The 57,671-nt window shown below is 35.6% G+C and carries 35 protein-coding genes, 1 tRNA gene, 1 other RNA gene and 1 riboswitch (2 of these 38 running past the window's edge); of the genes, 15 read left to right on the forward strand and 22 right to left on the reverse strand.

What is annotated here, in order from left to right; all coding sequences use genetic code 11:
* The 10 genes from CC92_RS0111335 to CC92_RS22545 all read left to right on the forward strand — a co-directional run.
* Positions 1 to 874: the 3' portion of a GH36-type glycosyl hydrolase domain-containing protein gene (locus CC92_RS0111335; RefSeq protein ID WP_029502767.1), read on the forward strand. 1,520 nt of this gene lie to the left of the window's left edge; 874 of the gene's 2,394 nt are visible here — the last part of the coding sequence; the start codon falls outside the window, past its left edge; it ends in the stop codon at positions 872 to 874.
* 35 nt (positions 875 to 909) lie between these two features.
* Positions 910 to 2,334 carry a phosphoglucomutase/phosphomannomutase family protein gene (locus CC92_RS0111340; RefSeq protein ID WP_029502766.1) on the forward strand — a complete coding sequence of 475 codons (1,425 nt, stop codon included), beginning with the start codon at positions 910 to 912 and terminating at the stop codon, positions 2,332 to 2,334.
* Positions 2,335 to 2,739: 405 nt separating this feature from the next.
* Positions 2,740 to 4,494 carry a sensor histidine kinase gene (locus CC92_RS0111345; protein WP_029502765.1) on the forward strand — a complete coding sequence of 585 codons (1,755 nt, stop codon included), beginning with the start codon at positions 2,740 to 2,742 and terminating at the stop codon, positions 4,492 to 4,494.
* A 91-nt stretch (positions 4,495 to 4,585) separates the two neighbouring features.
* Positions 4,586 to 5,938, forward strand: a complete 1,353-nt coding sequence (locus tag CC92_RS0111350) for an ABC transporter substrate-binding protein (protein ID WP_029502764.1) — start codon at positions 4,586 to 4,588, stop codon at positions 5,936 to 5,938.
* Positions 5,939 to 6,048: 110 nt separating this feature from the next.
* Positions 6,049 to 6,936 carry a carbohydrate ABC transporter permease gene (locus CC92_RS0111355; RefSeq protein ID WP_029502763.1) on the forward strand — a complete coding sequence of 296 codons (888 nt, stop codon included), beginning with the start codon at positions 6,049 to 6,051 and terminating at the stop codon, positions 6,934 to 6,936.
* An 11-nt stretch (positions 6,937 to 6,947) separates the two neighbouring features.
* The gene (locus CC92_RS0111360; protein WP_029502762.1) at positions 6,948 to 7,823 is read left to right on the forward strand and encodes a carbohydrate ABC transporter permease; all 876 of its coding nucleotides are present in this window, start codon (positions 6,948 to 6,950) and stop codon (positions 7,821 to 7,823) included.
* An 80-nt stretch (positions 7,824 to 7,903) separates the two neighbouring features.
* The gene (locus tag CC92_RS0111365; RefSeq protein ID WP_029502761.1) at positions 7,904 to 8,683 is read left to right on the forward strand and encodes a response regulator transcription factor; all 780 of its coding nucleotides are present in this window, start codon (positions 7,904 to 7,906) and stop codon (positions 8,681 to 8,683) included.
* A 208-nt stretch (positions 8,684 to 8,891) separates the two neighbouring features.
* Positions 8,892 to 8,962, forward strand: a tRNA-Gly gene (locus CC92_RS0111370).
* A 346-nt stretch (positions 8,963 to 9,308) separates the two neighbouring features.
* On the forward strand, positions 9,309 to 9,620 hold the full coding sequence (locus CC92_RS0111375; protein WP_029502760.1) for a hypothetical protein: 312 nt from the start codon (positions 9,309 to 9,311) through the stop codon (positions 9,618 to 9,620).
* A gap of 7 nt (positions 9,621 to 9,627) precedes the next feature.
* The gene (locus CC92_RS22545) at positions 9,628 to 9,768 is read left to right on the forward strand and encodes a hypothetical protein (RefSeq protein ID WP_155998343.1); all 141 of its coding nucleotides are present in this window, start codon (positions 9,628 to 9,630) and stop codon (positions 9,766 to 9,768) included.
* A gap of 125 nt (positions 9,769 to 9,893) precedes the next feature.
* On the opposite strand, the gene CC92_RS0111380 is transcribed toward CC92_RS22545, so the two are convergent.
* From CC92_RS0111380 to CC92_RS0111440, 11 genes are all read right to left on the reverse strand, one after another.
* Entirely contained in the window at positions 9,894 to 10,943 is a 1,050-nt protein-coding gene (locus CC92_RS0111380) for a glycosyltransferase family 2 protein (protein ID WP_029502759.1), read from the reverse strand.
* Positions 10,944 to 11,174: 231 nt separating this feature from the next.
* Positions 11,175 to 18,683: a pectinesterase family protein gene (locus tag CC92_RS21645; RefSeq protein WP_051650697.1), complete on the reverse strand. Its 7,509-nt coding sequence runs from the start codon at positions 18,681 to 18,683 to the stop codon at positions 11,175 to 11,177.
* A 398-nt stretch (positions 18,684 to 19,081) separates the two neighbouring features.
* A complete protein-coding gene (locus CC92_RS21650; RefSeq protein ID WP_051650696.1) occupies positions 19,082 to 26,590 on the reverse strand; it encodes a pectinesterase family protein in 7,509 nt (2,502 codons plus the stop codon).
* A gap of 544 nt (positions 26,591 to 27,134) precedes the next feature.
* Positions 27,135 to 28,211, reverse strand: a complete 1,077-nt coding sequence (locus CC92_RS0111405; protein WP_029502758.1) for an ABC transporter substrate-binding protein — start codon at positions 28,209 to 28,211, stop codon at positions 27,135 to 27,137.
* 130 nt (positions 28,212 to 28,341) lie between these two features.
* Positions 28,342 to 28,590, reverse strand: coding sequence for a TM1266 family iron-only hydrogenase system putative regulator (locus CC92_RS0111410; RefSeq protein WP_029502757.1), 249 nt, complete (start codon positions 28,588 to 28,590; stop codon positions 28,342 to 28,344).
* 259 nt (positions 28,591 to 28,849) lie between these two features.
* The gene (locus CC92_RS0111415) at positions 28,850 to 29,539 is read right to left on the reverse strand and encodes a response regulator transcription factor (RefSeq protein WP_029502756.1); all 690 of its coding nucleotides are present in this window, start codon (positions 29,537 to 29,539) and stop codon (positions 28,850 to 28,852) included.
* 167 nt (positions 29,540 to 29,706) lie between these two features.
* Positions 29,707 to 31,248, reverse strand: coding sequence for a HAMP domain-containing sensor histidine kinase (locus CC92_RS0111420; protein WP_034218398.1), 1,542 nt, complete (start codon positions 31,246 to 31,248; stop codon positions 29,707 to 29,709).
* A gap of 247 nt (positions 31,249 to 31,495) precedes the next feature.
* Positions 31,496 to 32,686, reverse strand: a complete 1,191-nt coding sequence (gene metK / locus CC92_RS0111425) for a methionine adenosyltransferase (protein ID WP_029502754.1) — start codon at positions 32,684 to 32,686, stop codon at positions 31,496 to 31,498.
* Between the two features lie 205 nt (positions 32,687 to 32,891).
* Positions 32,892 to 32,987: riboswitch (SAM riboswitch) on the reverse strand.
* A 140-nt stretch (positions 32,988 to 33,127) separates the two neighbouring features.
* Positions 33,128 to 33,322: a heavy-metal-associated domain-containing protein gene (locus tag CC92_RS0111430; RefSeq protein WP_029502753.1), complete on the reverse strand. Its 195-nt coding sequence runs from the start codon at positions 33,320 to 33,322 to the stop codon at positions 33,128 to 33,130.
* Between the two features lie 129 nt (positions 33,323 to 33,451).
* Entirely contained in the window at positions 33,452 to 33,763 is a 312-nt protein-coding gene (locus CC92_RS0111435; RefSeq protein ID WP_029502752.1) for a metal-sensing transcriptional repressor, read from the reverse strand.
* Complete coding sequence (locus tag CC92_RS0111440; protein WP_031420361.1) at positions 33,764 to 36,046, reverse strand: heavy metal translocating P-type ATPase; 2,283 nt, start codon at positions 36,044 to 36,046, stop codon at positions 33,764 to 33,766.
* A 524-nt stretch (positions 36,047 to 36,570) separates the two neighbouring features.
* Between CC92_RS0111440 and CC92_RS0111445 the strand changes: the two genes are divergently transcribed.
* Complete coding sequence (locus CC92_RS0111445) at positions 36,571 to 37,659, forward strand: HD domain-containing phosphohydrolase (protein WP_029502750.1); 1,089 nt, start codon at positions 36,571 to 36,573, stop codon at positions 37,657 to 37,659.
* 226 nt (positions 37,660 to 37,885) lie between these two features.
* Here the strand turns inward: CC92_RS0111445 and CC92_RS0111450 are convergent, their stop codons facing one another.
* The 3 genes from CC92_RS0111450 to CC92_RS0111460 all read right to left on the reverse strand — a co-directional run bounded on the left by CC92_RS0111450 (position 37,886) and on the right by CC92_RS0111460 (position 40,593).
* The gene (locus CC92_RS0111450) at positions 37,886 to 39,184 is read right to left on the reverse strand and encodes a UDP-N-acetylglucosamine 1-carboxyvinyltransferase (RefSeq protein ID WP_029502749.1); all 1,299 of its coding nucleotides are present in this window, start codon (positions 39,182 to 39,184) and stop codon (positions 37,886 to 37,888) included.
* Positions 39,185 to 39,464: 280 nt separating this feature from the next.
* On the reverse strand, positions 39,465 to 39,977 hold the full coding sequence (locus tag CC92_RS0111455) for a shikimate kinase (protein WP_029502748.1): 513 nt from the start codon (positions 39,975 to 39,977) through the stop codon (positions 39,465 to 39,467).
* On the reverse strand, positions 39,964 to 40,593 hold the full coding sequence (locus CC92_RS0111460; protein ID WP_029502747.1) for a flavin reductase family protein: 630 nt from the start codon (positions 40,591 to 40,593) through the stop codon (positions 39,964 to 39,966). Before CC92_RS0111460 ends, CC92_RS0111455 begins: the two co-directional genes overlap by 14 nt.
* Before the next feature lie 115 nt (positions 40,594 to 40,708).
* On the opposite strand from CC92_RS0111460, the gene CC92_RS0111465 reads away from it, so the two are divergent.
* Complete coding sequence (locus CC92_RS0111465) at positions 40,709 to 41,050, forward strand: Ig-like domain-containing protein (protein ID WP_029502746.1); 342 nt, start codon at positions 40,709 to 40,711, stop codon at positions 41,048 to 41,050.
* Positions 41,051 to 41,174: 124 nt separating this feature from the next.
* Here CC92_RS0111465 and CC92_RS0111470 read toward each other — a convergent pair whose 3' ends face one another.
* From CC92_RS0111470 to CC92_RS21660, 8 genes are all read right to left on the reverse strand, one after another.
* Complete coding sequence (locus CC92_RS0111470; RefSeq protein ID WP_029502745.1) at positions 41,175 to 43,421, reverse strand: tetratricopeptide repeat protein; 2,247 nt, start codon at positions 43,419 to 43,421, stop codon at positions 41,175 to 41,177.
* Between the two features lie 170 nt (positions 43,422 to 43,591).
* Entirely contained in the window at positions 43,592 to 44,314 is a 723-nt protein-coding gene (locus CC92_RS0111475; RefSeq protein ID WP_029502744.1) for an ABC transporter ATP-binding protein, read from the reverse strand.
* Between the two features lie 329 nt (positions 44,315 to 44,643).
* The gene (locus tag CC92_RS0111480; RefSeq protein ID WP_029502743.1) at positions 44,644 to 49,071 is read right to left on the reverse strand and encodes a hypothetical protein; all 4,428 of its coding nucleotides are present in this window, start codon (positions 49,069 to 49,071) and stop codon (positions 44,644 to 44,646) included.
* A complete protein-coding gene (locus CC92_RS0111485) occupies positions 49,058 to 49,798 on the reverse strand; it encodes a DUF6063 family protein (protein ID WP_029502742.1) in 741 nt (246 codons plus the stop codon). The genes CC92_RS0111480 and CC92_RS0111485 overlap by 14 nt, the downstream gene beginning before the upstream one ends.
* 55 nt (positions 49,799 to 49,853) lie before the next feature.
* Positions 49,854 to 51,401 (reverse strand): hypothetical protein, encoded by a 1,548-nt coding sequence (locus CC92_RS0111490; RefSeq protein ID WP_051650695.1) that lies wholly within the window; start codon positions 51,399 to 51,401, stop codon positions 49,854 to 49,856.
* A 62-nt stretch (positions 51,402 to 51,463) separates the two neighbouring features.
* A complete protein-coding gene (locus CC92_RS21655) occupies positions 51,464 to 53,779 on the reverse strand; it encodes a cyclic nucleotide-binding domain-containing protein (protein ID WP_051650694.1) in 2,316 nt (771 codons plus the stop codon).
* A 287-nt stretch (positions 53,780 to 54,066) separates the two neighbouring features.
* Positions 54,067 to 54,328, reverse strand: an RNA gene (gene ffs / locus CC92_RS22195) — signal recognition particle sRNA large type.
* A 270-nt stretch (positions 54,329 to 54,598) separates the two neighbouring features.
* A complete protein-coding gene (locus tag CC92_RS21660; protein ID WP_051650693.1) occupies positions 54,599 to 55,777 on the reverse strand; it encodes an LCP family protein in 1,179 nt (392 codons plus the stop codon).
* A gap of 402 nt (positions 55,778 to 56,179) precedes the next feature.
* Between CC92_RS21660 and tadA the strand changes: the two genes are divergently transcribed.
* The 3 genes in view from tadA to CC92_RS0111515 are tightly spaced (at most 30 nt apart) and all read left to right on the forward strand, a layout consistent with a single transcriptional unit that may run on beyond the window.
* The gene (tadA, locus tag CC92_RS0111505) at positions 56,180 to 56,680 is read left to right on the forward strand and encodes a tRNA adenosine(34) deaminase TadA (protein ID WP_029502738.1); all 501 of its coding nucleotides are present in this window, start codon (positions 56,180 to 56,182) and stop codon (positions 56,678 to 56,680) included.
* Positions 56,670 to 57,365 (forward strand): anaerobic ribonucleoside-triphosphate reductase activating protein, encoded by a 696-nt coding sequence (locus tag CC92_RS0111510; RefSeq protein ID WP_029502737.1) that lies wholly within the window; start codon positions 56,670 to 56,672, stop codon positions 57,363 to 57,365. Before tadA ends, CC92_RS0111510 begins: the two co-directional genes overlap by 11 nt.
* Before the next feature lie 30 nt (positions 57,366 to 57,395).
* Positions 57,396 to 57,671, forward strand: the start of a protein-coding gene (locus tag CC92_RS0111515) for a GNAT family N-acetyltransferase (protein ID WP_029502736.1). Its footprint extends 276 nt past the window's final position; the window shows 276 of its 552 coding nt (coding positions 1-276); it begins with the start codon at positions 57,396 to 57,398; the stop codon falls past the right edge of the window.

The following is a 57,671-nucleotide window of genomic DNA, read 5'->3' on the forward strand; positions in this document are numbered from 1 at the left end:
CTGGGCTCTCAATAATTTCATCTCTCTTGCAGAATTTTTAGATCGTAAGGAAGATGTACTAAAATACACCGCTTTAGCAAACCATGTAAAAGAGGTCTGCAACAAAGAATTATGGGATCAAGAATGGTTTATTCGCGGTATTACTAAGAATGGTAAGAAAATCGGTACATCAGAGGACAAAGAAGGTAAAATTCACTTAGAATCGAATGCTTGGGCTGTCCTGTCCGGTGCAGCAACAAAAGAAAAAGGAATCAAGGCAATGGATAGTGTATATGAGAATTTGTACACGCCATATGGTATTTTACTGAATGCTCCTTCCTATACCGTTCCAGATGATGACATAGGATTTGTTACCCGTGTTTATCCTGGCTTAAAAGAAAATGGAGCAATTTTTAGTCATCCAAACCCATGGGCATGGGCTGCTGAATGTGAACTTGGCCGTGGTGACAGAGCAATGGAATTTTATGATGCTCTTTGCCCATATTATCAAAACGATAAAATAGAGATTCGTGAAGCAGAGCCATATTCCTATTGTCAATTTATTATGGGTAGAGACCACACTGGTTTTGGCCGTGCAAGACACCCATTTATGACAGGTACTGGTGGTTGGGCATATTTTAGTGCCACAAGATATATGCTCGGTATTAAACCTTCGTTTGACTATTTAGAAATTAATCCTTGTATTCCTGGCACATGGAATAAATTCAGTGTGACCAGAGAATGGAGAGGTGCAGTCTATGAAATCACTGTCGAGAATCCAGATGGTGTTATGAAAGGCGTAAAGGAAATCTATCTTGATGGACACCTGGTGGAAAGACTTCCTGTCAAAGAGCCAAATACCACTCACTATGTACGCATTGTGATGGGTAAATAGACAGACATAATAAGAAATAGAAAGGAAGTTTTATTATGATTAAATTTGGTACTGGGGGCTGGCGTGCTATCATTGGGGATGACTTCACCAAATCAAACATACAGCTTCTTGCGAAAGGCCTTTGCGATAAAATGAAAGCAGAAGGTGTCGCCGATAAAGGTATTGTCTTAGGTTATGACCGAAGATTTCTTGCAAAAGAGGCGATGCAGTGGGCAGCAGCTGTCTTTGCAAAGGAAGGCATCCACGCTTCCCTAGTAAATAAGTCATCACCTACACCACTAATTATGTTTTATGTGATGAAGCATAATCTCCCATATGGTCTTATGATTACCGCTAGCCATAATCCAGCAATTTATAATGGAATTAAGGTTTTTACTACTGGCGGCAGAGACGCAGATGAACTTCAGACACAAGATCTAGAAGGATATATTAATAAACTAACAACAGAAGACATAAAAGATATGGAGTATGAGGAAGCAATATCATCAGGGCTGATCGAGGAGATTTATCCTTTGAATGAATACCTTGATAATATCATTGTTACTGTGGATATGGACGCTATTCGAAAAAGAAGCTTAAAAATCGTGATTGACCCAATGTATGGGGTTAGTGAAACCTCATTAACAACAATCTTTCATACTGCACGTTGTGAAGTATACACCATCCATGATCGTCATGATACACTATTTGGCGGTAAGTTGCCTTCCCCGTCTGCCGCTACCTTACACTCCTTACAGCGTGCTGTAATAGATCGTAAATGTGATATTGGAATCGCAACCGATGGGGATGCGGATCGTATCGGTGTCATTGATGATACCGGACGTTTTCTCCATCCAAATGACATTCTAGTACTGCTTTATTACTATCTTGTTAAATATAAAGATTGGAAAGGTCCGGTGGTACGAAATATTGCTACTACTCATATGCTTGATAAGGTAGCAAAAAAATTTGGTCAGGAATGCTATGAAGTACCAGTTGGCTTTAAGCATATCTCTGCTAAAATGAATGCCACAAATGCAATCATCGGGGGAGAATCCTCAGGCGGTCTTACCGTCAGAGGTCATATCAAAGGAAAAGATGGCGTATATGCCGCAGCTCTTTTGGTTGAAATGATTGCAATTACCGGTAAAAAACTTTCGGAAATCTGTAGGGATATTGAACAAGAATTTGGTTCTATTGAAATGGAAGAAGCAAACTATCGTTTTAGTCAGGAGAAAAAGAACGAAATCTATAAAGTACTAATGGAAGAAAAAAAACTTCCTATTTTCCCAACAGAAATTGATCATGTTTCCTATCTAGACGGAAGCAAAGTCTATTTTAAAAACGGTGGTTGGGTTGTAGCAAGATTTTCTGGAACTGAGCCTTTACTTCGAATCTTTTGCGAGATGGGCTCAATAAAAACAGCTCGTAAAATAATCTCTCTTTATGAAGACTACTTAGGACTCACACCAGAGCCTTAATATACAATCTTCGTCCCTCCTGTGCCTTCCCTTTCTTAGGCACAGGAAACTCTTTAGATTATTTTACACTGATTGATGTTCTACAATAAACTTAAGGGGATTTATAATAAAAACGTTTCATCATTTTATTTGTTAATAATATGATTCTTAAACATTCACTATTATAAATATATTTTAAAATGGTAAATCGAAATTTTAATAATTTCATGGTATAATAATATTATTGGAACCATGAAAAATGAAAAGCAGAAATTCTATCCGTACGGAATTTCTGCTTTTATAATTTTCATTTATTATCGATTGAGTAAGCCCTATAACAGTACAATCTTAGTTAGGATGATAAACAAAAAATATTTATGATAACTTGATTAATACGTGTTTTATAGTACACAGAGGGGAGTTGAGATGAAACTACATATTAAACCAAACAATGAAGTGTCCCTAAAATGGAGTATGATGCGTACTCTAATCTTATGCTGGGTTTTACCACTTACCTTATTAACAATCATAGTCCTAAACTTTGTATACCGTAATTTAAATCAGCAAACAGAGCAGGCCATTATAAATTCTACAGAAAAAGCAGTTGAAATCTCCCTTTCAAGAATGCAGGATTCCATCACAGCCTCAAAAAATGCCTCATATCTTCCAACCATCCGTGAGCGATATAATCAATTTCTTCTTGACCAGAACAAACGGCAACTATATGATACGATAACCCGATTTTTATCTCAACAATACCGATTTGATGATCGTTTCCTTAGTACTATGCTAATGTTTACCGATGATCCGCAAAATGTTTATTACACTTACAGCAACAAATATATGTCAACCTATTCCAATGTACAATACTTCAAACGACATGTATTAGCTCAAGTGATGGAGATATCAAAAGAACTAGATACTAAGGTAAGGTTTATTCCTTTTGATAGTCGTGTTTATATGGTAAGAAATCTTATGACACCAAATTTTGAACCATATGCTGTTATTGTTATGGAACTAAATAATGAGTCTGTTTTTGAAAGTATTGGAACCATCTGGGGTTATGAAGAAGGAACCATCTATAAAAATGGAAGTTTCTTATGGGGTTCTGACAATAATGAATATCTGTCTCGTTACGATACTATTACCGATCGAAGTATTTATTATAAAAATAGCAACGGGTCCTATGTATATAAAACCTTAAAGTTTAATCAAGACGTTCTGACTTTTGTAGCAAAATTAAACAACGATGTCATTCTTTATGAAATGGATGCATTAAGATATATTGTTATTCTATCGATTCCGTTACTGTTTGCTTTTGTTTTGATCGTTTTTCGATTCTTCCATCGAAAGATAACAAAACCTATCTTTCATTTAATTTCCGCCGCTCATAAGATATCGGATGGAAATTATGGTACACAAATTCAAGGAATACAAGGTAGTCAGGAATTTTCTTTTCTTGGAGAAGCATTTAACTCAATGTCACTAAAGCTAAAACATCAGTTTGAACAGATTTATTTAGAGGAACTAGCATTAAAGGATGCCAGAATTATGGCACTGCAGTCACAAATCAATCCTCACTTTCTAAACAATACCTTAGAAATAATTAATTGGGAAGCTAGATTAATGGAAAATTATAAAGTAAGCGGAATGATTGAAGCCCTGTCAACAATTCTGGGTGCTACGATGAATCGAAAGCAGCAGCAACATATCCCTTTAGCAGAAGAACTTTCCTATGCCGATGCATACTTTTTCATTATCTCTACAAGGCTAGGGGAACGTTTTCAAGTAATCAAAGATATTGACGAGAGTTTGCTACAAGTACCCGTTCCAAGACTTATTATCCAGCCAATTATCGAAAATGCAGTTGAGCATGGAATGAATGCTCAAAATCAAGGTATTGTTACTCTTCATATCTTTTCTAAAGAAGACAAATTATATATCGAAGTCCGGAATCTGGGAGAATTAACTGCAAAAGACAAAGAGAGAATTGATGCTCTATTAAGTGACGATTATAATGCAGATAATGAACGTTCCACAAGCCTTGGTATTCGTAATGTTAATCGACGCCTAAAAATTATCTACGGTAATGATTGTGGATTGTCCATCAAAAGTGACAAAGACGGTTCTACAGTAAGTACAATTATAGTCAAATTAAACAAAACAAACACAGACAAATAATAACAATTCGAAGCATTAACCTTTCCCCCTTCTTAGGGTATGATGGTATCAGATGATAAAAACATCTAAAAATTTCACGGGAGGTTATTTTATGAAAAAATTACTTGCGTTACTGCTATCTCTTACAATGGTAGTATCTATGGCTGCCTGCACTAAGAAAGAGGATCCAGCTACTAATAATAACAATAATAGTAGCAATAACAATAGCGGCGCTACTGCTACAACGGCTCCTACTGCTGCACCTAAGAAAGTTACATTAAATGTTACTACTACATATGCCGGAAACGATGGCAATGCACAGAATTACCAAGACGCCGTAGCTGCATGGGAAAAAGCATCCGGAAACAAGGTGAATGACTCCTCTTCCACTTCTGATGAAACTTTTAAAGCTAGAGTTTTAGCAGATTTCGAAACTGGATCTGAGCCTGATGTATTATTCTTCTTTAATGGTGTAGACTCTAACTCCTTTGTTCAAGCTGGTAAAGTAGTTTCTATCGATGAGATCCGTCAATCTTATCCTGACTATGCAAGCAATATGAAAGATGGTATGTTGGGTGCTTCTCCTGCTGATGGAAAGAACTATTCCGTTCCTGTAAATGGGTACTGGGAAGGTATGTTTGTAAACAAAGAAGTATGTAAAGCTGCTGGTGTTGAGATTCCAGATGCTAACACTACATGGGATCAGTTCCTTGAGACTTGCCAGAAAATTAAAGACGCTGGATACGCTCCTATCGCTGTATCCTTAGCTACTGTTCCTCATTACTGGTTTGAGTTTGCAATCTATAATTACACATCATCTACCACCCACAGCAAACTTCCAGGCAGTGCATCAGACGCACAAGGACAGGCATGGGTAAATGGCCTTAACGATATCAAGATGCTTTATGAAAAAGGATACTTCCCAGAAAATACCTTAACAGGTACTGACGATGAAACTGTTCAATTATTTATTGATAACAAGGCAGCATTCTTAATCGATGGTTCTTGGAAAGTTGGTGGAATCGAAGGTTTAACAAGCAATATTGAGAACTTTACAGTTACTTATATTCCAGGAAAGAATCAAAGAAAGACAACTGATATCATTGGTGGATTATCAAGTGGTTACTATATCACAAAAAAAGCTTGGGATGACCCAGACAAACGTGCCGCTGCTGTAGAATTTATTACTTACATGACAAGTGATGAAATGGTTTCTAAATTCGCTAATGTATCCGCTACCGCATTAAAGAATGGTAGCTCCGTAGACGAATCTCAATTATCAAATCTTGCGAAAGATGGTCTTGCGTTAGTAAAAGGTGCTACTGGTATGACTGGGGCAGTTCAGGATCTTATTCCTACTGAATGTAGAGTTCCAGTATTTGATGGTATGCCTAATTTAGTAACTGGTAAGAGTGATATCACTGAATCCGTACAAAGTGTTTTAGACTTAATAGCAGCTCAATAATCAATCATAAGCTTTGTCAAATGGACCCGCTTATGATCATGTAATAGATAGTAAAAATTGAGGCCGGAGAAATGCACTTTCTCTGGCCTTATTTTAAGAGAGGAGAAACTATGACAGCTCATATCTATAAAAACAAAAAACCGATAATTTTCTTCCTCGCACCAGCTTTTGCCTTTATTATCATATTCTTATATTATCCCTTTATACAGAATATCATTAACAGCTTTCAAGAAATTAGCGGACTTGGTTCTTCAGCAAAAGGTTGGGCAGACCCATGGTACAGTAACTATGTAAAATTAGTAAAAGACGAAAATATGTGGATTGCATTAAAAAATACTCTGATTATGTTGCTTGTCACTGTATTTGGCCAGGTAGGTATTGCTCTTTTACTTTCCATACTTACCGATCGTATCTCTCATGGTGCGAAATTTTTCCGAGTTGTTTATTTCTTCCCAATCGTAATATCAGCAACTGCCCTCGGTTTATTATTTAACCTTATTTTTCTTTATGATAAAGGTATGATTAACCAACTCCGTGAGATTTTTGGTGCAACAGAATTAGTCGATTTTAAGAGTAAAGCTTATGCCTTAATTACTATGATGATACCCGTTATGTGGCAATACGTTGGCTTTTACTTTATTATCCTTGTAACTGGCTTAAACAATATTTCAACCGAACTATATGAAGCTGCTGCAATTGATGGTGCAACACCTTTTCAACAGGTAAAATTCATCTCTCTTCCACTCCTTCAAAATGTAATCAGTACCTGCGTTATTCTAGCTGTTACTGGTTCACTTAAAGTATTTGATCTCCCATGGACAATGTTTCCAAAGGGACTTCCAAATGGCGAAACTTGGTTAACAGGAACCTATATGTACTATCAAGTATTCAACGCTAATAATGTAGATTATAGTTCTGCCATCGCTGTTGTTATCGTTATTTTAGGTGTTATTTTATCCAAACTTGTAAATTCCATATTCAAAGAAAAAGAATTTTAAAGGAGGTTGCTATGAAAACTACTACAGTAAAAAACAAACGAAAAATTTCCCTAGGGCAACCTATTATCTTTCTTTTACTAAGCATTTGGGCATTGACTACGATATACCCAATTATATGGGTTGTTTTAAACTCCTTTAAGGACCGGAGGTTCATCTTAAGTAATTCATTTAAATTACCGATAGGAGATATCTTCACCTTAGATAACTACGAATTAGCATTTAATCGTGTAAATATTCTAAGTGCTTATAAGAATAGCTTAATTATCTCCACGACCGTGGCTGCTGTTGTGATTTTATTAGCAGGATTAGCTTCCTATGTATTAGTACGTTATGAGTTTCGTTTAAAGAAGTTATTATATAGTTTAGTAATTGCAGGTATGATGTTTCCAGCGTTCTCAACAATCATTCCAGTATTCCGTATGGAACATTCCTGGGGTATCGTAAATACCGATAATCTTTATTTATCCCTACTCTCCTGCGCTCTTCCGCAAATAGCAGGTAACTTATCCTTTGCCATCGTCGTTTTGATGGGTTATATCAAAAGTCTTCCAATCGAACTAGAAGAAGCTGCTTATATGGAAGGCTGTAATATTTTTCAGATCTTCTTTCGTGTCATTGTACCATTAACGAAACCGTCCTTTGCAACGGTTGCCATCTTCTCCTTCTTATGGAGCTATAATGATTTATTTACTCAGATGTTCTTCTTACGAACCAAGACTCAGTGGGGCATTACCATTTTATTAAATCTGTTAACCTCTCAGGAAGGTACTAACTATGGTCTTATGGCATCTGCGGTAACACTGGTAGTAATTCCTCTCTTAATTCTATATATCTTCTTACAGAAATATATTATTAAAGGAATGACTGCAGGTGCGGTCAAAGGTTGATCTATGTTATAATAAAAGTGTAGAATAAAAATATAACCGTGAGAAAAGACTAAAAGTAATGGTTATTACAGGAGGTTGCCATGTACAAGGTAATTATCATTGATGACGAACCAGTTATCGTAAGGGGATTGTCTCAGACAATACCATGGGAGAAACATAATTGTCAGGTGGTAGGTACTGCATTTAATGGAAAAATGGGCTTGGAACTAATTCGAAACCTAAAACCAGATATTTTAATCTCAGATATCTGTATGCCAGGTATGGATGGCTTAACCATGATAGCAAGTTTAAAATCGCAGTTTCCAAAGCTACAGATTTGTATCTTGACTGGTTATCGTGATTTTGATTATGCCCAACGAGCTATCTGTCTTGGTGTCACCCGTTTTTTGCTAAAACCATCGAAAATGAATGAATTATTGGATGCACTTGATGTTATGACAACCAATCTATCAAGTTTTGAAGTTGAGATTAAAAAAGAGGAGCCAAAGATCTCCGATGTAGAACAACAATGCTCACCAGAAGAAAACACCGCCAGCAGTTTTATCGTGAAAAATGCCTTACAATATATTGATGAGAACTACCAAAAGAAAATAATGTTATCAGAAGTTGCAGAACATATCTATGTTAGCCAATGGCATTTAAGTAAACTACTACACCGGCATACTGGACAGAATTTTTCTGAAATACTTAACAATGTTCGTATTGATAAAGCAAAAGAATTACTTAAGTACCCAGCTCTTCGTATCGGGGAGATTGCGGAAGAAGTAGGCTTCGTTGATATGGCTCATTTCTCAAGAGTATTTAAGAAGATTGTTGGTATTTCTGCTAATGAGTATCGCAATACTGTATTATCAAAGTAAAAAATGAAATATATAGCATGAATATCTCTTCTTTTTCCTGTAGATTGGCAAGATGGACCACGCTCCAATCGTCCCTTGCCTAAACAAGAAGGCAATGCTAAACCTTAGTGCTTTCTTGTCGATAAAATAGGCTGTGACCCTCTCACAGCCTATTTTATATGATTGACGAATAAAAATAAAAGTGTTAGAATTATATGGTAGTAATTAAGCGGATATAGTTCAATGGTAGAATATGAGCTTCCCAAGCTTAGGGTGCGGGTTCGATTCCCGTTATCCGCTGTTAATAAAAAACGAGGTCTATGACGCAGTCTTAATGTCATAGACCTTATTTATATTGGTTTTATACGTATTCTTTGAGGTGAAATTCTCCGAACTATTTTCAAGAGAGTCCTTATAAGTAATTCTGGATTAGAAATCCCATTTCATAGTTATTGAATTATTGTAAGTAAATAGATTATAATAAAAACTAGTGACATTAATTAACCTTTCGTAAAGGTGTCTGGTATATAACTTATTCTAACGATAAAAAGTAGTATTGTTCTACAAGCATAAGTTGATGTCCCTCTTAGAACTATGGATAGAGGGATGACTACTTGTTACTACCATGAGAAAAGGGAGAATACATATGTATTTTTCACAGAGAGATAAAGTTTTATCGTTGTTTTTTTCAATGAAAGAGGCATGGGATTATCTTACTTACAATGTGAACCTAGTTTTGTTGACAGCTTGTAAAGATGCTGTTTCTGGTATTATAGATTATTTAGACAATATGAATGAATTAACAGAATTAAATGATTTACGTACCATGCAAGACATGTTAAAAAATATGGAAAAACAAAATGATATTGATATAAATATCATCTATAACATCAAAACATTATTGTTACAGTGCATTGAAGTAATAAGTAAAAAAGGTAGATGCTTATTTGGGATGTAGGAATGATTTGATATTATTTGGAATTGATAAAAGTAGGATATTGCCGTCCATCGATGGCTGTTTTTTCTTAAATGATATTATTTTAGAAAATAGATGTACCGCAACAGATCTTTATGCAGTGCCTTTTGATGAGAAGGACAATAATTGATATTTCTTTCCCCATAATTAGTGATTTAAAAAAATCATCGTTGTGATGAATCACCTTATTAAATTGATAGATAAAAAAAATATCTCCAACCGCTTTTCATTGGTTGGAGATATTTTTATGAATTTTTAACTCTTAACACGATTCATCCCTATTTGTGCAGGTTCATAAGAACCACATTGTTTATAGTAGTAAACTGCTTTCTCCTTATCTCCAATACATTCATAAATTACGCCCAAATTATAAAAAGATAAATAAGAATTCACCCCTATAACCTTACACGACTTGTATTTGGAAGCACTAGCAAATTCTCTAATAGCTTCTTTAAACATGCCACAGTTCATATAAATAAATCCCATCATATATACAAAATCCGCACTATGTGAGAATTCTTCATATATATTTTCCATCAATAATGCATGCTCTAACTGGTTTGAGTTAATTAGAGAATATCCATACATTTCTACCATATCAATAACATATTCAAGTTTGGGATTTAAGTCATACATCAAAGCTCTTCCAAAGTAATCAGCAGCTTCTTTATAATCTTCTTGAAAATAATACCCTTTCCCAAGTTGATAGAGGGTATACGGATCCTCCCCGTCTTCTCTTAATGACCTTAATAGCAATTGAATATTTCGCTGTGCCTTATTCTTTCTATCCTTTTCTTCTCCATTATAGCCGATGTGATCAAAGAAAAGAGGCACCTCATAAGTCACATATTCTTCGCTTTTTAAAGCTACAATTTGTTCGTGTATTTTTCCAGTATATCGGTAATATTTCTTGGGAAATACTCGATTAACAAGTTCCTTGCTAGTATATTTCATCCCATTCCTAGTAAATATATTGTTTCTATGGATTCTTCCAACTTCCTTCGGATGCTGCACTAATAAAGTCTCAAAATCTTTCTTATGAAAATCCACAAGAAACTCATCACTATCCATCATTAAAATATACTCCTCATTCGCCTTTTCAATCGCGAAATTTCGTGCAGCACTAAAGTCATCACACCAAGTAAAATCATATACTTTATCCGTATATTGCTTTACAATATTTTTTGTATTGTCTGTTGAACCTGTATCAACAACAATAATTTCATACTTCAGCTTTGATAGCATATCAAGGCATTTTTTTATATTCTCTTCTTCATTTTTCACTATAATACAGATAGAAATCATAGGCAATTCTCCTTAACTTTACACTTCTATGAAAGCAATTTATCTTTGTTCCGCAATACATATACTTAATACTCAGGGTTCAATTTATCACTCACTCTTAGCTCTAATTATCTTCAACTATAATACTTATCGGATTTGTTTCCTAAACTCTGAACGTAAACTGTATATTTCATATAACAAAAACGAAGTACGCTATATTTGCGTACTTCGTTTTGTTAAGTAAGGATAAGCTTACTCTTCAATAATAACTTTTATCGCCTTCTTCACTCCATCAACGATTACATAAATCCAATCAGTCTTTGGAGAAACTGCCTTAATGGTTGCAGTTGTACTTCCTGGATTCTTCTTAACTACTGCTCCATCCTTTTTACTTGACATCCAGATAATACTATCTTTATCTAACCCGTTTACTTTCACTTCAAATACCGCTTCTTCTCCCACTTTCATACGTACGGTACTTTCCACAAAGTCTACGGTTGCCTTTTTCACTGATAGTTTTCTGGTATAAACTTCCTTCGTACCATCCTGCATCGTTACAGTAGCAGTAATAATAGCAACGCCGGACTCTTTTGCAATCAGACGTCCATTCTGTTTTACTGTTACAATCTTCGGTTTATTAGACTTATAAGTAATTGTGATTGGAACAACTCCCTCTTCTAACTTACTTAATGTCTCTTCATCAAAGTTAGCCACTTTCACAACATTCTCTGGAAGCTTTAATCCAAACCATCCTAAGTTAGAAGTCTTACCACCAGTATAAAGAGAACCGGTGCGCTTTGGTGTTAAGTGCTCAAGTATCTCTTCTTTTGTTAACTCTGGGGTTGGAGTTGGGGTTGCTGTAGGTGTTGGGGTTGCTGTAGGTTGTGGTGTTTCTGTAGGTGTCGGTGTCTCTGTATCTGAAACTTCAGGACCTATCGTAGGAACTAAAGATGGTGTTCCTCCTACTCTTGCACCTGTATCCACTGGAGCTTTCTCTGTTAATACAAGGTAACTATTCATATTGATAGTTCCATCAGGATTTCTAGTAATTCCATTAAAGGTTAAGCTTTCAAACCAATCACTAGAAACTTTACTTCCTGTCTTGTTCATAGAGGATGCACTAGCAACATCCCAGTAATAGTTGGTTGTTCCATAAATCTTATTCTCATCCTGAGAACCTTTTAATTTAAACTGCTCTGCTACCTCTTTAAAGTTCTCTCGATAAGAAAGAATACCATTTGCAAAGAAATCAGTGTTTGCAGCATCATTTGTATATAATGCAACATTGAAGCTACCATTATCAAATGATGTACTATTGATAACCTCTATATCTGGTCCACTATTAGAGTCAATACCCTTTGCTTTATTACCAAAGGTCACTGAATTTTCTAGACGATGGCGTCCTGTAATACTAGATCCACCCATCTTAAATCCATTACCATTACCTGCATTAGTGCCATCTTCTAAGTATCCATTATTATAAGCCACACTATTTCTAATGATTACTTTTCCAATTGGACCAGTTTCAACTTTAGCAAATAAGTCCCAACCGTCATCCGCATTGTTATAGGCAATACAGCCATCGAACACATTACCATCTGCAACTGTTAACTTAGCCGCAAAACCATCCGCATCTTCATATCCCTTATCCGCATTTGCGTAAGATGTACAATTTAATACAAGGTTGTTTGCTGGCCATAAATCCCATTCGTCTGTAGATAAGTATCTACTAATCTGAATACCCGTACTTCCATTGTAATATGCATTTACTTGATCTAAAGTACAATTGCTTCCTGACAACTGAATACCTTTTTGTGCATCAGCAGAACGAGTTACATCAAATCCCTTAAAGTACCAGTAGTCACCTGCCAATATCATACCCGCACATGCTCCATTAAAGTCAAATACTGGACGACTTGAAGCCTGTGGATCTGCTACCATATAAATCTTCTTATCTACAGTACCATCAATTCCACGATCAATTTTTACCGTATTTGTTAAGCTGTAAGTACCACCAGCTAATACAATAGTCTGTCCTGGTTGAACATGCTTCACTGCAGTATAAATATCTAAAGGATTTGCCTTTGTACCATTGCCACTTGACTTTCCATATGGTGCTACATAAATGGATTGACCTTCCTGTCCATAGTTCTTAAAGAGTACAGTATGTGAGAAATTCTTCGTTTCATATGAGGACAATTTCTCAAACTCACTTGGTTTGTAATCTTTGTCAGGAGTAAACGTTACGTTGAATGTGTTGTTTCCTTTACTTAAATTTACTCTCTTTGTAATGTTGGTGTTAGCCTTTACTTGTTCATCTTTCGTTATTGTCTGTCCAAGAGAATTTGTAATAGTTAATACACCATCTGCATTTGCACGGAATACTAAATTATATCCTGGAGTACCGACTGCTGTTGCAGAAGTTATTACATAAGATGGAGTTACTAAAGTAACAGGACGCTCCTCTGCAGGAGGATCTGTCGCTGGATCAGAGGTAGAAAAATCGATATCTGTTACGGTAATTTTTGCATTTCTAGATGCAAAGAAACCAACATAAACGTTATCTTTATCAATTCCGTTTAATGCATCACGATCCTCATCATAGAAAGTTTCTCTCTGAACATTTCCTTCTAAATCTACAAGGCTTACTCGGTATCCAGTATTATCTCTCTGGATAGTAAGTTTAAACTCTGCTGTAGATAACTCTTCTGTCGCAAGATCTGCATTGGTATAATTCTTAACTATATTATAAGTTCCTGCACCCTTCTTCCCACAGCTAGATTCTAGTGTTCTCATAGAGGAACTGAATCCAGGTATTGCAGTAAGATTATTGTTTGGATCATTTAATAAATCAATTTTTTCTTGCGTAACGCCAATTTTTTCTTGTGCGCCAACACCTAGCTTCATAGAAATTTTGTCACCAGTGTCAGATACACTATTTTTACTGGAATCCCATAAGTACTCAACCTTTGTAACAGAAGCCATATAGGAGTTATTCCAGAAGGTAGACGCGTCTCCATTATTACCTACTGCGTCTGCAGCCATTAAACCAAAACCTTCCTGACCATTAGACAATGTCCATTGATCAACCTTAACAGTTGCTGAAAGCTTAAAGTTTTCACTGGCATCTACCATTGTATAATAGAACGCTAAACCGTCCGTAGAAGCAGGTACTAATTTACCCTTACCATTTGTACTCCAAACCTTTACTGTACCCTCTACGGAATCATCATAACCATTGTCAACAGAATTAACGCCACTACCAAATGCACTAAACATCCAGCTTGTTTCAGCAGCTGCTTCCACAACCTTAGCAAATGGATCAGATTCGCTGCTATCACTGCCACGAGTTGCTTTTACTTTAATGTAATAAGTAGCTCCAATTGTTAAACCATCAATGGTCACTTTTGCTGCCGTAACATCTACTTTTTTAGTATAGTTACTACCATCTTCACTAAGAAATACTTCATAGCCAGTAGCTTCAGCAACTTCATTCCAAACAATTTTAATGGAACCATTACCTGTATTGCTTACAAACTGAATTACTGGTTTAGCTAGCGGTAAAATAAAGTTAACTTCCTGTGATTTTGCACTGCTCTTATCAATCTCACCTTCTCTGGATAATACCGCCTTAAACTGATAAGTACCACTCGCATCTGGGATGAATGTCACAGTTCCACTCTCTCCTGGTGCTGAAATCTTCTCTGTCTTCTTAAGAGTATCGCCTTCATACATCTCAATGGTAATAGAATCTGCAAATCCATTACCAACTTTGCCAAGATAGTTTACTGTAATTGTCCCTTCACCCACAGTTACATCACTTATAACAGGTGCCTCTACTGTTCCCCAATCTACAGAATCATCACCATAGACAATGGATAATCCGTACATTGGAACTTTAGTTCCATCACCATAGAAGTAATAGGATTTACCTGCTTCTACTTCATAAGTTTTAGCAATATATTCGCTGGTAGCGCCCGCTGTATGTGTATCAACTACATTTTTATTACTATCTACAAAATAATAGGTTTTTCCATTATTCAATTTAAATACAACTGTAAATTTACCATCATCTTCTGGTGTAATCTTCACAGCAGAACCAGATGTAGGAATATCACCTTTATTTGGTGCAGGATTCGAGGTTCCTGCAATACAACCAGCATAAGGTGCACCCTCTATAGTCTGAGCATCCGCCTTATATGCCATATCCTGAAGAACTTCTATGCCGTGATAATCCGTTCCAGCCTTAAGCCCTGTAGAGATATCTAAAACATGCTTTACCGCTGCTTTCTTATAAGATAACCCATATACAGGAATCTTTGTGCCACCACCATAAACATAATAGGTGTCTCCTGCTTTCATTTCATACTTTTTCTCAAGATATTCTGTAGCTGTTGCAGATATCTTATCAATTTGATTACCAGCTTTATCTACAACATAAAGTGTTTTACCGGAGTTTAGTTTTAAAACAATTGTAAAGGTACCATCTACGGATGGACTCACCTTAACAACTGCTCCAACGGTAGGAACCTCACCATTACTTGGCGATGGGTTCACCTTACCTGATACCGAACCAGGGTAAGTAACTCCATTAATAACTTGTTCATCTACGGAATAGCCCATGTTATCTAATACTGTAATACCAGCTGCACCACCATAAGTTGTATCTGTTTTTAAGCCACTTGTGATGTCTATAGGTGTTACTTGATTTCCTGGGGTTGGCGTTGGAATTTCAATGTCAAATCCAGGGGTATTCTCTAAATTACTTTCTTCTGCATCCATTACAATCGGATTCCAGTTATCGTTACCATTTAAGAATGTATCAATCGTAATTGGTGTACCATCTGATAATTCAGGAGCTTCAAGGTTTTTCGCCCAAGTAGCTCTTTGATCATGGTTATAAGTACCACGTTCCATCGTACCATATTCATAGCATAATGGAGATGTTCCTCCTAATGTGCTATTCCAACCAATTGGTAGAATTAAGGATTGGCCTTGATATCCATCAAAATCAGTATTTTCTATAACTGTCTTGTAGAAAACAACTTCACTTGTTTCTGCCTTCCATGGTCTACCAAAGTATCCTGGCTTCGAATAATTAGCAGAAGCTGTATCTAACCCAGGAACCGTGGAGGTAATATGGCAGTTATACATTAAATAACCTCTGCCAGAAGACTGCTGTGCTGCGGTAATATAAGCTACATCAGTGGAGCCCTCACTGGTATTCATTACAAGGTCACATTTATAAAAAGCTGCTGTCATTGGTCCAAAGATAAAATCTGTTCCGCCCATGATAGCGCACTTATCAAAAGCTGCTCTAACGTTAGAACCTCCATATAAAGTATCCTGTCTACCAACAAAACGGCAGTTACGAAATACTGTTTTGTCTACGTTATTTGCAATTGCTAAGGCTGCTGCACGTTCTACAAATGACTTGTTCTGTACGGAAGTATCCCCAACAATTTTTGGACGTTCTCCTTTATTGTCTGGTTCTAAATACAAGGTATCTGCTGCTTCTTTTGCAGAAATATATTGATTAAAGGAATTTTCAAAAATAATACCTTCTGCTTCAAATCCTGAAGCTGTTACTACTACTGTTGCATTCCAGTAGCTACCGTTTGTTGTACCTGAACCAGGATTTTTTGTAGAATGATATCCGTTTGCTTTATTTACAGCAAGCGTATCTGCATCCCATTTACAATCACTACCCATACTATAATAAGAATATCCATGTCCATAATAAGAAGTAATTCTTACTGCTTCAGGGGCAATACTAACACCCTTGTTGGTAAGGTCTGTGCTTGGAGAAGCACTTGCATTCTTTAATGTAATATTTGGGACATCAATAACAAGCATCTCTTCATAGTTACCTGGTTGAATCTCAATAGTAATTCGTTCATCGCTCGTACGATTCATAGTCTTTACTGCATCTAAAGCAGCTTGAATCGTTGTATAATCACATCCTGTCGATCCGACAGTTAATGTTGTCTTTAAAGCAACTACAGGAACAACTTCAATTTTAGTTAAGTATGTCTTTCCTGTATACTCTATGTTTACAGATGGACCAGTTCCTGTATAGTTATAAGTAATACTTTCAATATTGCTTGTTGAATTCGATGCTGTTGAGAAACTTCCATTATCCGCATCGCCATTAATAATACCTGATGCTGCATAACAGTAGCTTACTATGATTTTACAAGGTCCGCTTACTGGCACAGAAATACTTGCACCAGCTTCTCCTAATGCATACTTCCCTCCATTAGCCTTAATTCCATTTAAAGAGAGGCCATAGAAATTCTGTGCTGTACCATCCGCTGTAAACTCTGGATTAGAAAAGTCCCATACAGTAGGTTGTTCAAACTCTACCGTTTTTTCTACAGTAGCACCAGAAACAACTAAATTTGATGTTAACTTTTGATATTTTGGAGAATTTACTTTAACGGAGTAAGTACCATCACGAAGTGCAATGTTTTGGGTTCCAACAAAACTATAGCTATAACCTGCCTCCTTTAAGTTAGTAAAGGTAGTTGTGCTGGCTGCTGCCTCCTCCTCTGAAAGTCCTACAAAATTTAATGTTATGTCATAAACTGGTTTTTTAGTAAATGCCATCTCCCTAGTTTCACTTGTCGTACCGGTGTACTCAGTTACGTCTAAAGAGTAATCATTAACATTTAATGCAGATACTTCATGGGTCACATTTTGTTCTAAGGTAGCTGTATAGTTACCTGTTTCTCTATCGATCACAACTTTTGGCACATAAATCTGATTCGTTACAGGACGGAAGGAGAGATTAACTTTTTGGAGTTCCTCTACTGAAAGTCCTGTAATTGTACCTGACAAAGTGATAAGTGGTACAGGTTCTATCGTAATGTCATGGTTCAATAGTGTACTTCCATTTGGTACTACCGCCAAAGCACCTACTGATATAACAAATCCATCCGCACCTAATAAACTTACCGAATAGTCATAAGTCTCATTTAAAGTAGCAGTATAGTTATTATCCGTTACTGGAGCAGTAATAACCTCTCCTGTTTTATTATTTGTAAATACAATAGAATAAGGTCCTGTAAGCTCTGAAGGTGCTGTTACAGTTCCTGTTACTGTACATGGTAAGGTATGTTGTCTATAAACTCTAGCAACTACCAATTTTTCGTCAAGTGTATAGATTTTATGTAACCCTGCTTCTGATGTATAGTAAGTAAATACAGATGCAACCGATCCACCTAACGTATGTGTCTGACTTTGTTTTGTTTTACTTGGGGATTCGAGAATAACATTTGAAGAGCCTCCATTAGATGCTACAACAACAGTAAGAATATCATTCTTCTCTAACTGTACTCCAAGATATACTTGATCTGTGCTGCCTTTATTAGAGTATAAATATCCATTATATGGATTTCCTAAAGAATCTGTCAATGACTTATCGTCGTATCTTATTAGTTCTGGATTTATTGATCTCAGACGATGTGTGGTAGGATAACCTCCATCTGAGAATATAAAATCCCCCCCATCTACGCTAAAACTAGCGATATTATGCCCAGTAATAGCTGAGCCTGATGCTACATTTGGATACCAGCTATTAATGACATCCTTATTAAGTCTGTTATTATAGATTGTTGGATCTAATTGCTCAGCGCCAAAATCCCATACATCAATCAGACTTCCAGAAGCATTTGCTATGGTATACTGCCCTGGTAGCATACCAAATAACATAGCCATAATTAATAAAATAGCCATCCACTTTTGCTTTCGTCTTTTCATATCCTATTCTCCTTTGTATTTCAAATACTAAAAAAAATAAGTATCTGTACCTTTATTATATACGTTATGATATTTTATGTAAACACTTACAATGCTTTTGTGAACATTTTCGTCATTTTGTAGGGATATTTTGTGCTCTACTTAGTGATATGTTACAATTTATCGTGCAATTATCGAATGTTTTATCTTTTTTCATTTTATTGGTATTTTTCCAATTGTAACTATTTACACCATTTTTTTCTATTTACTATAATTCATTAAATAAAACTTATACTAGAAAAGCATTTTAATATGTCATAGTAATTAGGAAAAATGTTCACTTCACGTACTTTCCTTTTCATAAAAAAAGAAGTACGCTTCGTTTGCGTACTTCTTTTTTTATACCAGTAAGGATAAGCCTACTTTTCAATAATAACTTTTATCGCTTTCTTTACTCCATCAACGATTACATAAATCCAATCAGTCGTTGGAGAAACAGCCTTAATTGTTGCAGTTGTACTTCCGGGATTCTTCTTAACAACTGCTCCGTCCTTTTTACTTGACATCCAGATAATACTATCTACATCTAAACCGTTTACTTTCACTTCAAATACTGCTTCTTCTCCTACTTTCATACGTACAGTACTTTCTACAAAGTCTACGGTTGCCTTTTTCACAGATAGCTTTCTAGTATAAACTTCCTTCGTACCATCCTGCATCGTTACAGTAGCTGTAATAATGGCAACACCGGATTCTTTTGCAATCAGACGACCATTTTGTTTTACAATTACAATGCCTGGTTTATTCGATGTATAAGTAATTATAATCGGTACGATTCCCTCACCAAGCTTACTTAATGTCTCTTCATCAAAGTTAGCTACTTTTACAACGTTCTTTGGAAGTTTTAGTCCAAACCACCCTAAGTTAGAATTCTTACCACCAGTATAAAGAGAACCGGTGCGCTTTGGTGTTAAGTGCTCAAATATCTCTTCTTTTGTTAACTCTTTGGTTGGTGTTGGAGTTGCTGTTGGGGTTGGTGTGACTGTTGGTGCTGGGGTATCTGTAGGTTGTAGTGTTTCACTTTCTGAAACTTCAGGTCCTATAGCAATATTATTAGATGGCGTACCTGCCATTCTAGCACCAGTATCCTTTGGTGCTTTCTCTGCCAATTCTAGTAAACCATTCATATTGATCGTACCGTCTGCATTTCGTGTAATCTCTATCTTGGTATCAAGATTAACAAACCAATCGCTTGACACTTCAACATTTTTTGTATTTGATGATTTTCCGTCTTCCCAATAGTAGTTATTCTCACCACGTACCTTGCTCTCTTCCTGGCTTCCTAACAGTTTTAGATTTTCATTTTCATTCATATAAAGAGTCTTAAATGACAAAACTCCATCAGCTAAGAAGTCTGTATTTTTAGCATTGTTTGTGTAGAATGCAACATTGTTCTTTTCATTATTGAATGATGTTGAATGATATACTTGTATGTCTGGACCACTATTAGAGTCAATTCCCTTTGCTTTGTTATCAAATGCAACACTGTTAATTAATTCATGGCGTCCTGTTATACTTTCTCCACCCATCTTAAAACCGTTACCGTTACCTGCATTGGTTCCATCAGGTAAATATCCATTTCTAAAAGCAACGCTATTTCGGATAACTACTTTACCAATCGGTCCAGTTTCAACTTTTGCAAATAAATCCCAACCATCATCTGCGTTATTATAAGCAATACATCCATCAAATATATTACCCTCACCAATCGTCAGTTTTGCTGCAAAACCATCCGCATCCTCGTAACCCTTATCAGCGTTTCCGTAAGAAGTACAATTTAGCACTAAGTTATTGGCAGGCCATTGTTCCTTTTCGTCATAACTCTGATATCTACTTATTTGGATACCTGTATTTCCGTTGTAGTAAGTGTTTACTTGATCCAAAGTACAATTGCTTCCAGATAATTGAATACCTTTTTGTGCATCTTTGGTTTTTGTTACATCAAATCCCTTAAAGTACCAATAATCACCTGCCAAGATCATACCAGCACTAGCTCCATTAAAATCAAACACTGGGCGTTCTGAACTGTTAGGGTCTGCTACCAAATAAATCTTCTTATCTGCTGTTCCACTAACGCCTCTTTCAATTGTTATAGTTTTATTCAAACTATATCTTCCACCAATCAAAACAATTGTTTGACTTGGCTGAACATGTTTTACAGCTGTATAAATATCCAGTGGATTTGCTTTAGTACCTAAGCCATTAGATGTTCCTTGTGGTGATACATATATTGTCTGCCCTTCATTTCCATAAGTTTTATACACTACAGAATGAGTAAACGTTCTTGTATCATAATCTTTTAATATCATAAATTCACCAGGTATATAATCCTCATCCGGTGTAAATGTAATGGTAAATATATTATTTCCTTTGTTTAAACTAACCCGCTTTGAAATGTTCGTGTTCGCTGATACATGCTCTTCTTTCGTAATAATTCTTCCGAAAGAGTCTGTAATTGTTAAAACACCATCTGCATTTCCTCGATATACTAAATCATAGTCAGAAGTACCTACTGCATTTGCAGAAACCACCTTATAAATTGGTGTTACTTTCTTAATTGGACGTTCTTCTGCTGGTGGATCAGTAGCAGGATCTGAAGTTGTTAGTTTAATATCGGTTACTGTAATACTTGCATTTCTCGATGCAAAGAAACCTACATAAACATTATCTTTGTCAATACCACTTAATGACACACGTTCTACGTCATAGTAAGTCTCTTTCTGAACATTACCTTTGTAATCGATAAAGCTAATACGATATCCTGTATTATCCCTCTCGATTGTCAATTTAAATTCATCCATAGCAAAATCTTCTGTAACGAGTTCATCATTTGTATAATTTTTTACAATGTTATAAGTACCAGCTCCATTTTTAGCACAACTGGTTTCTAGCGTAGCCATTGTTGACGAAAATCCAGGAATAGAGGTAAGGTTACTATTTGGTTGATTCATTAAATCAATCTTTTCTTGAGTAACACCGATTTTTTCCTGTGCACCGACCCCTAACTTCATGGTAATCTTTTCACCGTCATCAGATACACTTTCTTGTTCTGCATCCCATAGATACTCAACCTTTGTAACTGATGCCATATAGGAATTATTCCAGAATGCAGTGGAATCTAGGTTCTTTCCTACCGCATCCGCAGCCATTAAACCAAAGCCTTCCTGGCCATTTGAGAACTTCCAATTATCGACCTTAACAGTTGCAGATAACTTAAAGTTTTCACTCGTATCTACCATTGTATAATAGAATGCTAAACCATCCGTAGAAGCAGGAACCAACTTACCCTTACCATTAGTACTCCAAACTTTCACAAGTCCATCTACTGAATCATCATATCCATTATCGATGGTATTAACACCACTACCAAATGCACTAAAGTTCCAGCTTATTTCTGCTTCTGCTTTCACAATCTTAGAAACTGTATCTGATTCTATACTATCATTACCACGGATTGCTTTTACCTTAATGTAGTATGTAGAACCGATAGATAGCCCAGTGAGCGTTGCCTTAGTAGCAGTAACATCTAATTTCTTTACAAAAGTATTACCACCATTTTCACTGAGGAAAACTTCATAACCAGTAGCCTCTGCTACCTTATTCCAAACTACCTTAATAGAACCGTTTCCTTTATTACTAATAAATTGTATTTCTGGTTTTGCAAGTGGTAAAATAAAGTCAACTGCTTGAGATTTTACACTGCTCTTATCAGCCTCGTTTCCCCTGGATAATACAGCCTTAAATTGATAACTGCCACTAGCATCTGGAGTAAATGTAACTGTTCCACCATTCCCTGGTGCGGAAATCTTCTCTATCTTCTTAAGAATATCACCTTCGTACATCTCAATAGCAATAGAGTCTGCATATCCATTACCGACCTTACCAAGATAATCTACTGTAATCGTATTACCATTTACTACAACATTACTAATGGAAGGGGCTTCTATATCTCCCCAAGCTACAGAATCATCCCCATAGACGATGGATAATCCATAGATTGGAAGTTTAGTACCATCTCCATAGAAGTAATATGACTTTCCTGCTGATACCTCAACAGTTTTAGCTATATATTCGTTGGAGCTACCCGCTGTATAAGTAGCAATGATATTTTTACTACTATCTACTAAATAATAATTTTTAGTACTATTTAGCTTGAATACTACGGTAAATTTACCATCCTCTTCAGGAGTAACCTTTACAACGGAACCTGATGTAGGAATATCACCTTTATTTGGTGACGGATTTGATGTTCCTGCAATGCAACCTGCATATGGCGTACCCTCAATTGTCTGAGAATCGGCCTTATACGCCATATCCTGAAGAACTTCTATTCCATGATAATCGGTACCAGCTTTAAGCCCTGTTGAAAGATCTAAAACATGCTTTACTGCTGCTTTCTTGAATGATAATCCATAAACAGGGATTTTTGTACCTCCACCATAAATGAAATAGGTGTCTCCAGCTTTCATTTCATACTTTTTCTCAATGAATTCTGTAGCTGATGCAGCTATTTTATCAACTTGAGAACCATTTTTATCTATCACATAAAGTGTTTTTCCTTGATTAAGTTTCAGGACAATCGAAAATGAACCATCTACTGTCGGACTCACTTTTACTACAGCTCCCATTGTAGGTACAGCACCATTACTTGGTGATGGGTTAACCGCACCTGCTACATAACCAGAATAAGTAATTCCATTAATAACTTTTTCATCTGGAGAATACGTCATGTTATCTAATACTGTAATACCTGCAGCACCGCCATAAGTAGTTCCTGTCTTTAAACCATTTTTGATATCAATCGATGCTTCTGTATCTCCTGGTACTGGAGTTGGTGTAGGAATCTCGATATCAAATCCTGGGATATTCTCTAAATTACTCTCCTCTGTATCCATAACAATCGGGTTCCAACTATCACTTCCATTTAAGAATGCATCAATCGTAATTGATGTACCATCTGATAAAACTGGATCTTTTAAATTTTTTGCCCAAGTTGCTCTTTGAGCATGGTCATGAGTACCACGTTCCATTGTTCCATATTCATAGCATAATGGAGATGTTCCACCTAAAGTGCTATTCCAACCAATTGGAAGAATTAAGGATTGACCTTGATATCCATCAAAATCTGTATTCTCAATTACTGTCTTGAAAAAAACAACTTCGCTTGTTTCACCCTTCCAAGGTCTTCCAAAGTATCCTGGTTTTGAATAAGTAGCTGATGCTGTATCTACCCCAGGAACCGTTGAAGTAATATGACAGTTATACATTAAGTATCCTCTGCCAGATGCTTGTTGTGCTGCTGTTATATAAGAGACATCTGTGGAACCTTCACTGGTGTTCATAACAAGATCACACTTATAAAATGCTGCTGTCATTGGTCCAAAGATGAAATCTGTTCCACCCATAATAGCACACTTATCAAAAGCTGCTCTAACGTTAGAACCACCGTATAATGTATCTTGTCGACCGACAAAACGGCAGTTACGGAATAATGTCTTGTCTACGTTATTTGCAATCGCTAATGCTGCTGCACGTTCCACAAAAGATTTATTCTGTACGGAAGTATCTCCTACTACCTTAGAACGTTCCCCTTTATGATCTGATTCTAAATATAAAGTATCCGCAGCCTCTTTTACTGAAATATATTGATTAAAAGAATTTTCAAATATAATTCCTTCTGCTTCAAATCCAGAAGCTGCTACAACTACCGTTGCATTCCAAAAGGTTGCTGTACCCGCTCCATCATTTTTTTTAGAATGATAACCATTAGCTTTATTTACATTAAGAGTTTCTTCATCCCACTTAAAATCACTACCCATACTATAATAAGAATAGCCATGTCCATAATAAGAAGTAATTCTTACTGCTTCAGGGGCTATATTAACGCCTTTGTTCGTAAGTTCAATACTAGGCGTAGCACTTGCATTCTTTAATGTTACATTCGGAACATCAATTACAAGCATTTCTTCATAATTTCCTGGTTGAATTTCAATGGTAATACGTTCATTATTCGTACGTTCCATTACCTTTACTGCCTCTAACGCAGCCTGGATTGTTGTATAATCACAGCCTATAGATCCAACGGTTAATGTTGTCTTTATTGGTACTATAGGTAAGAGTTCAATCTTAGTCAGGTAAGTTTCTCCATTAAAATCTATGGCAACGTTAGATTCACTTCCTTTATATATATAAGAAACTGTCTCAATATTACTTGTTGATCCTGATATGGTAGAAAATTCACCATTTACACTATCATTGTTAATTAATGCAGAAGCTTTATAACAAAAACTTACTACTATTTGGCATGGTCCATTAACAGGTAATTCTACCTTTGCACCTGTTTTACCGACAGCATATAATCCTTTATTTGCACTTATACCTGTCATAGATAGCCCATAAAAATTATACAGAGTACCATTTGCTGTAAATTCTGGATTAGAAAATTCCCATACGGTTGGTTCTTCAAATTCTACAGTTTTTTGCACAGCTGAACCAGAAATAATTAGATTCGGTGTTAATTTTTGATATTTTGGAGAGTTTACTTTAACGGAATAGGTACCATCACGGAGTTTGATGTTTTGTGTACCAACAAAGCTATAACTGTAACCCTCTTCATTTAGATTAGTAAATGTAGTTGTTGCACCCGCTGTCTCTTCCGCTGAAAGACCCACAAGGTTTAAGGTTATATCATAAACTGGCTTTTTAGTAAAGGCCATCTCCTTAGTTTCATTTGTCGTACCTGTGAACTCAGATACTCCTAAAGAGTAATCATTAACATTTAATGCAGATACTACATACGTAATATTATTCTCTAAAGTAGCAGTATAATCACCAGTTACTCTATCAATTATAACGCTTGGTACAAATACTTGTTCGATTACTGGACGGAAGGAAAGATTTACTTTCTGCAGTTCCTCTGGTGTAAGTCCTGTTATCGTACCAGTTAGCGTGATAAGTGGAACAGCTACCACAGTAATGTTATGATTCTCTAGTGTACTTCCACTTGGAATTACCACAGAAGCACCTTCTGAAATAACATATCCATCAGCACCTACTAAACTAACAGAATAATCATAAGTTTCATTTAGTGTAGCGGTATAGTTGTTACTTACAATAGGAGCAACTATAGCTTCTCCCGTTTTATTATTCGTAAACATGATAGAATAAGGCTCTGTAAGCTCAGAAGGAGCTGTTACAGTTCCTGTTATTGTACACGATGATGTATGTTGTCTATACACTCTTGCCACAACCAACTTATCGTCTGTTGAATAAATCTTATGTAATCCATTCTCTGCTGCATAATAGGTAAATTCTGAAGCCATAGAACCACCCAATGTATGTACTTGACTTTTTATTGCACCGTTTGGAGCTTCGATAACCACATTAGAGGATGCTTTATTTGAGGACATTATTACAGTAAGAATATCATTTTTCTGTAATTGAATACCAATATATACACCAGTGCTCTTTTCTTTATTAGAATATAGGTAACCGTTATACTTTTTACCATACGAATCGGTTAAAGATTTGTCATCATATCTAATCAAATCTTGATTTATAGTTCTCAAACGATGTGAAGTTGAAAACCCACCATCTGAAAACATAAAATCTCCCCCATCAATACTGAACCCTGGAAGTGTACGACTTATAATAGATGACCCAGATGCAACACTTGGATAGCAGTTATTAATAACGTCAACACTAAGTTTGTTATTATAGATTGTCGGATCTAATTGCTCAGCCCCGAAATCCCATACATCAATCAGACTTCCAGAAGCATTCGCCACAGTATACTGCCCCGGTAGTATACCAAATAACATAGCAACAATTAATAATATTGCCAGCCACTTTCGTTTTCCCTTTTTCATATCCTATTCTCCTTTACCTATTCAGGCACGGAAAAATATAGTACCTGTACCATTATTATACATGTTTTGAAAAATAATGTAAATACTTACATTGCTTACATAAACATTTTCAGCAATATGAAAGTGTTGCTAACGATATTTTTAGTGAATAGTTCCAATTTATTATGCTTTTTATGTCATATGATTACTTTATAACCTTTTTATTTTATTTTTTCTTGTAAGTAATTACACTGATATTTTCAATTGTGTTACAGTTGCGCAAAATTGTCCTCCTCTTTTTGTACAAAAGGGATAGTAATTCGTATCACAATTAAAACACAATTTTAAGCATTGAAAGCCTTATGGATGCTCACCACTTAGGTGAATATCCATAAGGCTTCTTCTTTATTAACCCTATTAAGCTCTATAACGGTTTTATGTCAATTTTATATCAATCAATTCTATATGAATTAATTTTTCTAAGTTAAAATAACTGTTATTTTCCATGTAAGATTGATTACTAGTGAATACATATTACATCACTAACATAGGTACATAATTTCCATTACTCCCAATAAAACCCTTCCTCTGGTAACTTTCCACCCACAGATTCTGGCTTTTGATCATAAAGCACCTTTAAATATCCATCCACTTTACTTTTCATTTCCTCACCACGAATCAAAGTAATATTACAATAAGGGATTGCTTGTTTAGCAACAGCTGCCTTAACAATTCCGAACTTTTCAACTAAGGTTGATGCATCCTCTACATTTTCATTCACATAAGTTACACTATCCTCATATTCTGATAAAAAGGCTTCTACCGCTTCTTTATTCTCCTCAGCAAATTTCTTATTCACTACAACAACACCAGTAACAACAGAACTATCGGAATTTAATGCTTCCCATTCCTTCGTTACATCTAATGCTACTCTAACTTTATCATTTGTCATTTGGACTGTAGTAACATAAGGCTGAGGTAGCATTGCAATTGCATTTTCTGTTTCACTTAACATTGCTGCAACTTCTGTTGCTTCGGATTTATATTCAATCGTTACATCCTTACTTGGGTCAATGCCATGGGAACTAAGGAGATAGTTTAGAGTAAATTCTGGCGTTGTTCCCTTCCCAGTTGAGTAAATTGTCTTACCCTTTAAGTCTTCTACACTTTGTATGGAATCGCCAGTTTCAACAATATATAAAACTCCAAGTGTATTAATACCTGCTACCTGAATCTTTCCTTCACTCTTTTGATGCAGCACAGATGCTAAGTTACAAGGGATTGCAGCAATTTGAAAATCTCCCTTAATTAAGTTCGCTGTGATTTCATCTGCCGTGCCTGCTATTGTAAAATCATAATTGTTGGTAGTTTCCCCTTTTTCTGCTCTCTCCATTAACTCAACCATACCCATCGCTGTAGGTCCTTTTAGAGCTGCGATATTCATCGTGATTTTTTGAACAGGGTTCTCCTCACCTTTCGTTGGTTCTATCGTTGGTTCTACAGTTGGTGCCGTGGTTATTTCCTGTGTCTTTGTTGGTTCTGGAGTTATTTTATTGTCCTCTGTCTCCTTTTTTGTAGAACAAGCAGCTAACACTACCATACAAAATATAAGTGTAATAATTAAATGTTTGACTTTTTTCATAATAACCTCTATTCCGGTACTTTTGCACCTTTAATTAAAATAGCACTATATAAACAACCAATAACAATATATCATTTCTTTTCCTTCTCCATCTTTGGCCTCAACAAAGATAATAAAGTAAAATTCACCTCTATGATGCTTTTGAATACATTGTCTTAACGCTGATTCCCTTCACCATGCCTAATTTTCCAGACAAAGAGCTTATTACATTGTTTTCTGCGTCTACGACAACACTGATTATGCTGACATTCTTTTCTTTATAAGGAAGGCCCATTCTACCAATTATGTAGCTGCTATATTCGTGCAAAATCTGGTTCACCTCTGCTGATGCACCTAATTGCTCCACAATAATCCCGATTAATGCAATTCTAGTATCCACTATTATCCTCCTTTCGATAGTTTCATTAAGCGAATTCATTCCCCTTACAGTATCAAACAGTGGGAAGTTACTAAATTAAAAAAGGCTCTTGAAAGCTGAAATGAATTCCTCATTTCCTTTCAAAAGCCTGATCTACGCTTTTATCGTTTCCTATGAACAGAAGTTCTCTTCTGTCTTAAAAACTTATCAAATTGCGCTTCTTTATCAGGTGATTCCTTCTATGTCAGCGACTACATTATATAGCATAATTTAACAAGTGTCAAACTTTAAAACGGTAGCCAACACCCCAAATCGTCTCAATATACTGTGGTTTTGAAGTATTCGCTTCGATCTTTTCACGAATTTTCTTAATATGAACGGTTACCGTAGCGATATCTCCAATTGACTCCATATCCCAAATTTCTTGAAATAATTCTTCCTTTGTATAAACATGATTTGGATTTTGTGCTAGAAAAGTAAGTAAATCAAATTCCTTTGTTGTAAATGCTTTTTCTTCTCCATTGATATACACACGACGTGCAGTCTTATCAATTTTGATACCTCGAATTTCAATCATTTCATTTTCTTTCATTCCAGTACCAATCAATCGTTCATACCGAGCCAAATGTGCTTTCACCCTCGCTACTAATTCACTTGGACTAAATGGCTTTGTCATATAGTCATCTGCTCCAAGGCCAAGTCCTCGTATCTTATCAATATCATCCTTTTTCGCAGACACCATAATAACAGGGATATTCTTTTCTTCCCTTACCCTCTTACATATTTCAAATCCATCAACATTTGGTAACATTAAGTCTAAGATGATTAACTTATAATCTCCTGTTAGTGCCGCTGCTAAGCCTTTATCTCCAGTATTCTCAATATTAACTTCAAAACCGGAAAGCTCCAGATAATCCTTCTCAAGTTCTGCAATCGCTGCCTCGTCTTCTACTATTAATATCTTGTCCATGAATATCTCCTTCCTTTCGTCAACTCAGTAAATTGTGAAAATTGATTTTTATTTTTATACTTGAAAACATGCCACTTGGTAGGCTGGAAGTTTGTGCCGAGGATTACGCAGGCACAAACTTCTGTGTAAAAGAAATCAAAGATTTCTTTTACACTAACTCCTCGTTCTTAATCTTTCACTTGTAGTTCTAAACCTTTTTTTATTTTAGAGAATTTCTTCTCAATATGCTCTTTGTCAGTCCATTTCATTATCGTAAAGATTATGCTTGTTCCAACACCGACCTCACTCTTTGCCCAGATATTACCGCCATGCTCCTCTATCACTTTCTTCGCTATAGCTAGTCCTAACCCAGAACCTCCTTGCTTAGAGTTTCTAGAAGCATCTGCCCGATAAAAACGTTCAAATATATTCGGAAGATCTTTCTCTGCGATACCACAACCACTATCTTCAATTTCAACTTCCACCATATCACCAGAATCGGTAAGTTTCACCTTAACTGTTCCTTCTGGTTTTCCCATGTATTTCACAGCATTTCCTACAATATTATGAATAACACGCTTTAACTGTTCCGTATCAATAATTACCTTACAGTCAGTCGCTACTAAGTTTTCATACTCTAACTTTATATTCTTAATCTCAAGTTCAAAACTAAGCTCATCTACACAATCACAAAAGTAATCGTCAACCCCTATGATGCTAAAGTTATACGGTACTGTATTATTATCAATTCTTGCATAAAGAGATAATTCATCTACCAAGGAAGACATATCATTCGCTTTTGTATAAATTGTTTTAACATATCGATCAAGCTTTTGAGGATTATCTGCTACACCATCTATAATTCCTTCCGCATATCCTTTAATTGCGGTAAGTGGAGTTTTTAAATCATGAGATATATTGCTTAATAACTCTCTTGAGTTTTCCTCATACTGCATCTTTACCTCAATCAGTTCTTTCAGATGAATTCTCATTTCTTCAAAGTCTTCACATAGCTGACCGATCTCATCATTCGAATTAACAGAGATAGAATAGTTTAAATTTCCCTCTTTCATCTCTTTGGTTGCTCGTTTCAATACATTAAGCGGTTTTATGATCCCCCTGTAAAGCCATACAATCAAGATAAAGGCGGTTATTATAATAATTAATACAAAGGATATCACAGCCTGTACTGCAGATGCTTTTAGTTGCGGTACAACATTGTCAACGTCAGTTAATACAAATATCGTTCCTTTAGAGCCATCCTGATACAAAAAGTCCTGCTGTTTTAATAAAATTGGGTTCTTACCTCCAAGGTAAATACCTCCATCAACCTCCGTACTATGATTATTGTAACTTGGAAGATTATTCTTAACAGAAGAATATTTTGCAGCATTACCAACAAAGATAATCTCCTCATCCTTTCTGACAACCAAGAAAGAATATTTTTCTTGGAGTTCTGAGTTAAGCTCTTTAATATATTCTAAATCCTCTAACTCCCAAGGTGTTTTCATTGCCTTAGTTTTAATTCTATTAAAAACATCCCTTGTGACACGATTTAATATCTGTATTGGATTCGTAATTACCTGCATAGTATTAAATTCCATATCATAGGTCTTTTGAATGGAGTTAAGTTGATACTCAATAATTAGTTTACCGGTCATAATGGCCAAACAAATGGGTAGGATGATAATGATTAAGAACGACATCTTTAGTCTGTTTTTTAGATCCACTTTCCTTCCTCCGTATCTATGCCTCATACTAAAAGGTTCTATATTCTTACTAATTGAAAACAGTAACACCTAATCTCTACCGGTGTTAGTGTTTAGATGTTCCCTGTTTTTTATTCTGTTTTATCAAAAAATAACAAGTTTTGCTATTTCCATCTTCCATTATAACATAATTTAAGCTAGCTTACATATAAACAATCTATAAAAACTATAAAAAGGGACTTCTCACAATGAAAGAAGTCCCTTTTATCTATAAATATTTCTTTAATTCTTCTACCTTATCTGTTTGTTCCCAAGGAAGATTTAAGTCGTTTCTACCAAAATGTCCATATGCAGCTGTCTGCTTGTAGATTGGTCTTCTTAAGTCAAGCATTTTAATAATTCCAGCAGGACGGAGATCAAAATGCTTACGAACAATTTCGGTTAATTCCTCATTACTCTTCTTTCCTGTACCAAAAGTATCAATCATAATGGAAGTAGGCTGAGCAACACCAATTGCATAGGATAATTGTATCTCGCACTTATCTGCAAGTCCAGATGCAACTATGTTCTTCGCAACATAACGAGCAGCATAAGAAGCGGAACGATCAACCTTCGTACAGTCCTTACCAGAGAATGCGCCACCACCATGACGAGCATATCCACCATAAGTATCTACGATGATTTTTCTACCGGTTAAACCGCTATCACCATTTGGTCCGCCTATAACAAAACGTCCAGTTGGATTAATAAAGAATTTTGTATTCTCATCAACCATTTCTGTTGGAAGAACTGGTTCAAACACATATTTCTTAATATCCTCATGAATCTGCTCCTGGGTTACATCTGGGTCATGCTGCGTAGATAATACAACCGCATTTAAATGAACTGGTTTTCCTTCCTCATTATATTCCACTGTTACCTGTGACTTTCCATCTGGTCGAAGGTATTTTAACGTTCCATCTTTTCTTACTTTAGATAACTGTTTTGTTAATTTATGAGCTAAGGAAATTGGATATGGCATAAGTTCTTCTGTCTCATTGGATGCATAACCAAACATCATACCTTGATCTCCTGCACCAATGGCTTCAATCGCCTCGTCAGTCATCTCGCTTTGTTTTGCTTCTAGTGCTTTATCTACACCAAGGGCAATATCTTTTGATTGCTCATCAAGTGCCACAATAACACCACAAGTATCTGCATCAAAACCATACTTTGCGCGATCATATCCAATTTCTTTCACGGTTTCACGTACGATTTTTTGAATATCAACATAGCCAGATGTTGTAATCTCGCCCATCACAAGTACTAAACCTGTTGTAATGGCTGTTTCACAAGCTACACGACTCATTGGGTCTTGCTCTAATAACGCATCTAACACTGCATCTGAGATTTGATCACAGATTTTATCTGGATGTCCTTCTGTAACAGACTCTGATGTAAAAAGTAATTTGTTTTGCATAAAATCTCCTTTCACCTTTCCTTTTTATAAGGCTTGTAATATCACTTATCAAAAATTTGCTCCTAAACTTCTGATAAGGGCGCTGCATTTTGCGCCGTCAATATGTTAACTGGTAACGAATTAGGTCCGAATACAACCGTCTTAGTATTTTCTCTATCCACAAAAAAAGTCCGCATAAGCGGACTTGTTATTTAAAAACCAAATCCTCTTATTGTTCGATTACTCGCTCAACTTGGCACCTTCCCGTAGGGGGTTGCCGTGACTTCACTGAGTCTTTACTCTCCGTCACTCTGAATAAGAGAAATATCTATGAAATTGTATATTCGCACACATGGTGGGCAATCCTAAAAGATTGTCCACTTGTGCCTTTACTATATCTAAAAATATATTCGCTGTCAAGAAAAATAATTTACCAAAGCAAAATAACTTTTCGACAAAATACTACTTTCTTGTTGCCGTAAAACCGATATCTGCTAACTCCTCTACAGCCTGTTTTAAGGTCACTTCATCACCTTCGATGCTAACAGTTTTACTAGATAAATCAACTTCATGTTTTATATTAAGGCCCTCAAGAAGATTATGAATACGACCTACACAGTGATTACAACTCATTTCTTCAATGTCAAATTTTGTCATAGTTTACTCCTTCCTCGCGCTTTCTTTTGCGCGTTCCTTTCTCTTGCAAATTTCACTCTGAAAGGTTTTTTGACTTACTTACACAAAGCATTTGTTACCTGAATATTTTTGCTTTTAGCATTTGTTATTTTATTTCATTATTTTCTGTATTGTTTTTAATAGTTCCTCAATTACCTCATCATTCCCTTGCCTGATGTCCGTAGCAACACACGTACGGATATGATTTCCTAACAATACCTTATTAAAACTATTTAACGCAGATTGTATTGCAGAAACCTGAGTTAATATTTCAACACAATAATGCTCTTCCTCTACCATTCGGCGAACGCCTCTGACCTGACCTTCAATTCGGTTAAGGCGATGAACTAAATCTTTAAATTCTTTCTCATCTCGGTGTTTCACCTCATGGCATAAAAGTGTCTCTTCTTTTTTCTCGGACATTTACGCCCTCCTTTTTACATCCAGTCGTTTGTATCGTAAGCTTAATGCATTTGTTACTACACAAACAGAACTTAAAGACATTGCAAATCCTCCAAGCATTGGACTTAATAACATTCCTGTGAACGGATACAATAATCCAGCTGCAATTGGAATACCAATAATGTTGTAAATAAAGGCCCAGAAAAGATTTTGTTTGATATTACGGATTGTTAACTTACTTAAATGAACCGCACGGTAAACATCCATAAGGTCAGAACGCATTAATACAAGATCAGCAGAATCAATGGCAATATCACTACCACTACCAATGGCAACACCAACGTCTGCCTGAATTAATGCAGGTGCATCATTAATACCATCACCAACCATCATCACTTTATTTCCTTCTGACTGAAGCTTTTTAACAACTTCTGCCTTATCCCCCGGTAATACCTCTGCAATTACGTGATCCACCTTAGCTTTTTGAGCAATTGCTTCCGCAGTTACTTTATGATCTCCAGTTAACATATAAACTGTTAATCCTAAGGATTTTAATGCTTCCACAGCTTCTTTACTGGTAGACTTAATCGTATCCGCAACACCAATAATTCCTTCAAGTTTACCGTCCATCATTACATAAATTGGAGTTTGACCTTGCATAGCCATCTCCTCTGCTGCCCTATGATATTCCTTAGAAACAGCATCTTTCCCATAACTTAGCATAAGCTTTTCATTACCCACAGCAATCTTCTTGCCACTCTCTGAAAGAATCGCTTCTACTCCAAGACCAGTCTTGTTTTCAAACTGCTCTATTGCAGGTTCTTTTTCTTTCACACTACTATGATACTCCTCAACGATTGCTCGTGCAAGAGGATGTTCACTTCCTGCCTCTACAGCTGCGGTAAAGCTAAGTATCTGTTCTCTACTATAATTCTTTGTAAATACTTCTACAACCTTTGGTTTTCCTTCTGTAATGGTACCTGTTTTATCTAACACAACGGTATCGATATGATGTGCTGTTTCAAGCGCTTCTCCACTCTTTATCAAGATACCATGACTTGCACCTAGTCCCGTTCCAACCATAATTGCAGTCGGTGTCGCAAGGCCTAATGCACAAGGACAAGCAATTACTAAAACTGAAACAAAAATCGTTAACACGAAAGCAATATCATGGCCGAGTAATAACCAAATAATAGCTGCTACAACAGCAATAACCATTACAACCGGAACAAAATATCCCGCAACTTTATCTGCTATCTTGGAAATCGGAGCTTTCTTTCCTTGGGCATCTTCCATTAACTTCACGATTTTAGCAAGTGTAGTATCTTCTCCAACGCTTGTAACACGTACTAAAAGCATACCATTAAAGTTTTGGCTTCCACCAATCACCATATCATCCACTTGCTTTTCTACTGGGATACTTTCTCCAGTAAGCATGGATTCATCAACACTACTGCTACCCTCAATAACAACACCATCAATAGGCACTTTACTGCCTGCCTTAATAATAACAATATCATTTTCTCTTAATTCACTTACTGGAATTTCTCGTTCAACACCGTTTTCTACTAGCATTGCAGTGTCTGGAGCAAGTTCCATCATCTTACGAATCGCTTGAGTGGTCTTTCTTTTACTTCTACTCTCTAAATACTTACCAAGCATTACTAACGTTACCACAACCGCTGCCGATTCATAATACAAATTATGAACAGCTTCTGAATTATATGGAATACGAATTGTCATTACAACGCTATAGATAAACGCTGCTGAAGTACCAACAGCAACTAAAGTATCCATATTGGGATTTCCCTTAAAGAGAGTATGAAATCCGTTTGTATAGAACTTACTACCACAAACTAAGATTGGAATTGTTAATATTAATTGTGCTACTGCGAAGTTAAACGGCATATGATGCATGTCAATAAATGCTGGTAACGGCATCTTCCATGGAACCATATGTCCCATACTGATATAGAGAAGAGGAATTGCAAATACGATTGCTATGATAAGTCTTATTCTTGATGCTTTGAACTTCCTTTCGGTCTCCTCTTCTTCTTTTTGGCGGGCAGCCTTCTCATCTATCTGTTTTTCTTTATGGTATGGGGAGATACCGAATCCTGCCTTTTTAACCTTTTCCATAATCAAGTCTGGTGTTACCTTATCGTCTTCATATTCGATTGTAAGCTTAGCTGTTGTCAAGTTCACGCTGCTAGAGATGACACCTGGAAGTTTACTGGTTACCCTCTCCACGGCACTACTACAGGAAGCACAGGTCATACCTTCAATATTATAAATTTCTTTCATATATCTCAACCTTTCTATTCTACTATCACTTAAGTTCTTATAAATAAAAATTCCTTAATTTTATATTTCTCTTTCGTCATAAACCATTCAGTACCTATAGTATACATATAATTTCGAAAATTCATGAGCTAAAAGAAATATTTTCAAGCTAACTTTGTCTTTTAACTTAGTGAATGAGAATTTGTAGCTATTCAGCATACCCCCTCGGGGTATATATTATATATAACCTATTTTTTTTATTATGTCAATAGATTTATTTTTGTACTCTTTTCTTATAGATTATTGTACTCTCTTCTTATGGCTATTAAGTAAATATAAATGCTATTTCATAATTTCTTAAATTTCATCTTTTTCTGTCTATTATTCATGAATCAAATGTTGATTATTATAATATTTTGTATGAATTATTTGACTTTTTCCAAATTTATTCATATAATTATGGTAATAAAGTACAGTCTGCTTTATCGTTTCATTCATGTTACATATTATGGTCACTTATTAAGTTCGTTAAAGAAGGAGTACCTATGAAAACCACAAAGATTCCTGTAAGCCAGGCAGTCCCGGGTATGATCGTCGCAGATAATGTTTATACGTTTAGTAACCAACTTATCATTTCTGGAGGCACTAAGCTTACAGACAAAATTATTACTCGGCTTAAGTTTTACTCTATAAATCAATTATTTGTTCGACTTCAAGAAGACGAGGTATCAAAATCTTCAGTAAAACCTATCTCCAATAATCTCTACTTAAAGCAAATGAAGTCATCTGGAGAATTCGAAGAATTCAGTAGTACCATCTTAAACACAGTCGATAAGTTTCATAATGCTTTAGATGGTATCGCGAACAATGAAGGTAAATTAGATACCGACTCTTTGTATCGTGATATCAAAAAAATTATGACTCAAGGCCGTAATAATTTGCATGTCTTTGATATGTTACATTGCATGCGAGATTACGATGACATGACCTATATTCATTCTGTAAATGTTGCTATCATCTGTCATATGTTTGGAACTTGGTTAAATTTTGGACCAAGAGACCTCGAAACTCTTACGTTATGTGGTCTTCTTCACGATGTGGGTAAGTTAACTATTCCTAACGAAATTTTAAATAAGAAGGATCCGCTGACTCAAGAGGAATACAACTTACTAAGGACTCATGCTATCCGTGGTTATAATATACTTCTACCGTATGATATCAATATACACATTAAAATGTCTGCAATGATGCACCACGAACGTTGTGATGGAAGTGGGTATCCTATGGGTTTAACTTCTGTACAAATTGACCGCTTCGCTAAAATTGTAATGATTGCAGATGTCTATGATGCAATGACTTCCTCAAGGTGTTATCGAAATCCACTTTGTCCTTTTGAAGTTATCACTCTATTTGAGGAAGAAGGATTAACCAAATATGAACCAAAATACATTATGACATTTTTTGATCATATAAGTCAGTTATATCAGAACAGCACAGTTCGGCTTAGTGATGATAGAATAGGACAAGTTGTTTTTATGAATCGTAATACTCTTTCAAAACCAGTGATACAATGCGGTGAGGAGTTTATTGATTTATCGAAGTTTCCAAACCTCTATATTTCGGAAATATTATAGAAAAAATACTATTACAAACCTGATCTATTATAGGAAAACTCTATGTATGATATTTTTTTATGTATAGAGAAAATACTATAAAAAAGACACAAAAAGCAGAGAATTTTATGATTTAACATAAATTCTCTGCTTTTATATTTTAATGAAGATTAAAAGTAACCTCTACTTCATTTTATACTATTTTCATTATAAGTAAGTCCGCTAAATATAGGATAGGAGTAAATTTTTAGCCTATTTTTAATCTCGCTTTTCGAATAGACTTTTCATCTTCCGCATCTACTTTTTCCATGGATGCTCCAAGTTCTCTCATCTTTTCTTCAAAATTCTCGTAACCGCGTTCCACTAATTCAATCTGTTCCACAACAGTTACACCTTCCGCTGCTAATCCTGCAATAACTAATGCTGCACCAGCGCGTAAATCTGGAGAACAAACTTTAGCTCCAGTTAATTCAGCTACACCATCAATAATAGCAGTGTTTCCTTCTACCTTAACGGATGCACCCATTCTAGCTAGTTCATCAACATATTTAAAACGATTTTCATAAATACTTTCCGTAACGATACTTGTACCATTAGACATCGCCAACACCGTTGCTATCTGTGGCTGCATGTCCGTCGGAAATCCTGGGTACGGTAAAGTCTTAACCTGTGTATGACCTAATCTCTTATTTGCAACGACACGTATTGCATCATCGAACTCTTCCACCTCTGCACCAATTTCAACAATTTTTGCAGTGATTGCCTCTAAGTGTTTTGGGATAACATTCTTAATAGTAACATCACCTTTTGTAGCAACTGCTGCTAGCATAAAGGTTCCGGCTTCAATCTGATCTGGAATAATGGAATACGTACTACCATGTAACTTACTCACACCTTTGATACGAATTACATCTGTCCCTGCGCCTTTAATATTAGCACCCATACTATTTAAGAAGTTAGCTACATCAACAACATGTGGCTCTTTTGCGGCATTTTCCATGATTGTCTGGCCTTCCGCTAACGCTGCTGCAAGCATAACATTAATTGTTGCACCAACGGTTACACAGTCAAAGTAAAGATGGGTACCCACCAGTTTTTTTGCTGATGCGGTTATCATACCATGCTGAATCTTTACATCTGCACCAAGAGCTTCAAACCCTTTGATGTGCTGATCAATTGGTCTGCTTCCAATGTTACATCCACCTGGAAGCGCTACCTCTGCGTACTTATATTTTCCTAATAATGCACCTAAAAGATAATAGGATGCACGAATTCGACGAATAAAATCATCGTCAATGCTTCTTGAATTTATAGTACCACCATTTATCTTAACAGTATGTCTGTCTATTCTCTCTACTTTAGCGCCAATCGCTTCTATTGCTTGAAGTTGAATACATATATCACTAACATCCGGCAAATTTTCAATAGTAACCTGCTCGTCCGTCATTACTGCCGCAGCTAAAATACCTAATGCCGCATTCTTAGCTCCACCGATGGTAACTTCCCCAGCTAAAGCCTTGCCTCCCTTTATAATATACTGCTCCATTTCGCACCTCTATCTATTATTAATGCAGTTATATCATATTCCATTTCCCGCTTTGTCATATCATGTCAGTCATCTACATGCGTGAAACGCAGTGATGTACATCCACGCAAAAAGCCTATGGTAATCCATAGTTAAAATGCACATAAACTGCGTCTTGAATTTGTGAAAATTGATATCTTATTACGATTATAACACAAAGCTCAAATTTGTAAATGACTTTTTTTTGAAAAACCCTGTATTTTACTACCTTTTCCAGTGATTTTCAGTAAGTCTGACTGACTTATTCTGCAATTGTGTGCACTCGTTCTACAATTGTCTCCATTGTAGATTCAATATCCATATTCTCACAATCTATAACAATATCTGCATAGAGTTCGTACAAAGGGCATCGCTCTTCATATAATCCTGCTAAATCCTGCCCTTTCTTTAGTACAACGCCTCTTTGCATGATATTTCCAAGACGCTTACTGATTTCCTTATAACTTAATTTCAAATAAATTACGGTCCCAATCGTTCTAAGATGATTCATCGCTTCCTCACCATAGATTACACTACCTCCCGTAGCTATCACGGTATGCTTTGCTTGAATACTCTGATTAACCTCATTCTCAATTTGTATAAAGTGATCAAGCCCTTCGTTAGAGATAATTTCATGTAAGAGGCGTCCCTCTTTTTCTTGAATGAGTAGGTCTGCATCAACAAATTGATATCCTAGTACTTTCGCTAAAATAACTCCTATTGTACTTTTACCGGCACCTGGCATTCCTATTAATACTATATTATCTTTTTTCATCGTTTGCCACACCCCGTAATTTCTTAGTATGTTTTTTATCAACTTTTTGCACCTTTTGTTTTCTTACAGAGTACCCAAAATTACCAAGCAAAGTTCCTAATCCATAATACTCTCCATGAGAGTAAACTACTGGTTTTGTCTTATTAAGTTCGAATTTTCCAGTTTCATTTATAGATTTCTTATCAACTTGGACACCAACGACATCAGCAATAAACATATCATGAGAACCAAGTTTTATAATCTCCTTTAAGCGGCACTCAATATTAACAGGAGACTCCGCTATAATTGGTGCATTTACCTTATCTCCCTTTTTAGGAGTTAGATTCAACTCCCTAAATTTATTTACATCTCTTCCTGAACGAACACCGCAAAAATCAGTTGCTTTTGTAAGTTCTTCTGTCGTTAAGTTAATAACAAATTCTTTTGTTTTTTCAATGATGGAATAAGAATGTCGCTCCGGCCTTATGGATACCGAAACCATAGGTGGATTGGTACAAACTGTTCCGCACCAAGCTACTGTTATGATATTATTATTCCCAAATTCGTCTGCACAACTAACCATTACTACTGGTAATGGATATAACATATTACCAGGTTTAAATATTTCTTTCTCCATTGTAATACCTTTCTAATCTTCTTCGCTACTTTTGACACGTATGGTATAATTTGATATAATAAAATCTGTATAAATTTGTTATAAAATCCAATTTCATTTTCTCGAGGTGAATAATATGCCAACCAATTATATCGATATAGAAGCTGTTTCCGGTGGTACTCCTAATCTGGTAAAACAGAATTTAAAATTTAAAACAGGAAAATTTGTATGGAGAGTTAAATTTACAGCTCCACTTAATCCTTCCACCGTTAACAATATGAACCTTTACGTAACCAAATTAGACGGTTCTTCTCTTAAAACTTCTATCCAATATGATTCCATTAATAATTATATTGAAATAGAACCCTTAGAGGCCTATGCACAAAATGAGTCCTACATATTAAACATAACCAAAAATGTTGAGTCAAAAGGTGGACAACGATTGAAAGAAGAAATCCGTCTTCGTTTTAAACTTTAACATCAGATTCCTTCCAATCTCGGTTGAATATTAGTTTTCTACTGTTTTAGGTGTAAAATACTTGCGTGTTTGGCATTGTTATATCTGAAACAATATAGAAAACTCTGTTTAATTTAGATAGCCATCATAGAATATCTTTTTTTCTTAATATGGAAAGATCAAATTGATTTAAGCTTCCATTACGAGTTAACTCCAGTAATACTTGTTCATTTTCTTTTTCATGATTTAAAATAATTTGATCAAGATAAGAGAAAACTTCGGAAAGGGCGTTTTCTCTTTTTAACTTCATTTTATCCAATAGCTTATCACTTAAATACTCAAATGCTTCCTTCTCTATCTTATATCCTTCCTCAATAATTGTATCGTAAGCAAATCCTTGATAATCCGCGAGCTTATATTCTGGCAATACAATACGGTTTGGATAAGTAATGCTTAACTCCTCCTTATCCTTCCATAGTTGTTCCATTTCTTCGCTTAATCCGGTTAGTATATAAATAATATTTTGCTCTGGAATCTGTTGAAGCTCCATTAAACGGATCAAGGTATCTCTTGTCAAAAACTGAGCATTTTGCAAAATCATGATACAATCTTTTAACTGATCGCTTTTTGCTAAAAAATCCATTCGGTTTAACTTCTTCGCATCGATGAGGGCTACTCTAGGAGAAGTAATAAAAGATAGGCGATGTAATAATTTAGCATATTTCTTAGCTAATAGTGTCTTCCCACTATTAGCGCTTCCCATAATAATTATATTTTGGAGCCCGTATGCGGAATGAATCATCATCTCAAGACTATGAAGCAAATTCTCCCTTAATCCATCAATTCGAAGAAAGTTTCCAAACATTTCGCATAATGAAATACCTTTTTCTTCTAATATAGGTAAAAGATTAGAGTGTAAATCATCGATGAGTTCATAATTTGATTTTGAGTCTATATGGAAGAAGCTTTTAGGATCTTCTTTTAGGCTCTCATTATCATCTTCTAATAGCTTCTTACTTCCCTCTTCTATTAGCTTCTTACTTTCATCTTCTTCTAAATTCTCTCTATTATCCGCTAACTCTTCCCTATCCTTTTCTATTCCTTCCTTTATAGCACTTAAATTGCCATTCTCTAATTCGGTATCTATATTCCGATCTTTCTTACTATTTAATTCTAATTCCGAATATGAATGTTCATCCGAAGCACCTTCCAAAATATTCGTATTATCAACAATCATAGTATCCTTATCAGTTTTGACATTTGTAGCACCCTCTATTCCGATCGTATCTTCGCGTAAATCATACTTTTTATGAAATAACGTATGTTTTGACTTACCAAATCCAGGTGGAATAACTATCGTAGAATTTACTTTTTCTTCTTTCTCTTTCTCTTCTTGCATTCCTGTTTCTTGTTCTATATTCTCATTTGTACTATCTTCTTGCCCTATATTTTCTTGAAGTACATCAAATTTTCTGTCCTTTATGTCATCTTCATCAATTGTATCATTACTATCTACTTGGTAATCCTCTTTTTCTGTTTCATTCTCCTCAAATACCGCTACTTCCTCATCTGATACTTTTTCTATTCCTTCATCCTCATTGTCAGCAGTATCATCATTTTTTGAGTCAGAGTCCACAAAGAAGCTATCTTTCCTAACATTCTCTTTCTCGTTCAGTTGATAAGTAATCTCCTCAGCACATCGATCTTTAAGATCTTCTTTCGCCTCTATTTCCTTCTCTTGATTTTCTAAACCTTCAGAGTTATTCTCACTATTCTTATTGTTGGTTTGCTTTGTAGCTTCAAGTAACATATTTATATCTAATTCACCATTATAAAAAGCTACAAGAGCTTTTGCACGATCAACATATTCACCACTACCAAACCATAAAATGATTTTTTCACATTCTTTACGGCAAGCTGTTTCATTTCCAGTTTTATAGTATAATTTTGCAAGCTCATAAGCCCAGCATTCAATATATTCGACCTCTCGAAGCTTTTCTAGGTCCGCAATTAGCACTTCTGTTGGCTTTCGCATTAACTTATCAATGCTATAGCGGAATATATACTGATAAAAATCATCTGGAGCCATTTTAATAAATTCTTCTAGATAATAATTTGCCTCTATAATATCTTTTAACTTAATTGACAAATGAACTAATTGCGCCAAAATCCTTCTCGTTTTTACAGTATCATAAATTTGCTCAAATAGCTCCTTTGCCTCAACATATCTTCTATTTTGAAAGTAGCATTCCGCAATCACACTTAGGTCTGACATACTTTTTAGTTTCTTAGTGTCAACATTTACTGCCAAATTATATGCTTCCTTTAATTGCCCCTGCTCTAAATATTTCTTTATTTGTTCTAACTGAATGATTAATTTATATTTTTTCATTCTAACCTCCAAGCGTCACTCGTTTTTCATCCATAGGGCTCTAAAACGGATATGACTATATTACATCGTTTAGAAATCTTTGTTTTTAATATAACTTACTACTCATACTTTAATTTAAAAAGGTGTATCATGGATTACTTTCTTTGATTTAAAATCACATCTGCGCTTTTTTAATTTATACTTAATTCCTCATAGCGCTGTTCTAAAGAGATTTTCTGTCCATTTCGAGTTAAGGAATTTGATACTGTATCATTCCATACACATTTCCCCTGATTAAATATAAGAACCCGGTCACACAAACGTTCCACTTCTTCTAAATAATGGCCTACATATAAAACTGCTGTTCCAGCCATCTTAAGGTGTTCGATAGCAGATAATATCTGTTTTCTCGATTGCAAATCTATACCAACGGTTGGCTCATCTAAAATTACTAATTTGGGTTCATGTAGCAGAGCTACCGCAATATTTAATCTCCGTTTCATACCACCGGAGTACTCTTTCACTTTTCTATTTAACTCACTCTCGGTAAAACCTATCATATCACTCAATTGCTTGATTCGTTCTTTCCTCAGCGTTTTTGGTAAATGGTAGGCATTACCCCAAAACAAAAAATTGTCCATTCCAGTAAGAGATTCGTACAGAGCAATGTCTTGAGGTACGTATCCTAAGGAACTTCGTATGCTTTTAGGATTTTTTACAACATCCTCTCCATTGAAAAGAATATGTCCCTTATCCGGTCGAAGTAAGGTCGCTATCATAGATACTGTGGTAGATTTTCCTGCACCATTCGGGCCAATTAAACCTGTAATTTCACCTTGTTTCATCTTAAAATTGATGTCATCTACCGCTGTATGATTTTGATAAGCCTTATGTACGTGATTTACCTCTAGCATTTTTTATCCTTCTTTCCGAATACAATTCTCCGTTTTTTGACACAATCTAACATAATATTATCATTATCGTTTCCAATTAACAAGTAGTATCAATAGAACAATATAATTCAACGCCATCTTTATAGTTTTCCTTGTGATGAATAAAATAACAGAGGTAATAGAAAATTCCTAATCAGACGAAATAACTCTCTTTTTTGGAATACTTCTAATTTACCTCTGTTATATTAGAATACGAAAGCTATAATTGATATCTTATGCTTTCATGATTCTATGCATCCTTTAAATCTTATTCTTCATTGTTTCTATGACTTTAACATCCCCGTCTGCTCTTATTGATAAAAATCAAAGCTAGTCTGCTCGTATCTTAACGGAGTGAATTCTGTCTCCCTTGCCTCTACGGAACTATGATAATCTACCACAACAGTCTGCTGCCTCTGATCGATTAATTTTTGTCCAAGGACATAGTTCACATCAAATCGGCTGGTAATCGCTGGGGTAGTACCTCTAGCGGGAACAATTAACTGTACCTGATTCGCTTTCAGAAGTTCAAAGATAGGTTCCCAGATATACACGTCTTTTGCTGCACCGAATGGATTATCAATAAATATAACTTTACGTAGTCCGCTATTCTCTGCCTTATGAGAGTTGATATTGGTAATGTAGTTAATAATTGATATTAAAAACTGCGTATAAATACCTTGGGATTGTCCAGTACTTCCAACTGCTTCTTCATAACGAAGATGACGACTTTGTTCTTTAATTCTTTCTCTTTTATAAAGGCTAAGCTTAATTGCATTCATATCAGTGACAATGACAGAGAATAACTTTTTTAAGGACAGTGCATTACGAATAAACTTAAGTCTTTCCGTTAAGTCCTTCATAGCGTCGGCACCCTTTACGATTTCATCAATATAAGAAGACATCTTGTCCTTATAAAATTCCTCTTTTACATATGGTATGTGTAGAGAAATCATCGGGATTAATTCTCCCTCAAGCGTAATTCTTGAAAGTTTAGGAAGACGTTCTAACTCTGTTTTAATATAGACACAACGTTGTAAGCATTGGTTTTCAAAGTTATCTTTGATATTTTGCATATCTTCAATTCCCTTATAGATACGTTCCTTTTCTAATGCAAGGCAATCATTAACCTCATGAAGGTTAGTAATTAATCTTCTTGTATCAGCTTCAGAGTAAGGAAGTTTCACATTCTGACTGATCTCATCCGCTAACATAACAGCACCTAGAAGTTTAAGGGAATCCATAGTCTTTCCTTTGTTATGAGCAAATTCCTCCTGCTTTTGTTTCACTCGCTTTTCATTTTCTTCAAATTGTGATTCAAGTTTCTTTAACTCAGATAGTACTTCTTCTGTGCTAAGTCCTGTGTATTTTACTCGATTAGAATCCGAATCCACCTCAGTAAACAAGGAAGTATCTACATTCTTTCTCATGCGTTCTACGTCTTTTTTCATCTCTTCGAATAATGCTTCTTCTTTTTTACAAGACTCTAATACCCCTTGGTATTTTTTTGCTTCCACTTCTAATCGATTTAACTGCTCCTTAGTGTCAATCGTTAATCGCTCTAAATCAAAGCCTTCAAAGGACTCAAATGGTCCTTCTCCATATTGTTCATTTAATGCACTGACAGCCTGATCGCACTTACCAAGTAATCTACTATAATCAGATCGTAGAGAGTCGCATATTACCTTCTTCTCCCCCGTTTCCTGCTCTAAATTGTTACAAGTTTCTTTTAACGAGGATATCTCACTATCGCTAGTTTCAAACAAACGATTTTCCTGTTGCATCTGTTCTAGCAAAGTTAAAGAGATGCTTCTTGCCTGAATACTCTTAAGGCAACGATTCATTGCATTTACATAAGAATTCACTAAACGGTTCTTATCTTCCAAATCCGAATGTTTTGATTCTAGCGCTGATAAACATCCATGGAGTTTCGTCGTTAACTCTTCCTCAGTGAGAGATAAGGCTTTATACTCCCCTTCTTTGTAGTAAAGCTGGTATTTACTTTCCCATAGGAGTACCTGCTTATTTAATGCTTCTTTGTTAGACGCTCTAACAGATTCCAGCTCCTTACCCTTTTCAGTTAGTGTAATCTTTTCTTCCGATGCCTGTGACAGAAGGTCTTTTATCTTTTGTTTTCTGTTTTCTTCACTTGCAATCTCAGATTCGCATGACGTAAATTCTTTCTTGAGAAGGTTTAACTCATGAAGGAGTCTAATCTCTTCCCTTGTTGATTCAATATCCTTTTGTAACTCACTAACCAACTGACCGAGGGCTTCTATCTGCTCTTTCCTTTCTTCACACTCTTCCCGTTTTTTTCTAAGCTTAGTATCTACTTCCTCAAGTTTTTGTTTACGATTCTTTGCACTTTCCATCAATAATGTATAAGTTTCTTGCCCATTTCCTTGAAAAAAGGATACCTTTTCCTCGTCTTCCGAATACGTTTTTTCTTGATCTTCCAATCGATAGATACGACTTTTACTTTCCTTAATTTCATCCTCTAGTTTATTAATTTCCTTCTTAAGACGTGATTCGTCAAAAAGAACGCTCTGATCTTTTGATAACAGACTAATACCTTTTGGTAAGGATAACTTGTCTACTCTATCTAAACTTTGTTCTTGAATTACTGGAATAACATATTCTTCGAATTCTTTTCCGGTTAAATTAATTTCTTCTGTACTTTCTTCTCCCCTAAGGATTACTGCGTATGGAAGATATGGAAGGTTCAAAATTAATTCACTTCGCTTCTTCGTATCCAAGGTATGAAGATACTCTACTCCTGTCATCGCATCTATCCCAAATCGTGATTTGAGCGTTGTAGCGGCAAGTTGTAGTACCTCTTCGTTACCAGAGAAACGCCCAGACTCTAGGTCTTCTTTTTCTTTTTTCAGTTTTAAAATTAATTCTTTTTCAAAGGCGATTGCTGGGATTATTTTTCTAAGGCGTCTGTGGATTTCTTGTTTTAGCTCATTTAGTTCATCTTGTCCATAGGCGCGAAGCAATTGCTCTATTTTATTTCGCTCTGCAGTAATTTTTTCAATTTGTTTCTCTTCTTCCTCTAGGTGTTCCTTATGGGTGGAACTTTGAAGAGTGAGCTTTGCTACATTGATTATTGCTTCTTGATAGAGTGCTTCTTCCAGTAACTTTTTCTCTTCTGTTACTTTCTTTTTTTCTGTAAGCGCATGAAGTCTTGTTTCACTTGTCTGCTTTTGCTTTTCTGATTCCTCTAACAATAAAAGATTTGCCTCTCTTAAGAGACCAGTAATCTTTTCCCCAAGTTCTTGTCTCTTATCCTTTAGCACCTGAAGCTGATGGGTAACAACTGCATATTCCTTTTCTCCAGATAGCACTCTCTCATTTGCCAGCTCCAGAGCCTTTTGAAGTGCAGCTATCTCAAGAGCAAGGCTTTCCAATAAGCAAACACTCTCTGTTTTATAAGCATCAAAACGTTTCTTCTTCTCATACACCAAGGACTGAATCTCAGATAATAGGTCAGAATTATTACTTTGTACTGCACGAATAGACTCTAAAACTTCATTTCGCTTTTGCTTTTCGTTAAGATACTCAAGGTAATCATTCATGGATTCCTTTTTCATTAACTGAGCCTGATTCATTTGTAGCTTTTCCGTTAAAGATTGATATTCTTCCTCCGCTTTTTCTAAGCGCGCACGAAGAGCTATCGTTTCTCTTTTTGTTTCAAATACTCTGATATTTTCTAATCGTTTTTTTAGTTCCTCACGCTTTTTCTCACTCTCTCTTACTTCTTCTTCTAAGCTTTCGAATCTGTCTTTCGATTCCTTTGTCATATCAGAGGCTTTTCGATATACCTTTGCTAAATCCTCTTCGTACTGTTCTTTTTCCTGGTATAGATCTACTAAGCCTTCTAGGCGTTTGGAGAAATTCTGTAAAACCTCTATTTGTCTATCATAATTTGCAATTTCATCCTTACAGCGAGATAATTCCAAGAGCTTTTCTCTAATATCAAGTAGGGTTTTAGACATCGTCTCTTCTTCCTCGGTACTGCCTGCTTTCTGGGTAAAAGACTTTTGAATAATCTCTTCAATTAATAAATCTTCTACAACTTTACGGGTTGTCTTATAATTTGTTTCGAAGTAAGTTCTAACGTGACCTTCTGTTTTATTAATCCCACGAATTATTTCCCACTCACTTTCGTAGATTCCGTATAAGGAAACAAACGCCTGATAGTCCTTCTTTCGGTCAAATATCTTTACCACATAGTTGTTATCACGTTCTAAGTCCTTTAGATATTTTCTAAGCCCTGTATAAGTAATCCTCTCTTTGTCTTTCACAAGTGGAAGATTTTTAATATCATTTTCATTATACTCACGATAAAAGATACAATAATTAAAATACTCAATGGAAGCTGTATCTTTCACCTCTTCTGGTACCTGATTGGTAGCTTTTCTCGCGCAAAATCCAGTTAGCATATAACGAAAGCCATTCTCGGTATCAAAATCATCTAATCTCCATTCAATTAATGAATGGATGGTCTGGCTTCCATCGCCAGTACGAAACAGCTTTTCAATCGGCTGTTTCTCATCTAACGTACAGTTTGGAATCATATTCTGCAACATAAGTAGCATTAATACACTTTTACCACCGCCATTTGCAAGGTCATATAGTGTATTATGACAGAAGGGTTTCATGATAAAATCATCATACGCCTGCGTACCAAAATTATATTTTACGTTATTTACACGGATACGATTAATGTGTGGCATCCTCCTGCCCCTCCTTTTCTTCTAATTGTTGCGACATCTCATAGAGCCTTCCTCTCTCTTCCTCAAAATAGTTTTTCACCATTGCATGAAAACGATTTGTAGGATAATACTTTTCCTGCGCTTCCACAAAAAGATTTTGAAGAGTCAGAAAGTTAAGCACAAGCTTTACATAACCAGATTTAGAACCTCTTCCTGCACGAATCCCATTCGTATCTTCACTGCTTACTACAGGAAGTTCATCCCAGGTTATAGCAAGGGTTTCAAAGCTTCTTTCTTCCAGTTCATTACGCACTAAGATATTAATGTTACGAATCATATTGGCAAGATTTCGGCTAACTGCCTCTAGGATTTCCTCTATTCTTACATACTCTGTATACGTATACGTTGCAGAGTCACTATAAAAACTCACCATAGTGTTATACATGATAAAGTAGCAAAGGTATAGCTCTTTATTTAGACGCAATCCCATTGCACGCTTTAGTTCTTCGTTGGTGTACCCAAACACACGATTATGGTCTCCGGCGGTTAAAAATAAGCTGTAATTATAATCATATATTTTTAAATTCATCCCTTTTGCCATCTGCTCCACAATATCATTAACCTCGGCATTGTTACTGTAAGCCTCATATAAATCTGCATTTTTCCCAGTTTCCAGACTAATTTCTTCTCCGACAATTAATGCCTGAAATACCTCCATGGCTTTTCCAAGACTTTTATTATTTAACATAGCATAAATCTCCTATCTTATCTCATTTTATTTGCAACTGGAACTCTTCTCATTCCTAATGTCGTACAAATAAAATGTTGGTCGTAACGAACTCATGATTTTCCGATATATCAGTGATTAAGTGGGTAATCTTCTCATCTTCTCCCTCTTGATCTGATAGAAGTTTCAAAGAAAATTGTAATTTCCGATATCTCTCATGGCTTGCTTCTTCAAGGAATCTCGCTAAGAATCCATCAAAAAAGGTATCCTGATGCTTTCTTATCTCCTTTAAATCGTACTCCTTTTTTTGACATAGATGCACTAAGAAAGAATAGTAATCGCTATTTTTAAAGATATCATCAAAAAACTTTAACTCAAGCTCTTGATTAAACCCTGCCAATGAAAAAGATTCTCTTACAAGCAACATGTCTAATAAAGTCTTTATCATTGCCTCGTAGTTTTGTGATATTCTTTCTTCCTCTATTTCATCCTCAAATAGATAACTTTCCTCGTTAACTTCTTCTACTACTTCACTGACTTCTTCCTTTTGACCAGTATAACTTAAGAGTTCATCGATATTTCCAAGATAGAATGTCTTTGTAATCTTTGGAGAAAACAGGGGTGAAACAATAGATTTTAGTAAGGATACATCATTTCTATTCTTTGCCTTCTCTACATAATCCATGAAGTCAAATGCATTTCTTAAACGGCTGTATTTATGTTTCTTAATCATCTCATCGGAACGCATCTGAAGATCCGTACAATCTGAAAGAAGTCTACTGTGATTGGTCATTGCCTTTTTTAGTTCCGTCTCAAGTTCATAAATTTCTTTTAAAGATTGCTGATAATTAACCCCCGCCATACTCGCCTTTTTCAGTGCCTGATCCGCTAGTTCCTTGTTACGTAAAAATGCTTTCTGCTCTCTATCAAACCACTGCATTCCCGATCGTTGAAATTCTTCTAACGCTTTTACACCTTCAAACACATTGGCACCTAGTAAAGTTAGGACTTCTTGCTTTCTGAGTCTAAGGCGATTAACTTCACTATTAATTCTTCTAACAACCTCTGTACCACCCTTAAAATTCTTAGTTTCAATCATTTTTTCCAACAATAGCTGCTGGATATTAATCTTACTTTCTTCCTTCACTTCTTTGGTTTCTAAATAAAACTCAATTGCGTCTGCGGTAACAGAATAAACTACACTACCAACCAGTAATTTGCTCTCTAAAAGTTTCACCCTGGCTGTTATTTGCTTTTTCTTTGCTGGATCAAAATACTCCATAACAAATGGTTTTCCATCGTTTTTTATCTTATCAAACAGGTAATCAATCAATTCTTTTTCTTCTTCCCCATAAATGGATAAGGAAAAATCATTCTTTAATAGCTCAGATAGAAATTCCGCCACTTCCTGATAGGTAACACTCCTTTCATTAAAGTGATTTTCTTCAATAAAATAACGAAGAAGAGCCATTGTCACATAGCCCATGTCAACAATGGCATATTTCCCATCTTTAAATTGTGTCATAGATACCTGTTGCAATAAAAAAAACGGTATGTATTTTTTTAGATACTGCATTCTAGTGCTATGATTGTTTACAATATCATCTCGTAGTGTATGGTTCATGGTACCTCCAAATTACAAACTGCCCCAGCGATTACTCAATAAAACCACTGGGGCAGTAAATATTACAAATCTCGATAAAAGGACATGGTGTTCTCTAATTCCTTCGTTAACTCGATTCTTTCCTTTGCTAACGCATGAAAACGAAGCTCTAATTCCCTTAATTTCTTAGCAGTGTTACGTTGAAACCTACCAAATGCCTCCACAAACAGTGGTTGCATTATCAGCTTCTCACGTATCTCCTTAGTAAATGGACAATAGGTTGCTAGAAGCTCTCTTGCTACCTTATTTAATCGAATGGCACCAAATGCTTCCCCTTTAATCCATGCTTCATAATCTAATACAAATATTTCTCTTGTATTATTTCTTCCCTTTTGAATCTGTAGCTTTAGCTTTTCTTTCCGTTCCTCAGATAAATCATGATTTCTACGGTAGAACTGAATGTAATCTACATATTCTGAGGTAAGAGACTTATGTTTTAAATCATTCCAAGCAGTTCCTTGAATGCATCTGCATAATTCCCAACGGAATCGCCCAAACAATCGTATCATAATATCGTCCAAATTGGAATCGATAAAGTGTGGAAATAAGAAGCGACCTGGATTATTTCTTCTTTTACCGCTAATTTCCTGCCACATTGAACCATTTGAACCTGAAATTGGAAGAATAATAATCTCTGGAAGTACTTGTTTCATAATGTACTCTTTCTCAATTCCTGCCTCCACATTCACATAAAGTGCTTCACGATGAAAAGCTGAATAGTCAATCTCTAATACTTTACTAAAGGAATCATTAATTCTTTCCTTGGTAACAAATGCTCTTTCTATTACATTATAGAATTGTTCTTTATAGAGGATAGGAAGGAAAATAGAGATTTGTCCATTTAATAGCTTATTGTTATAGGCGAACATATTCGTAATTTCGTAATGAAGTTTCTTCTCTACATTAACAAGAAGTTCTTTCTCTTCCTTCTCTGTGATATCGCCCTTTTTACGCATCGTTCTTAGATGATCCACATAATCTAAGTCGAATTCACTCTTTGAGGGTTCTTTTTTCCCTTGCATTATTAAGCTAAGCCATTCATATAACGTATAAATGCGGCAAGGTCCTTCTGTTGTTCCGGCATCTAACTTACATAAGGAATAAAGTTGCTGCTCCGTTAATAAACGCTCATCTACAAATCCATATGTTAAAAATAAATCAATTACCTTAGGAATAGCCTTTTGTTTCTTATAGGCTATTAAAAAAGCACGCTCATAAATCTCATAATAATACTTCGTAATTTCTTTCCTTTTTAACCTCATTTCATCATCTGGAGATAAACGATCCTCCGCATTAACGAAATATTCAACAGCCGTGGAAAATGCTATTTCTTTTTCTTTTTCTAGCTCTATGAAACTAAATATTTGACGCATCGAACCACTTAAAGAATCAACCATTGCCTTAATATCTGCTGTTTCATCTTTGGTTGTTTCCTGGGATTCACTTGTTACAACAAGACTTAGATATAATTCTTCAAATTCTTTACGATCTAGCGTTACACTATGGTTCGTATATAATGATAATACCTTATCAATGGAATTAATACGGTCTACCATATTATCAATACGATGCATCAGTTCCTGATTGATAAAACCATCTTTTTTGAAATCCTGATAAAGTGCTATCTCTCTTTTAAAGAGGCACATTTCACTATTGTTCATAAGAAGCAAAAAGCCCTCCTCGAGGTGTGAGGTAATCTCTAGGCACTGTAATGTGATATTTGCAAGAATGGAACAGGCCTCCTCGACATGAGACATCGTCATGCTCTCACTATGCCCATAAAATGCTTTTACTGCAGTTAATGGTAGATTAGAGCACTCACAAAAGAAGTCTGCTTCTCTATGATTAAATTCAATATCTGAGTTGTATGCTACTAGTTCTTCAATCTTTGGTAAGACATACACAGGAAACTTATTACTATGACCTGCCTTAACATAATAAGCGTATTCTTCCTTTAAATATTCGTAGAGGGACTCATCACAGCGGCTAATTTCCTCTAACACGCGGCTTAACTCCCTAATATAATAACAAAGAGAATAAATAATAACACCTTGATAATCTTTATTGAAAGCAAAAATTTCATGAAGGGAATCCACTCCACTTACCGGAAAAGGATAAATAACTACGTCTTCTGATGCCACATAATTACTTAAGTATCTCCCTAAAAATAAATCATGAATGCCAAACATGCATCCCTGCGTTAGGACAATACGGCTCCCATGATTAATCGCAGTTATACGACCTTTTAGCACCATGCATATGTAAGTTACTTCCTCTTGTTCTTGAAAAATAACGGTGCCTCTTAATAATTGATTCACCGTATTTGGTTTTAATAACAAATGCTGCGCCTCCTTGCTTTTGTGTAATTGTAACCTTATCCATCCTAGATTAATGAAACTTATTATTGTACTCTAACTCCCATCTGCATGCTTTAGAACACATACAAAATAAGATGTTCCCATCCTCCTATTATAATCGAATTCAATATAATGTGAAAGTATATTTTACCTTTTTGTCGAAAAACAGAACAAAAACAAAAAGGCCGATATAAAAAGTAGGTTATACTTCATTTATATCGGCATATTGATTCTTATTATATATGGATAATTAGTCATGTATTAATAATCCGTGCGCCTTGCTTCGAATAATTACCACAAACGTTACCTCCACAGTTAACTCGGTCCAGGCACCCTCACGGCACACGAAAGGTTCTGCTTAGTGCTGCTGCATTCCTGCCCTGACACGGTTCACAAATTTTCATTGCGTAAGACCCAAACGTCAACGTCACTTATAGAGGGCAGCTATGCAATAAGTTATCCTAGGCAAGACATCACCCCTGCTGTAGCGGATTGCAGGTACAGGGCACCGCTATCTCCCCGGCTGCACGGAAACTTTATAACAATAAAAAGACCAGTGGTCTCATTGCTACCTTATAAGGAGTATCCTAAGCTGGATACTATCAATTTACCACACACAAAAAATCTATCGTTTGTGCAAGGTAAGGTTTAGTATACTTTGTTTTTTATAACTTGTCAATAGTTATCCCGGTGAAGTAGGTTTTCAAATTATGGTTATTTTTCAAATTTTTAATGCAATTAAGTTAAGAAACTGTAACATAGATACCCTTCAAGAAATTCAACAAAATATAAATCCCCATTCTATTTCTCAGACGCTAGATATGCTGCTCTTGCTTCCTCTTCCGTATCGTCATAGATATCTTGATATAAGCGAACTATATTTTCTTCCCAATCAGGAATAATAGGATACGTAATACCATGATATTCTAAAGGTGACTCAAATAATCCTTGATAAGGAAAGCGTTCTGAGTTTAAGGTTGTTATCCCATCCTCAACGATACATTCTATCGTATTCGATATCTGTTGGCTGGTAAGATTTGTTTTTACATAAGATAGACATGTGGAAGTGATGGATAATAGGTCAAAAATATTTTTCTTTTTATACTTCTCAAATATCGCATTTAGTACGCGTCGCTGTCTTAAGGTTCTTCCAAAATCGTCTGTTACGCCACCTAAAGTTTCAACCTTTCTAACCCTTGCATAGCCAAGCGCTTGGTTTCCATTGAGATGATTCCATCCTTCCTTTAGCGTTCGATTAGATGGATTGGAAATGTAATTTTCTTTATTTAAATAAGCTGCTTCTTTTGCTCCTAGCTCTATATCAATTCCATCTAATTCATCAATAATTTTCTCAAATGACTCAAAGCTCACATAGGCATAACCATCAATTTTAATGCGATAATTAATCTCAATCACTTCAATGAGTGAATTCATTCCTCCAGCCGCATAAAAGGCATTTAATTTTTTTGCACGATTCCCCTCATATTCAATATACGTATCACGAAGCAATGAAACCAGTGTGATTTCCTTACTCTCCTTGTTGATAGAAGCAATCATAATAACATCTGTATTCCTTGCATTATAAATCTCCTCAATACCAATTAAGAGATAGTTATTTACTCCCTCCTCTTTTCTCGGTAGAATTTCTTTCTCCGGAGTCTTTATACTATAGTCCTCTGAAAGGATATCAACCATATCCACAGAATCCACATCCATATTATCTTCTGGGTAAGATGTCACGATTGGTTGAAGTACTTCAGGTGAAGTATCCATGGCATCATGCAGTAATAAACCAGCTATATTATAAAAAATACTTCTACCCGACCGTGTCCCAATGGTAAAAGATACGATTCCCATACAAACAAAAACAAGTGTACCTATTAAAAAACTTCGATATTTTTTTCTCCTTTTAGATAACTCTTCCTCTGTTATGTCGATTTCTTCCAAAGCTTCCTTCTGATTTGTAACCCCAAATTTCATAGTCTAATCCTCCGTTAGATTTATTGGTATTTTGATATTCTCTTAATTCCTAATACCACTAACTTTTGTATCATACCCATTCTCATTTCATTTAAACATTAGCCTATTCCCAGAATGTGTCATATAAATGTTCAAAATCTTATGATTTTATTACAAAAGTAAGCAAGTTTTTATAATTCTCCTATCTTATCGCTTCCCTTACATCCTTTACTTTCTTAGAAATAGGCATTCCTTTACTTCTATCCCTTGCTACGATAATGTAAGGGATATATAGCCTTGTACTTCTTAAACAAAATGCTATAATGAATAAGATGTCATTCTTTCATTTGAGGAGATTTCATTAACCATATATCAAATGAAAGTATGCAAAAATGTGGTCGCTATAAGGAGACTAATAAAACAATGGATAAGAATATAAAATTTATGAAAGCTGCGATAGCTCAGGCAAAAAAGGCTGCTTTAATTGGTGAAGTCCCAATTGGTTGTGTTATTGTTTATGATAATAGAATTATTGCTCGTGGCTATAACAAGCGCAATACAAAAAAAACCACACTCGCTCACGCAGAAATACTTGCAATAGAAAAAGCCACCAAATACCTTAACGATTGGCGTTTGGAAGGTTGTACTATGTACGTTACTCTAGAACCTTGTCAAATGTGCGCAGGTGCAATTGTCCAATCCCGTATGGATCGTGTTATTATCGGTGCTATGAATCCAAAAGCAGGTTGTGCTGGTTCCATTCTAAATTTATTACAAATGGAAGAGTTTAATCATCAAGTAGTATTAGAAACAGGAGTAATGCAAGAGGAATGTGCTAAATTATTGCAAGACTTTTTTATTATGCTACGAGAACAAAAAAAGATAGAAAAAGAAAAGAAAAAGGAGGAGTACGATGAAGATTAGTGGTTTACAAAAACTAACTCTTTTAGATTATCCTGGGCATCTTGCCTGTACGGTATTTACTGCAGGCTGTAATTTTCGTTGCCCATTTTGCCAAAACGCCTCACTTGTTCTTCCTTCTAAAGAAATTTCACAGTATAGAGAAGAAGAGATTCTAAATTTTCTTTCCTCTCGTAAACATATATTAGAAGGATTATGTATCTCTGGTGGAGAACCAACGATGCAGCCAGACCTTACTGATTTTATTCGAAAGGTAAAGTCAATGGGGTATTCCGTAAAATTGGATACGAATGGTACTCATCCAAAGCTCCTGCGAGAACTAATTGAAGATCAGCTCATCGATATGGTAGCGATGGATATTAAAAACAGCAAAGAAAGCTATCCAAAAACTTCTGGAATAGAAATTCTTAACATAAACTCTATAGAAGAATCGGTAGATCTCCTAAAAGAAGGTCGAATTCCTTATGAATTTCGAACTACTATTGTCAGGGAATTACATACGAAAAAAGATATGGATGATATTGGAAAGTGGCTTTATGGGTCATCTCCTTATTACCTGCAAGCTTTTGTTGACTCTGGAGACTTAATCGGTACTAATCTTACAGGTTATAGTAAACAAGAATTGATCGAGTTACTTGAGATAGTAAGTCCATATCTACCAAATGCATCCTTACGTGGGATTGACTAATTTATATAATATCTTAAAGGAGGAGTTCTCTTGGACTCATTATATTATACCAATCATCTTGTACTAAAAATTCTTGATCCGAGTTGGGCTCCTTCTGTTCTCAATTTTTATCTAATAAATCGTACGCATTTTGAGCCTTGGGAACCACAACGTCCGAGTAACTTCTATACCTCAAACTACCAACGCTCTCTTCTCACTGCTGAACAGCAATTATTGTTAAATAGTCAAGGAGTTCGATATTATCTTTTCGAGAAAAGTAATACCCATAAAATTATTGGTTCTGTAAACTTCTATCATATACAAAAA

This window comes from Lachnoclostridium phytofermentans (assembly GCF_000733755.1).
GTDB lineage: Bacteria > Bacillota > Clostridia > Lachnospirales > Lachnospiraceae > Lachnoclostridium > Lachnoclostridium phytofermentans_A.

What these genes read in the sequence shown, in the direction of transcription:
- CC92_RS0111340 (WP_029502766.1), top strand. Translation starts at nt 910, where the DNA reads ATGATTAAATTTGGTACTGGGGGCTGGCGTGCTATCATTGGGGATGAC.
- CC92_RS0111345 (WP_029502765.1), top strand. Translation starts at nt 2,740, where the DNA reads ATGAAACTACATATTAAACCAAACAATGAAGTGTCCCTAAAATGGAGT.
- CC92_RS0111350 (WP_029502764.1), top strand. Translation starts at nt 4,586, where the DNA reads ATGAAAAAATTACTTGCGTTACTGCTATCTCTTACAATGGTAGTATCT.
- CC92_RS0111355 (WP_029502763.1), top strand. Translation starts at nt 6,049, where the DNA reads ATGACAGCTCATATCTATAAAAACAAAAAACCGATAATTTTCTTCCTC.
- CC92_RS0111360 (WP_029502762.1), top strand. Translation starts at nt 6,948, where the DNA reads ATGAAAACTACTACAGTAAAAAACAAACGAAAAATTTCCCTAGGGCAA.
- CC92_RS0111365 (WP_029502761.1), top strand. Translation starts at nt 7,904, where the DNA reads ATGTACAAGGTAATTATCATTGATGACGAACCAGTTATCGTAAGGGGA.
- CC92_RS0111375 (WP_029502760.1), top strand. Translation starts at nt 9,309, where the DNA reads ATGTATTTTTCACAGAGAGATAAAGTTTTATCGTTGTTTTTTTCAATG.
- CC92_RS0111380 (WP_029502759.1), bottom strand. Translation starts at nt 10,943, where the DNA reads ATGATTTCTATCTGTATTATAGTGAAAAATGAAGAAGAGAATATAAAA.
- CC92_RS21645 (WP_051650697.1), bottom strand. Translation starts at nt 18,683, where the DNA reads ATGAAAAGACGAAAGCAAAAGTGGATGGCTATTTTATTAATTATGGCT.
- CC92_RS21650 (WP_051650696.1), bottom strand. Translation starts at nt 26,590, where the DNA reads ATGAAAAAGGGAAAACGAAAGTGGCTGGCAATATTATTAATTGTTGCT.
- CC92_RS0111405 (WP_029502758.1), bottom strand. Translation starts at nt 28,211, where the DNA reads ATGAAAAAAGTCAAACATTTAATTATTACACTTATATTTTGTATGGTA.
- CC92_RS0111415 (WP_029502756.1), bottom strand. Translation starts at nt 29,539, where the DNA reads ATGGACAAGATATTAATAGTAGAAGACGAGGCAGCGATTGCAGAACTT.
- metK (WP_029502754.1), bottom strand. Translation starts at nt 32,686, where the DNA reads ATGCAAAACAAATTACTTTTTACATCAGAGTCTGTTACAGAAGGACAT.
- CC92_RS0111430 (WP_029502753.1), bottom strand. Translation starts at nt 33,322, where the DNA reads ATGACAAAATTTGACATTGAAGAAATGAGTTGTAATCACTGTGTAGGT.
- CC92_RS0111435 (WP_029502752.1), bottom strand. Translation starts at nt 33,763, where the DNA reads ATGTCCGAGAAAAAAGAAGAGACACTTTTATGCCATGAGGTGAAACAC.
- CC92_RS0111440 (WP_031420361.1), bottom strand. Translation starts at nt 36,046, where the DNA reads ATGAAAGAAATTTATAATATTGAAGGTATGACCTGTGCTTCCTGTAGT.
- CC92_RS0111445 (WP_029502750.1), top strand. Translation starts at nt 36,571, where the DNA reads ATGAAAACCACAAAGATTCCTGTAAGCCAGGCAGTCCCGGGTATGATC.
- CC92_RS0111450 (WP_029502749.1), bottom strand. Translation starts at nt 39,184, where the DNA reads ATGGAGCAGTATATTATAAAGGGAGGCAAGGCTTTAGCTGGGGAAGTT.
- CC92_RS0111455 (WP_029502748.1), bottom strand. Translation starts at nt 39,977, where the DNA reads ATGAAAAAAGATAATATAGTATTAATAGGAATGCCAGGTGCCGGTAAA.
- CC92_RS0111460 (WP_029502747.1), bottom strand. Translation starts at nt 40,593, where the DNA reads ATGGAGAAAGAAATATTTAAACCTGGTAATATGTTATATCCATTACCA.
- CC92_RS0111465 (WP_029502746.1), top strand. Translation starts at nt 40,709, where the DNA reads ATGCCAACCAATTATATCGATATAGAAGCTGTTTCCGGTGGTACTCCT.
- CC92_RS0111470 (WP_029502745.1), bottom strand. Translation starts at nt 43,421, where the DNA reads ATGAAAAAATATAAATTAATCATTCAGTTAGAACAAATAAAGAAATAT.
- CC92_RS0111475 (WP_029502744.1), bottom strand. Translation starts at nt 44,314, where the DNA reads ATGCTAGAGGTAAATCACGTACATAAGGCTTATCAAAATCATACAGCG.
- CC92_RS0111480 (WP_029502743.1), bottom strand. Translation starts at nt 49,071, where the DNA reads ATGCCACACATTAATCGTATCCGTGTAAATAACGTAAAATATAATTTT.
- CC92_RS0111485 (WP_029502742.1), bottom strand. Translation starts at nt 49,798, where the DNA reads ATGTTAAATAATAAAAGTCTTGGAAAAGCCATGGAGGTATTTCAGGCA.
- CC92_RS0111490 (WP_051650695.1), bottom strand. Translation starts at nt 51,401, where the DNA reads ATGAACCATACACTACGAGATGATATTGTAAACAATCATAGCACTAGA.
- CC92_RS21660 (WP_051650693.1), bottom strand. Translation starts at nt 55,777, where the DNA reads ATGAAATTTGGGGTTACAAATCAGAAGGAAGCTTTGGAAGAAATCGAC.
- tadA (WP_029502738.1), top strand. Translation starts at nt 56,180, where the DNA reads ATGGATAAGAATATAAAATTTATGAAAGCTGCGATAGCTCAGGCAAAA.
- CC92_RS0111510 (WP_029502737.1), top strand. Translation starts at nt 56,670, where the DNA reads ATGAAGATTAGTGGTTTACAAAAACTAACTCTTTTAGATTATCCTGGG.